Below are 56,517 nucleotides of genomic sequence, written 5' to 3' on the forward strand. Positions count from 1 at the left end.
CAGCACTGGACGGCGCAACGCGGCCGACAGCACATCCTTGTCGCTCAGCGAGGCGGCGTAACGGCGGCGCGCTTCCGCGACCACACTGTCATCGCCCATTTTGCCCAGCGCCTTGATCAGCGTCTCGCGCAGATTGGCGACCGGCGGCGCCTCGTCAGCGGCGGCATCCCAGCCGATGCGGGCCAGCACCGGCGCCAGACGGCTGCGCGCAAAGCGTTCCAGTGCCGCGCGCTGTTGCGGCTTGCCTTCGTAATCGTCGCTCAGCGCCGACAGCTCCTGCGCTATTTTGTCCCATACCTGCGGCGCGGCGTCGAGCGGCGTGCGGGTGGCCAGTTCCAGGAAGTTGGAGGCTGGCTCGTGGCCTGCCATGCCGAGCGCCCAGGTGTCGGACAGCAGGCCCAGTTGGTCGATCGGCTGCAGCGCCGCAAAGCTGTTGGCCAATGCCGTGAAAGCGGATGGCGCATACAGCGCGCGGTAGTAGCCGCTCTGGCCAGCGTTGACCAGCACCGCGCCGCAACCCGGCAGCGTGAGGCTGGCCTTGCCGCCACTGACCACGGTGCGGGCGGTGGCGCCGCCCACGGTCTGCGCCAGCACCGGCACACGCCAGCGCAGTGGCTTCTTGTGTTCCTGATCGCGGCTGTATTCGCCCTGGGTCAGCTGGACCGTGGTGCTGCCGTTTTTGCAAACGGCGGCCGACACGCTAATCAGCGGCACGCCTGGCTGCAAGGTGAAGTCGTGGGCGATCGCGGTCACCGGCTTGTGCGCGGCCTTTTCCATTTCCCGCCACAGATCGTCGGAGACGGTGTTGGTATAAGCATGCTTGGCCATGTAGCTGCGTACGCCGGCGCGCCAGGTGTCGTCGCCGACATATTCTTCCAGCATGCGGATGACGGCTTCGCCCTTTTCATAGGTGATGTCATCGAATGCCTGGCTGGCCTGTTCGACGGTGCTGACATGCTGCACCACCGGGTGGGTGGTGGCCAGCGCGTCGCGTTCCATCGCGTTTGCACGCGTGCCCACCAGGCGCAGGTTCCAGTTCCATTCCGGATGCAGGCGGTGGGTGGTGCGCGATTCCATCCAGGTGGCGAAGCCTTCGTTCAGCCACAGGTCGTCCCACCACCCCATGGTGACCAGGTCACCAAACCATTGGTGGGCGATTTCGTGGGCGGCAAACGAGAAGCTGGTTTGCTTGTCCGACAGCGTGGAGGTACGCGGGTCGAGCAGCATGCCGTATTCGAAGGTGAAGATCGCACCCCAGTTTTCCATCGCGCCGAACGACTCGCTGCGGCCCGGCGCGGCGATGTTGTCCAGCTTGGGCAGCGGGTATTTGACGCCGAAGTAGTCGTTGTACTCTTTCAGCACCACGCGCGAGGTGTCGAGCGCGAACTGGGCCTGCGCCAGCGCGCCTTTTTGCGTGACCACGCCCAGCTCCACGCCATCTTCCATGGCGGTGGCGCGGTCGAATTCGCCCAGGCCGAAGAACAGCAGGTAGGTCGACATGCGCGGCGTGGTGGCGAAGCGCACCAGTTCGCGGCCGTCGGCCAGCTTGCTGCGCGAGGTGACCGGCATATTCGATACCGCCTCCTGGCCAGCCGGGATGGTGGCTTCCAGCGCGAAGGTAGCTTTGTACGAAGGCTCGTCCCACGACGGGATCATGCGGCGTGCGTCCGAGCTTTCGAACTGGGTGTACAGCGCGCGCTTTTTGGCGCCGCCGTTTTCATAATCAAGCGCGAACAGGCCAAACGGCTGGGTGCCGATCATGCCGGTGTAATCCAGCTTGAGTTGGTAGCTGCCCGGTTGCAGCGCCTCGGAAAATTGCACGGTGACGGTCTGCTGGTCGGCGTCGACGCCGATCTTGCTGGCCGCCTGGGTAGGCTTGCCCGGTCCGGCGCTGATGGCGGCGGCGCTGAATTTGAGGTCGGCCGCGTTCAGCGTCAGGCTTTTGGTGGCCTGTTTGACATCGAGTGCGATGGTGACGCTGGCGCTGAAACTGCTGTTGGCGGCGTCCGGCGTCAGCGACAGCGCGTAATGGGTCGGAACGGCGTTGCGGGGAAGCTGGGTGGTGACTTGCGCGGCTTTGGCGACTGGTGCGGTGGCGGCCAGGGTAGGGGCGCCAGCGGTCAGTCCCAGCAGCGCCATGACGGCGAGCGAAATCAAACTGCGTTGCATTGCTAATCCTTTGTGATTTTTCGGTAGCCTTGTGGGCAAGCGAGCAATCTACGGCGAAGCGTGAGCGCTGTCAAATCCCAAATGGGATTATGATAGAGCGACACAGAACGTTACAAATAAGGATACAAAGGCGGAGACATGATAGACCTGTACACGGCCGCGACCCCGAACGGCCACAAGATCTCGATCGCGCTGGAAGAACTGGAACTGGCTTACACGTTGCATGCGCTGGACCTGTCCACAGGCGTGCAGAAAGAGCCCTGGTTTTTGGCGATCAATCCGAACGGCCGCATTCCGGCCATTGTCGACCGCAGCGAAGATAACTTCGCGGTGTTCGAATCCGGCGCCATCCTGATTTATCTGGCGGAGAAGACCGGCGAGTTGATGCCCACCGACTTCAAGGGCCGCTCGCAGGTGCTGCAATGGCTGATGTTCCAGATGGGCGGCGTCGGCCCCATGATGGGACAGGCCAATGTATTCCACCGCTACTTCCCGGAGAAGATACAGCCGGCCATCGACCGCTATCAGGGCGAGAGCAAACGCCTGTTCCGGGTGTTGGACGCGCATCTGGCGCACCACGAGTATCTGGCTGGTGACTATTCGATCGCGGACATCGCCAACTGGGCCTGGGTGCGTACCCACAGCTGGTCCGGCGTGACGGTGGACGATCTGCCGCATCTGCAGCGCTGGCTGGACCTGATCGGCGCGCGGCCGGCGGTGCAGCGCGGTATACTGCTGCCGCCGCGCGCTGAGCGCACCGACCCCACCACCGTGCGCACCATGCTGGAGACAGGACAATCCCGATGAAATTTTATACTTCCTCGCGCGCACCGAACCCGCGCCGGGTCGCCATGTTCCTGGCAGAGAAGGGGCTGGCCGTCGAGCAGGTGCAGATCGACTTGGGTGCGGGACAGCATCGCAGCGCCGACTACCTGGCGCGCAATCCCTTCGGCCGTGTGCCGGCGCTGGAGCTGGACGACGGCCGTGTGCTGTGCGAAACCCGCGCCATCTGCAGCTGGCTGGAAGGCCATGTGCCGGAGCCTAATTTGATGGGTGAGGGCTTCGACGAACGCGCCTTCGTCGAGATGGCGGACCGGCGCGTTGAGCTGCATCTGTTCTTTGGCATTGCCAACTGCATCCGTCATACGCATCCCGGCCTGGCGGCGCTGGAGCAGCCGCAGTTTCCCGATTTTGGCACGGCGCAGGGCGAGAAGATGCGCGAGACCGCGCGCTGGCTGGATCAGACGCTGGCCACGCAACCGTTTGTGGCCGGGCAGCGCTTCACGATTGCCGACATCACGGCGTTTTGCGCGCTGGAGTTCGCGCGCGGCCTGATGAGGTTCCGACCGGGGCAGGAAGACATGCCGCACCTGCAGGCGTGGCGCGATCGCATCGCGGAGCGGCCCAGCGCATCGGCTTCATATTAGGCGATACGCTTGTACCAGGACTGGTGCGCTAGTAGCGGACGATAGTGGCGCAGCAGCGGGTCGTGTTCGTCCAGCTGCTGGTCCAGCGCCAGCGTGCCGAATGGCGCCAGACTGTCGTCGAACAGCTGCAGCACGCGCTTGCGCAACGATGGCCCGAAGTCGGGCAGGGCGCGCTGGCCTAATATCATCTGGAATTCGTTGAACGAGGCGTCGGTGACCAGGTTGTACTGGGCCCAGGTGATACGGCTGTTCAGATGCGGCTTGAGCACGGCCCGCATGCCGTCGGCGCTGACGTCGAAATAGTCGATCAACTTGCCGGTGCCGCCGCTGCGGATGTAGTTCCCTTGCAGTTCGCCCAGCCGCGCCATCGGCAGGCTGGCCTGCTGGACTTCGGCCAGCATGGCGTCGCTGGCGACGGTGGCGTAGATTTCGGTACGCTGGGCCAGATGTTCCTGTTCCAGCAGCACGGCCAGCGTCCACGCCTGCTGCACGCCGGCGCAGTCGGCCAGCCACACCCGTGGCAGTGCGACGCCGTGCAGGCAGACGCCCAGCGAAAATCGCAGCATGGAGACTTCCAGCGCGTCGTCGAACATCTGTGCCGGGGCCACATACAGCGCGCGCAGCAGGGCGTCGCAGACGACGGCATCGTGCAGCACGCGTGCCTGCAGGGCGGAGATCGTGGACAGGCCCAGTTCCGCGCGTATTCCCTGTACCTTGCGCAGTACCACCATGCGCTCGTACCCACGGTAGTCATAGCCGTGGCACTGGAACAATGCTTCCAGCAGCAGCTCCAGTTCCAGTTCCTCGACCGAGGCCGGAGAATGACGGCGCTCGCCGCCGACGCTGATGATGACCGGGCCGGTCCCACGGTTCGCGCCCGCCGCAGCGTGCGGCGGTGCGGCGTCCGCCAGCGCCTCGGGCGGCAGCGCTTCCGCGCGCAGCAGCTCTTCGGCGTCGCCGCGCAGCGCGGCCTTGATGGAGGCAAACAGGGTAGACATCAGTGCAACCACACGCGCATCAGCGACAGCAGCTGGGCCACGTCCACCGGCTTGGTGATGTAGTCGGAAGCGCCGGCCGCGATACACTTGTCGCGGTCACCCTTCATCGCCTTGGCGGTCAGCGTGATGATGGGCAGCGACCGGAATTTAGGGATGCGGCGAATTGCCCGCATCGTATCGTAGCCGTCCATCTCCGGCATCATGATGTCCATCAGGACGATTTCGATGGTCGGATCGCGCTCCAGTACCTCAATGCCATCGCGGCCGTTTTCGGCAAACAGCACATGCATCTGCTGCCGCTCCAGCAGAGACGACAGCGCGAAGATGTTGCGCAAGTCATCGTCAACGATCAGTACTTTGCGCCCGGCCAGACCGCCTTCCGCCGCATGGATCTCTTCCAGCATGCGGCGTTGCGCCTCCGGCAGGCTGGCCTGCGAGCGGTGCAGGAACAGCGCCGTCTCGTCCAGCAGCCGCTCCGGCGAGCGCGCATCCTTGATGACGATGGTCTTGGCGTAGCGTTTCAGCTTGGCGACCTCCTTGCGGTTCAAATCCTTGGCGGTGTTGATCACGATCGGCAGATCGCGCAGCGATTCGTCCTTGCCGATGATATCCAGCAGGTCGAAGCCGCTGATGTCGGGCAGCGTCAGGTCCAGCACCATGCAGTCGAAATGCTGCTCGCGCAACGCGTCCAGCGCCGCCTGGCCGGTTTCCACTGCCACGATGTGCAGGTCGGCATCGCCGATCAGCGCGATGATGGAGTCGCGTTGCGCCAGCTCGTCATCCACCACCAGCAGGCTGCGTTTGCCGCCCAACAGGAATTTCTGGATGCGGCTGAATTCCTCGGTCAGGGCTTCCTTGCTGACCGGTTTATTCAGATAAGAGATGGCGCCCAGCCGCAGCGCGCGTTCGCGCTCGCGCAGCGACGACATCACGTGTACCGGAATATGGCGCGTGCTCGGGTCGCGTTTCAGGCGGTCCAGCACCGTGAAGCCATCGATGTCCGGCAGATCCAGGTCCAGCAGAATGGCCGATGGCAGATAGTCGCGCGCCAGGCTCAGGGCCGAATCGCCCTGCATGGTGACGATGCCCTTGAAGTTCTTCTCGCGCGCGAAGCCCAGCACGATCTGCGAGAAGCGCTCGTCATCCTCGATGATGAGCACCGACGGATCGCCCGGCGCCACCAGTCCACGGTCATCGCTGCCGCTGTATTCATCCAGATCGGCATCCAGCTCGCTGAGTATCGTGTCGTGATCGGCCAGCACCAGCTCCGCCTGCTGCGGTGGTGTGTACAGCACTTGCGGCGCCGGTGTTGGCAGACGTACTTGCGGCGCGCGCACCGTGTCGTAGTTGATGAAGCCAGCACGGTTATACGGCAGGAACAGCGTGAAGGTGGAGCCATTGCCGACCACTGATTCAACGCGGATCTCGCCGCCCAGCAGTCGCGCCAGTTCGCGCGAAATCGACAGACCCAGGCCGGTGCCGCCGTATTTGCGGGCGGTGGAGCCATCGGCCTGCTGGAACGCTTCGAAGATCAGCTGCAGCTTGTCGGCGGCGATGCCGACGCCGGTGTCGTTGACCGCGAACGCCAGCACCGCGTCCGCGTGCAACAGGTTGGCGTGGTCGCTGGAGAAGCCGCTGCTTACCATGCTGATGACCAGCGAGACCTGGCCATGGGTGGTGAATTTGAAGGCGTTCGACAGCAGGTTTTTCAGCACCTGCTGCAAACGCGTGGTGTCGGTCATCATCGCGGTCGGCAGGCTGTCCTTCAGCTCCACCGAGAAGCCCAGGTGCTTGGCCTCCGCCATGTGACGGAAGGTGCGCTCCACGTAGTTGCGCAGATTCTGGAAGCGGTACTCCGACACGTCCAGTGTGACGGTTCCGGACTCGATCTTCGACAAGTCCAGAATGTCGTTAATCAGCGTTAGCAGGTCGGAGCCGGAGCCGTGGATGGTCTTGGCGAATTCCACCTGCTTGCCGGACAGGTTGCCGTCCGGGTTGTCGCCCAGCTGCTGCGCCAGGATCAGCAGCGAGTTCAGTGGCGTGCGCAGCTCGTGCGACATATTGGCCAGGAATTCGGATTTGTACTTGGACGACAGCGCCAGCTGGGTGGCTTTTTCTTCCAGTGCCAGTTTGGCTTGCTCCACCTCGCGGTTTTTGCGTTCCACCTCGATGTTTTGCTCGGACAGCAGACGGGCTTTTTCCGCCAGTTCCTGGTTGGTCTGCTGTAGTTCCTGCGCCAGCGACTGCGACTGCGTCAGCAGCGACTCGGTACGGCTATTCGCCTCAATGGTGTTCAGCACCACGCCGATCGATTCCATCAGTTGGTCGAGGAAGGACAAGTGGGTTTCGGTGAAGCGGTCCAGCGAGGCGATTTCGATCACTGCTTTCACCTGCTGCTCGAACAGAATCGGCAGCACCACGATATTGGTCGGCGGCGCCGCGCCCAGGCCGGACGACACCACGATGTAATCGCGCGGCACGTCGGTCAGCCAGATGCGCACCTTCTCCAGCGCGCACTGGCCGACCAGCCCTTCGCCCGGCAGGAAGGAGGTGGGCAGCTTGCGGCTGGAGCGGTAGCCGTAGCTGGCGATCATGCGCAGGCGGGCGTCGCTGTCGCCGGAGTCCATCATGTAGAACACGCCGTGGTGGGCCGACACCAGCGGTGCCAGCTCGGACAGAATCAGCTTGGTCACCGCCTGCAGGTCGCGCTGGCCCTGCAGCAGACGGGTGAAGCGCGCCAGATTGGTTTTCAGCCAGTCCTGCTGGGCGTTCTTCAGCGTGGTGTCCTTCAGATTTCGGATCATCTCGTTGATGTTGTCCTTCAGGTAGGACACCTCGCCGCGCGCTTCCACCTGAATGGAACGCGACAAGTCGCCGCGCGTCACGGCGGTTGCCACTTCCGCGATCGCGCGCACCTGGTTGGTCAGGTTGGCCGCCAGCTGGTTGACGTTTTCGGTCAAGTCCTTCCAGGTGCCGGCCACGCCGGACACGTTGGCCTGGCCGCCCAGCTTACCTTCGGTGCCCACCTCACGCGCCACCCGCGTCACCTCGGAGGCGAAGGAGGACAATTGGTCCACCATCACGTTGATGGTGTCCTTCAGTTCCAGGATCTCACCCTTGACGTCCACCGTGATCTTTTTCGACAGGTCGCCGCGTGCCACGGCGGTGGTCACCGCCGCGATATTACGCACCTGGCCAGTCAGATTGGACGCCATGAAGTTCACATTGTCGGTCAAGTCCTTCCAGGTGCCGCCGACGCCCGGCACGTAGGCCTGGCCACCCAGCTTACCTTCGGTACCCACCTCACGCGCCACCCGCGTCACCTCGGAGGCGAAGGAGGACAACTGGTCCACCATCACGTTAATGGTGTTTTTCAGTTCCAGAATCTCGCCCTTGACGTCCACCGTGATTTTCTTCGACAGGTCGCCGTTGGCCACGGCGGTGGTCACGTCGGCGATGTTACGCACCTGGCCAGTCAGGTTACCCGCCATCGAGTTCACACCGTCGGTCAAGTCTTTCCAGGTGCCGGCCACGCCCGGCACGTTGGCCTGGCCGCCCAGCTTACCTTCGGTACCCACTTCGCGCGCCACCCGCGTCACTTCGGAGGCGAAGGAGTTCAGCTGGTCCACCATCACGTTGATGGTGTTTTTCAGCTCCAGAATCTCGCCCTTGACGTCGACCGTGATTTTTTTCGACAGGTCGCCGTTGGCCACGGCGGTGGTCACGTCGGCGATGTTACGCACCTGGCCGGTCAGGTTACCCGCCATCGAGTTCACCGAGTCGGTCAAGTCCTTCCAGGTGCCGGCCACGCCTTTCACCTGCGCCTGGCCGCCCAGCTTACCTTCGGTACCCACCTCGCGCGCCACCCGAGTCACCTCGGAGGCGAACGAGGACAGCTGGTCCACCATCACGTTGATGGTGTTTTTCAGTTCCAGAATCTCGCCCTTGACGTCCACCGTGATTTTTTTCGACAAGTCGCCGTTGGCCACCGCCGTCGTCACGGCCGCGATGTTACGCACCTGGCCAGTCAGATTGGACGCCATGAAGTTCACATTGTCGGTCAAGTCCTTCCAGGTGCCGCCGACGCCCGGCACATATGCCTGGCCGCCCAGCTTACCTTCGGTACCCACCTCGCGCGCCACCCGCGTCACTTCGGAAGCGAAGGAGCGCAACTGGTCCACCATCACGTTGATGGTGTCCTTCAGTTGCAGGATCTCGCCGCGCACGTCCACCGTAATTTTCTTCGACAAGTCGCCATTGGCCACCGCCGTGGTCACCTCCGCGATGTTACGCACCTGCGAGGTCAGGTTACCGGCCATCGAGTTCACCGAGTCGGTCAAGTCTTTCCAGGTGCCGGCCACGCCTTTCACCTGCGCCTGGCCGCCCAGCTTACCTTCGGTACCCACCTCACGCGCCACCCGCGTTACCTCGGACGAGAACGACGATAACTGCTCCACCATGGTGTTGGCGGTCATCGCCGCGCGCAGGTACTGGCCTTTCAGCGGATGGCCGTCTACTTCCAGCGCCATGGTCTGCGACAGGTCGCCTTTCGCCACCGCGCCGATCACGCGCGCCATCTCGGTGGTGGGGCGCACCAGGTCATCGATCAGCGTATTGACGGAGCTGATGATGGTGGCCCAGCCGCCGGTGGTGTTGGTGGTTTCGGCGCGCTGCGTCAGCCGTCCCTCGCGGCCCACCACCCGGCTGACCTCCGTCACCTCGCGCACCATGCGCGCCTTGGTGTCGATAATGTCGTTCAGCGTATCCGCGATCTTGCCGGCCATGCCGATCCAGTCGGCTGGCATGCGCACTGAAAAGTCCCCTTTTTTCAGTGCCATCAACGTGGACAGCAAAATCTTTGCGTCCAGCTGTTCACCCATGTCGGTCATATTATTCATTGTTATTCCTCGTTGTTCAGGAGGGTAGGTAGGTTGATATGGGTCTCGCCGGCCTGCTCCAGCAGTCCGGCCGCCGGCAGCGGCGGATAAAACAGGTCACCCTGGCAGCTGTGGCAGCCCAGTTCCTGCAGCACTTCCAGCTGCTGACGGGTGTTGACGCCCAGTGCCACCACGCGCATGCGCAGTGCCTTGGCCAGATGCACCACGGCGGCCACGATATCGGTGCCACCTTCGTCGTTGCCGATGCCGTGCACGAAGCTGCGGTCTATCTTCAGCGCGTTGAGCTGCCAGCGTTTGCAAGCCGCCAGCGACGAGCGCGCGCTGCCAAAATCGTCCAGCGCCACGCGCACGCCGGCCGCTTGCAACTGCGTCAGTAATTTGGCCAGTGGCTCGGTGGCCTCCAGCAGTAGCTTTTCGTTGAGTTCCAGGCCGATGCTGCCCGGCGCCAGTCCATGCTTGCGCATCAGCGTGGGTAGCGTGTGCAGCAGGTCCGGATGCAGCTGCGGCGTGGTCAGGTTGATCCAGATGCACAGCGGCCCGTCTGTCGTGGTGCCGTTCAGCCTTTGCCACAGGGCGACGTGTGAACAGCTTTGCGCGATCAGCCAGTGGTCGATGCGGTCCAGCAGTGCGCGCTCCTGCACGTGCGGCAGGAACTGTGGCGCCGCTAGCAGCCCATGTACCGGATGGCGCCAGTGCAGCAGCGCTTCGGCGGCAATCACGTTGCCGGTGCTGATGTCGACCTGCGGCTGGTAGCGCAGCTCGAGCTGGCCGGCGGCCAACGCCTTGCGCAACTCCAGCGTCCATTGATCGCGTTCGCGCTCGCGCACATTCAGCGCCTCGTGGAAGAACTGCACCGGTGCGGCGGCATTTTGCTTGGCGTGGTACATCGCGGTGTCGGCGTTCTTCAACAGCGCTTGCGCGCTGGCGCCATCCTGCGGGTAAAGGGCGATGCCGATGCTGGCGCCGCTCTTGAGGCGGTGGTTGCCGATATCGAAGGGCAGGGCGCAGGCCATCTCGATTTTGCGGCCGACGCGCGCCGCGTTGGCCGAGGCGGATTTGCCTTCGATCAGGACCACGAATTCATCGCCACCGAGACGGGCGACGATGTCGGCCACGCGCACCGCCGCCGTCAGGCGCGCCGCCATCTGGCGCAGCAGCTCGTCGCCGACTTCGTGGCCATAGTGGTCGTTGATCTGCTTGAATTTATCCAGATCGAGGAACAGCAGCGCGAAGCCGATGCCGCTGCGGTCAGCGGTGGCGGTCGCATGTTCCAGCTGCTGGATCAGGGCACGGCGGTTAAACAGGTTGGTTAGCGCATCGCGCGTGGACAGTTCGTGGGCGCGTTGCTCCGCCTGTTTGCGTTCACGGATTTCCTGTTCCAGTTCGGCGTTGATGCGTTCCAGGTCTTGCAGCCGCTGGACGCGCAAGTCCTGGTTAAGACTGGTCAGCTCATCGCTCTTGATGCGCAGTTGCAGATTCTTCTTTGCCATCTCGACGAACACCGCCACCTTGGCCTGCAGGATCTGCGGAATCACCGGCGTGAACAGATAGTCGGCCGCGCCTTTCTGGTATGCCTTCAGCCGGTTCAGCTCATCCGCATAGTGGGCGGTGATGAAAATGATGGGGGTGCCGGCCGAGCGCGGGTGAGAATGGATCGCCTCGGCGGTTTCAAAACCATCCATGCCAGGCATGCTGACGTCCAGCAGGATAACGGCAAATTCGTGCAGTAGCACATGGCGCAGCGCCTCCTTGCCCGAACTGGCGGTCATCAGCTGATAAATCTGCTGATTAGCCGCGTCCAGCAGCAGACTTTCCAGGGCGTAAAGGCTGGCCTGGTCGTCGTTGACGAGGAGAACTTTTGGGATCTGCACGGCTACGGTAGACGGTGGCGTTTGGAAAATAAAAGATACTCTAGTGAGATTCTTAGTCAAGTTTTTTGTGCGCTGCCGCACAATGATTTATTGCTTTATTCTATCGTTTCAATAGCCAGGCACATAGCTTTTCCATCATGGAAAATATTATCGGAATTTAAATTCCCTGAGCGCACGATTGACATGGTTTTCGACCGGCAATTCTCACCAATTCTTTCTCTGGTTCCCGCGCAGCATTAATAGTATGCTGCTGTGATGCAAAACATTTCCAACTTTAAAGTGATAATGCATGCTGAGATCGGCTAACAGGAGGAAGGCAGTTCGTGGCTCGCGCCTGGTGTTCTGGGGCGTGGGCATTGCCTTGGCCGCTGGCGTTGGTGCGCTGTTGTACGGCGCCGCCTCCCGCACGGTCGATGATGATGCGGCGCAGCGCTTCCAGAATCTGGCGCGCAGCACGCAGTACGGCATCTCGGCCCGCATCAAATCCTATGCCGATTTGACGCGCGGGCTGGCCGCGCTGTTCCAGACCTCGGACCAGGTGAGCCGCCAGCAATTCCGCCAGTACGTGACCGGCCTGGATATCCCGCGCTACTTCCCCGCCATCGAAGTGCTGAACTGGGCGCCGCTGATCACCGACGCGCAGCGCGATGGCTATGTCGCCGCGGTACGCGCCGAAGGCTATGCCGATTTCGACATCACGCCGCCGGGCCGCCGTCCCGACTACGCGGTGCTGACCTATCTCGAACCGGCGCCCCTGCTGTCGGAGCGTCATGGCTTCGACATCGCCGCCAATCCCGCCGTCGCCAAAACCCTGGCCGGTGCGCGCGACAGCGGCCAGGTGGCGGCGTCCGGCCAGCCGGTCGTCGTCAAGCTGCCGACGCCGCACTATGGCCTGGGCGTACGGTTGCCGGTCTACCGCCGCAACATGCCGCTGAATACGGTGGAGGAGCGCCGCGCCGCCTATCTGGGGTCGGTGGGCGCGGGCTTCAGCATTCCCAAACTGGTGCAGGGTGCGATTGACGAGATGACGGTGCACACCGCCCATCTCACCTTGTACGCCGATGGCAGTGTCGACGTTGAGCGCCGCCGCCTGGTGATCGAAGCCACCGATCGTTTGCTGTACAGCGATACCGGCGCGATGACCGCGACGCCGATGCCGGCGGCACAGCGCGCGGACTACTTTGAGACCGTGCTGCCGATCGATTTCAATGGCAGCTTGTGGAAGGCGCAGTTCCAGGTCCGCAAGGATGCGCTGCTGACCGGCTTCGATTTGTACTTTCCGTGGATCGCCGCGTTGACCGGCTTTGCCGGCATGATGCTGTTGTACAGCTATGTGTTCGTGCTGTATGCCTCGCGCCGCCGCGCCATCAAGCAGGGCGTGCTGCTGGATACGGTGCTGAACAACGTCGACGCCTACGTCTACATGAAGGACCAGAACCGGCGCTACCTGTACGTCAACGCGCGCATGGCCGATTCGATGGGACTGCCGGTGCAGGACATCATCGGCAAGCTGGATCGCGAACTGCTGCCGGCCGCCGAGGCCGACGCCGCGTGGGCACTGGAGCGGCCGGTGTTTGCCGATAATATGAAGCGCTCGGGCGAGACCCAGTTCATCGGCCGCGACGGCGTGGTGCAGCATCTGTGGACGGTGAAGGTGCCGGTGGAACTGGGGCGTTCGTCGACGGCGGTGATCGGGCTGTCGACCGACGTCACGGCGCTGCATCAGTTGAAGGAGGAGGCGGATGCGGCCAACCAGGCCAAGAGCGACTTCCTGTCGAATATGAGCCATGAAATCCGCACGCCGATGAATTCCATCATCGGCATGGCGCACCTGGCGCTGAAGTCGGTCACGCATCCGAAGCAGCGCGATTATCTGCAGAAGATTTACCACTCCGGCCAGCATCTGCTGGGCATCATCAACGATATTCTGGACTTCTCGAAAATCGAGGCCGGCAAGATGGACCTGGAGGTGCTGGACTTTACGCTGGATGCGCTGCTGGCCAATATCTCCAGCCAGTTGGGCGAGAGCGCGCAGGCGCGCGGGCTGGAACTGGTGTATGAAATCTGGCCCGGCCTGTCGCATCAGCTGCGCGGCGATCCGCTGCGGCTGGAGCAGGTGCTGCTGAACTTTACCAGCAACGCCATCAAGTTCTCCGACAACGGCAAGGTGATTATCCGCGCACGGCCGGTGGAGGAACGCGATAGCCACATCATGGTGCGCTTCGAGGTGGCCGATCATGGCATCGGCATGACGCAGGAGCAGTTGGATCAGCTATTCCGCTCCTTCCATCAGGCCGACACGTCGACCACGCGGCGTTATGGCGGCACCGGCCTGGGGCTGGTCATCAGCAAGCAGCTGGCGGAGCTGATGGGCGGCGGCGTCGGGGTCGACAGCAAACCGGGCGAAGGCAGTACCTTCTGGTTCACGGCGCGGTTGGCCAAGGGCGTGCGCTTCCTGCAGCCCAGCGACGAGTCGGTGCAGCCGGATGTGCTGGATAGCATACGCGGCGCCTCGATCCTGCTGGTGGAGGACAATACCTTCAGCCAGCAGGTGGGGCAGGAGCTGCTGGAAGATGCCGGCGCCACGGTCTGCGTCGCCAACAACGGCAAGGAGGCGATCGACCTGCTGCTCAAGGAGCGCTTCGATTGCGTGCTGATGGACGTCCAGATGCCGGTGATGGATGGCTATGAGGCGACGCGCCTGATCCGCGCCCATCCCAAGCTGTCGGCCACGCTGATCATCGCGATGACGGCCAACGCCGGCCGCGACGACCAGCAGCGCTGCCTGGACGCGGGCATGGACGAATTTGTCACCAAGCCGATCGCACCTAAGCTGCTGTTCGAAATGCTGTCCAAGTGGATGAGCCAGCGCGCGCGCACCGCCAGCCTTCCGCCGCGCCGGCCGGCGCCACCGCCGCCGTCTTACTTCTCGATGCCGGATGGCGCGGCGGTGCTGCCGCTGCCGCCGGTGTTTGTGCCGCGCCAGATGGCGCCATCGGCGCCCGCCATGCCATCGCTGGCCAGCGTCGCTGTCGCGACTGCGGCCGTGGCGAATGACGACGTGCCGGCCGAGCTGTTCGACCTGGCGGTGCTGGCCGAAACCTTCGCCGGCAAATCGGACAAAATGCGCAAATACGCGCTGCTGTTCCTGACCTCCGCGCGCGACAGCCTGGCCGAAATGGACGAGGCGCTGGCGATGGAAGACCTGCACCACCTGTCCGAACTGGGCCACCGCACCAAATCCGCCGCGCGCGCGGTCGGCGCCATGCAGTTCGGGAACCTGTGCCTGGCGATGGAAAAAGTCCGCAACGACGCCGACCCCGCGAACGCCACGCGCCTGCTGCAGGAACTGCACGCCATGCTGCTGGTGCTGGAGGCGCGCATCGAACAGGAACTACTGGCATATGCCCCAAGCTAGAGCGATAATACGGGATCGATCAACCTGAAGAGCTCTATGCACCCTGGCATCACCCCCGGCCTGCTGATTTTGCACGGCAACCAGATGGAACAGTTGCGCGCCGCCGTGTTTCAATGGCTGCGTAACCATCCGCTAGGGGCGCTGGAATCGGAGATCTTCCTGGTTCAATCCAACGGCGTGGCCGAGTGGCTGAAAATCGCGCTGGCCGAGGAAATCGGCATCTGCGCCGCCTCGCGTGTGGCGCTGCCGGCGCGCTTCCTGTGGGATGCTTATCGCGGCATGCTGGGCCGCGAGCGCGTGCCGCCCATTTCCGCTTTCGACAAGGGACCGCTGACCTGGCGCTTGATGCGGTTGCTGCCCGCCTTGCTGGGCGATGCCGTGTTTATGCCGCTGCGCCACTTCCTGGCCGACGGTGAGGCCGAACGCCGGCTGCAGCTGGCCGAACGGCTGGCCGACTTGTTCGACCAGTACCAGGTCTATCGCGCCGACTGGCTGGACGACTGGGCCGCCGGCCGCGATCAGCTGCGCAGCGCGCGCGGCGAGGTCACGCCGCTGCCGGAGGATCAGCGCTGGCAGGCGCAGTTGTGGCGCGCCGTGATTGCGGACGTCGAACCTCACGAGCGAGGCCTCGGCCGTGCCACCGTCCACACCGAATTCGTGCGCGCCAGCGCCGCCGGCGAGCAACCGCTGGGCAAGCTGCCGCGCCGGGTGGTGATTTTCGGCGTGTCCGCGTTGCCGTTCCAGACTTTGCAGGCGCTGGCCGCCATCGCCCGCCATACGCAGGTGCTGCTGGCCGTGCCCAATCCGTGCCAGTACTACTGGGGCGACATCATCGAAGGCCGTGATCTGCTGCGCAGCGCGCACCGCCGCCAGCAACTGCGCAATGGCCAGGACCTGGGCCAGATCCCGCTGGAAGAGCTGCACGCCCACAGTCATCCATTGCTGGCCAGTTGGGGGCGGCAAGGCCGCGATTTCGTGCGCATGCTGGACGAATTCGACGAAGCCGCGCAAGCCGCCGCCGCTGACAACGACGACGTGGCGCCGCTGCGGGTGGACCTGTTCAGCGACGGCGAGGGCGATACACTGCTGGCGCAGGTGCAGGGCGCGGTGCGTGAATTGCTGCCGCTGTCCGAGCATGACCGGCTGCCACCGCTGGCGGACGGCGACCGCTCGATCGAATTCCACGTCACCCACAGCGTGCAGCGCGAAGTCGAAGTGCTGCATGACCAACTGCTGAAAATGTTTGCCGAGGCAGAGCACAGCGGCCGTCCATTGCGTCCGCGCGATGTGGTGGTGATGGTGCCGGACATTGACACCTTCTCGGCCGCCATCCACGCCGTGTTTGCCCAGTATCGCCGCACCGATGCGCGCTACATTCCGTTCGAGATCGGCGACGTCAACGACCGCAGCGTCAATCCACTGCTGGTGGCGCTGGAATGGTTGCTGCGGCTGCCGCAGCAGCGCTGCCGCCAGAGCGAGGTGCGCGATCTGCTGGACGTGCCGGCGCTGGCCGCGCGTTTCGGCCTGTATGAGGAAGACCTGCCGACGCTGGGCCGCTGGATCGAAGGCGCCGGCGTGCGCTGGGGATTGGATCAGCAGCATCGCAGCGGCCTCGGTCTGGGCCCGGCCGGCGAACAGAATGCCTGGATCTTTGGCGTGCGCCGCATGCTGCTTGGTTACGCCAGCGGCACTGGCGGCGAGAACGGTGGCAGCTATGCCGGCATCGAACCATACGCGGAAGTGGGTGGCCTGGATGCGGCGCTGGCCGGTTCGCTGGCGCAACTGGTGGAAGCGCTGCTGCACTGGCGCGCGGTGCTGGCCGAGGCGCGTTCGCCGGCCGAGTGGGGCGTGCAGGCGCGCGCGCTGCTGGCCACCTTCTTCAAGGCCAACGAAGAGGGCGACCGCCTGACGCTGGCGCAGCTGGACGATGCGCTCAACAAGTGGCTGGACACTTGCGAGGGCGCCGGCTACGACGAAGCGGTGCCGCTGGCGGTGCTGCGCGAAGCCTGGCTGGGATTGATGGAAGAGCCGACGCTGAATCACCAGTTCGTGTCCGGCGGCGTCACCTTCTGCACACTGATGCCGATGCGCGCCGTGCCGTTCCGCGTGGTCTGCCTGCTCGGCATGAACGACGGCGACTTCCCGCGCCGCGCACCCAAGGCCGACTTCGACCTGCTGGCATTGCCCGGCATGGCGCGTCCCGGCGACCGCTCGCGCCGCGACGATGATCGCTATCTGATGCTGGAAGCAGTGCTGGCCGCGCGCGACAAGCTGTATATTAGCTGGGTCGGACGCAATGTGCGCGACAACAGCGAGCAGCCGCCGTCGGTGCTGGTGTCGCAGCTGCGCGATTACCTGGTCAACGGCTGGCAGCTGGACCTGCATGCGCGCACCACCGAACACGCGCTGCAGCCGTTCAGCCGCCGCTACTTCGAAGATGGCGGCCTGTTGACCTACGCGCGCGAGTGGCGCGAAGCGCACGGCGAGGAGGGCGACACCGCCGCCGCCACCGCGCTGCCGCCGTTCGAGATCGACGACAAGTTCCGTCTCAAGCTCAGCATGTTGCACAACTTCCTGCGTCAGCCGGTGCGCTTCTTCTTCCGCCAGCGGCTGGGCGTGATGTTTGGCGACGCGGCGCTGGTGGGCGAAGACGAGGAGCCATTCTCGCTTGACGCGCTGGAACGCTATGTGCTGGAAGACGCCATGCTGGACGAGGGCAGCGAACAGGAACCGCTGGATCAGGTCTACGACCGCCTGTCGCAACGCGCCGAACGGCTGGCGCGCGAAGGCGTGCTGCCGATCGGCTTGATCGGCCAGCAGTACCAGCACCAGCTGGTGGAAGGGCTGGTGCCAGTGCGCTGCGCATGGTTGACGCTATGCGAGTATTACGACCTCGCCGCGTCCAAGGTGGCACTGAATCTGGTGCTGGACGGCGTGCCGCTGGACGACTGGATCGACCAGCTGCGCATGACCAAGGGCGGCGAAACCACGTGGCTGGCGCAGATGTCCTCGCGCGTGGCCGATAAACAGGGCAAGCCGCGCGGCGACAAATTGATCGGCATGTGGTTGCGTCAACTGGCGGTATCTGCTGCCGACATGCAGATCAGCGGCCATCTGGTGGCGCGCGACGCCATCGTCACCATGCGGCCACTGGACCCGGCGGCGGCGCGGGAAGCCTTGCGTCAGCTGGCCGGCCTGTGGCGCGACGGCATGAACCGTCCGCTGCCCACCGCCTGCAAGACCGCGTTGGCGCTGGTGCAGGAGGGCGATCCGCGCGCGGTTTACGACGGTGGCTTCGATGTCAACGGCGAAAACGCGGACCTGTGTCTGGCCCGCGTGTGGCCGGACTTTTCAGCGCTCAGCGCCGAAGCGGACTTTGACGACGTCTCGCGCCGCCTGTATGGCCCGCTGGCGGCATGGATGGAGCAGGACATTACGATAGAACCGATCGATCCGGAGGGCGCGGCATGAGCGACGTCGCCAATCAGCTTGTCCCGCTGACCTTCCCGCTGCATGGCTCGCGCCTGATCGAGGCCAGTGCCGGCACCGGCAAAACCTGGACCATCGCCGCGCTGTATGTGCGGCTGGTGCTGGGCCATGGCGGTGACGACGGCTACAAACGTCCGCTGCTGCCAGCGGATATTCTGGTGATGACCTTCACCCGCGCCGCTACACGCGAGCTGTCCAATCGCGTGCGCGAGCGGCTGGTGGAGGCGGCGGCCTATTTCCGCGAGCCGGCGCCGCATCACCAGCCGGACGAGTATCTGGATCAGATTCTGGAATCCTATCCCGACCACGCGGCGCAACAGCAGGCCGCGCATCGTCTGCAACTGGCGGCGGAAACGATGGACGAAGCGGCCATCTTCACCATCGACGCCTGGTGCCAGCGCATGCTGCGCGAGCATGCCTTCGACAGCGGCAGCCTGTTCGACGAAGAACTGGTCAGTGACGAGCAGGCGTTATTTGAAGACGCCGCGCACGACTACTGGCGTCAGCAGGTCTACCCGCTGAACGCCGATTCACTGGATTCGCTGCTGGGCGTGTGGGGCGATGTGAGCGCGATGAAACGCGCCATTCGCGAACTGGTCAAGCGCGCCGACATCATCGGCGAAGCGGTCGGGCGCGGCGAATCGCTGGGCATGTTGATCGCCAGGACGCAGCGCGAGCAGCAGGAGCAGTTGGCCGGCCTCAAGGCCGGCTGGTACGAGCGCGCCGACCGCATGGAGCAGTGGATCGCCCAGCATCGCGCGGCTGATCCCAAGTGCTTCAACGGGAACAAGATGCGCGCCGATTCGCTAGTCAGCTGGTTCAACGGTTTCCGCGAGTGGGCGCAAGATCCGGTGCTGTTCAAACCGGCGGTGTCGGACACCGCCTGGAACCGATTGACGCCGGAGGGACTGGAAGACGCTTTCGCCAAGAACTTCAGCGCCGTGGTGCCGGAGGATTTTGAAGCGACGCAGGAGCTGAAGCAGGCATTGGCCGCCATCGATCCGCTGGACCATGTGCTGTATCGTCACGCCGCCGCCGCTGTCGCCGATCGCATGGCCGAGCTGAAAAAGCGCAGCCGCCAGTTCGGCTTCGCCGACATGCTGGATCGCCTGAACGCCGCGCTGCAGGGAGAAAATGGCGCCGCGCTGCGCAAGCGCATCACCGACCAGTATCCGGTGGCGCTGGTCGATGAATTCCAGGATACGGCACCCAACCAGTATCAGATTTTCAACGCCTTGTACCGCGTGGCCGATAATGATCCGGAGACTGGCCTGTTCCTGATTGGCGATCCGAAGCAGTCGATTTACGGCTTCCGTGGCGCCGACATCCACAGCTACCTGGCGGCGCGGCGCGCCACCGCTGGCCGTCATTACCAGTTGGGCACCAACTACCGTTCGACCAAGCCGGTGGTGGACGCCGTCAACCATCTGTTCCTTCACGCGGAGAACCGTTCGCCGGGACGCGGTGCGTTCCGCTTCCGTAACCTGCGCACCAAGGAGAATCCGCTGCCATTCGAAGCGGTCGGCGCCAAGGGACGCAAGGAGCGCATGGTGGACGCGGACGGCGACGTGCCGGCGCTGGTCATCTCCTGCAGCGCCGAGCAGAATCTGAAGGCGGACAGCTACCGCGAATACTTCGCTCATCACTGTGCTGAGGACATTGTCGCCAAGCTGAATGACGCGCGGGTTGGATTTGACGGCGGCTCGGAGGGCTTCCAGCGCTTGCAACCGGCCGACATCGCAGTGCTGGTGCGCGACCGCAAGGAGGCATCCGCGATACGGCGCGCGCTGCAGCGGCGCGGTGTGCCCAGCGTCTACCTGTCGGACAAGGACTCGGTCACTGAAAGCGAAGAAGCTGCCGACGTGCTGCGCTGGCTGTCGGCGGTCGCCAATCCGCTGGACGGCGCGCTGGCCCGCGCCGCCTACGCTACCCGCACCGCCGGCTTGCCGCTGGCCGAACTGGCGCGCTTGTCGTCGGATGAACTGGTGTGGGAAGAGCGCGTCGAACAACTGAAGGCGCTGCACATCGTGTGGCAGCGGCAGGGCGTGCTGGCCATGCTGCGCCGCTTCATCCACGAACTGCAATTGCCGGCGGCGTTGCTGCAGCAGGTTGGCGGCGAGCGGCGTCTGACCAATCTGCTGCACCTGGCCGAGCTGCTGCAATCGGCCAGCCGCCAGCTGGATGGCGAACAGGCACTGATACGCTGGCTCGCCGAACAGATCGAAGGCGGCGAGGGCGCCGGCGACGAGCGTGTGCTGCGCCTGGAAAGCGACGCCGAGTTGGTGAAAGTGGTCACGGTCCACAAATCCAAGGGGCTGGAATATCCGCTGGTGTATTTGCCGTTTGCGGTCACCGCGCGCAAGGTCGAGCGGCGCAACCGCAGCTTCTTTGAATACAGCGACGACGAGGGCGTGCGCCACATCGACATGACCATGACCGACGCCGCGCTGGATCTGGTGGAACGCGCACGCCTGCAGGAAGACCTGCGTCTGATGTACGTGGCGCTGACGCGCGCGCGTCACTTCCTGTGGCTGGGCGTGACCGCGCTGTCGGCCCGCAAGGCCGGCGAGAATACGCTGCACGACTCGGCGCTGGGCTATCTGCTGACCGGCGGCGAAGTGCTGCCGTCCGAACTGATGATGGAACGCTGGCAGCACGCCTGCCAGGACTGCGCGGCGATCAGCCTGGCCACGCTGGAGATGCAACTGCAGCAGGTGACGCGGTTGAGCCGCGTCGAACAACGCCCGCCGTTGCTGGAGCCGCAGCATTACAGCGGCCACTTCGAGCGTGACTGGTCGGTCAGCAGTTTCAGCTCGCTGGCGCGGCGCACCGGGCCGACCGGCACCATCAGCGCGGACGGCGTGGTGCCGCGCGACGCGCAGCAGGAAAAACTGCTGGAGGGCGGCGAGCAGCCGGCCATGGTGCAGCCGACCCGGGTTGAAGACGCGCCGTGGCACCGCTTCCCGCGTGGTTCGGTGCCGGGCAACTTCCTGCATGAGCAGCTGGAGTGGATGGGGCAGGAGGGCTTCGGCATGGTCCACGACGAGAACTTTGAAGCGCGCCTGACGCGCCGCGTCGAGCGCGCCGGCTGGGGCAATCGTCTCGACGACACCTTGGCATGGCTGCGCGAAATCGCTGTTACGCCGCTGCCGCATCTGGATGCGCCCTTGAGCAGCATCGTCGCGCCGCTGCCGGAGATGGAGTTCTGGTTCCCCAGCGAGCGCCTCGCCACCGGCGCGCTGGATAAACTGTGCGCCACCCATTTGCTGGGCGGTGCCGCGCGGCCGGCGCTGCCGGAGCGCGCGCTGCACGGCATGCTGAAAGGCTTCTGCGACCTGGTGTTCGAGCATGAAGGCCGCTACTGGATCCTCGACTACAAATCAAATGCGCTGGGTGGCGGCGACGCGTCCTACCACGAGCCGGCGCTGATCGGCGCCATGGCCGAGCATCGCTACGACATCCAGGGCGCGATCTACATGCTGGCGCTGCACCGGCTGCTGCAAAGCCGGCTGGGCGACGCGTACGATCCGGCCGAACAGCTGGGCGGCGCCATCTTCATGTTCTTGCGCGGCATAGGCAATGCGCAAACGCGCGGTTGCTACTGGATCGCGCCGGATGCCGATCTGCTGGACGGGCTGGATCGCCTGTTGGGAACACCTCATGAGTAATGCATTTTTTGATCAAGTCGAAGCGCTGACCGAGGCCGGCCTGCTGCGGCGCCTCAGTGGCGCCTTCGCGCGCTTCATCGCCTCGGTGGGTGACGACGGACCGCAATTGATGGCCGCCTGCGTGCTGCTGTCCGAACTGGAAGGGCGCGGCCACAGCTGTCTGATGTTGAGCGAATTGAACGCCGATCCGGCCGCTCTGCTGGGCTGGAGCGGCGACGAATGGCGCGAGTTGCGTGCCTCGGTGGGCGACTGGCCGGCCGACACCGCCGCCTGGCGCGCGTTGCTGGCTGGCTGCGCGCAGATCTGGCCGGCCGGCAGTCCCGACTTGAATCAGCCGCTGGTGCTGGATGGCGAGCGGCTGTACCTGCGCCGCTACTGGCAGGACGAAACCCACGTCGCCGGAGCGGTGCGCGGGCGTGCCCTGGACCGGGTGATGGCGGCGGATGAGGAAGCGGCCACCGACGACATCCGGCGCTGGCTGGACATCCTGTTTCCGCACGCACCGCGCGGCGGTGGCGTTGACTGGCAGAAAGTCGCGTGCGCGGTGGCGGTGCGTGGCAAGCTGGGCATCATCACCGGCGGGCCGGGCACGGGCAAGACTTACACGGTGGCGCGGCTGCTGGCCCTGCTGTTTGCCACCGCCGGCGGGCGGCAGGACGGTTTGCGCGTGGCGCTGGCGGCACCGACCGGCAAGGCGGCGGCGCGGCTCAAGCAATCGATTGATACTGCGCTGGATGAGCTGGCCGTCAAGGTCGGATCGGCGCTGCCGCTGCGCGAGCTGGCAGCGCGAATGGGCGCGGCGCGCACCTTGCACAGCCTGCTGGGCGCGCGGCCGGATACGCGGGCGTTCCAACATCATGCCGGCAACCAGCTGGATGTTGATGTATTGATTGTTGACGAGGCGTCAATGATTCACCTGGAAATGATGTCCGCACTGTTGGCAGCGTTGCCGAACAAAGCCACGCTGATCTTGCTTGGAGATAAGGATCAGCTGGCGTCGGTGGAGGCGGGCGCGGTGCTGGGCGACCTGTGCCACAAGGCCGAGGCCGGCGAGTATCGGGCAGAAACCTTGTCATATGTGCATGCCAGCACCGGGCAGCAGATCCCGGAAGGCTTCGAAGGACGAGGCGGCCCGATTGCCCAGCAGACCGTGATGTTGCGCGAAAGCCGACGCTTCGGCGGCCCGATTGGCGCGCTGGCGCTGGCGGTTAATGCCGGCGATGGCGCCAGCGCCGTTGACGTGTTGCGCGAAGCACAAGATAACAAGGTGTCTTGGACCGATCTGGCGCAGTCTAGCGACCTGCTGCAACTCGCGTTGGCGGGGCGGCCGGGTGCTGAAGGCGGCTACCGTCAATATTTGCAATTGATAAAGAATACACCGGCGGAAGTCGATGAGATCGTACAACTTGCCTGGGTGAAATCCGTTCTGCAAGCGTTTGAAAGCTTCCGTATTCTGTGCGCGGTGCGTGAAGGCGAGTGGGGAGTGTCGGGCCTGAACGATGCAATTGAACAAAGATTGCAGGCGGCCGGCTTGCTCAAGCGCACCGGCGAATGGTATATCGGCCGGCCGGTGATGGTCACCCGCAACGACTACGCGACCGGCGTTTTCAACGGCGACATCGGCCTGACCTTGCCCGATCCGGCGCGTCCCGGCGCGTTGCGGGTGTACTTCTCGGAAGGCGACAACGTCCGCAGCGTACTTGCCACAAGACTAAGAAACGTCGAAACCGCGTTTGCCATGACAGTGCATAAATCACAAGGTTCCGAGTTCCGCCACACCGCCATGGTCTTACCCAAAGACAGCGGCGGCATGTTGGCGCGGGAGCTGATCTACACCGGCATCACCCGCGCCCGCGACTACTTTACGTTACTCACGCCCAACGGCCAAGTGCTGCTCGACGCCATCGCCCAGCGCACCCAGCGCGCCAGCGGCCTCCGCAATCTCCTCAACACTTAACTCCGGGGTCAGGTCCATCATTTCTACACGAACTGGGCTGTAGTGGTCGCTACAGCCCAGTTCGTGTAGAAATGATGGACCTGACCCCGGGTTTTAAGCCAGGAGTTGGCGCGATTTTGCTGGTTTCTGGCATGTATAGGCGAAAAAAAGCCGGACGCGGGGTCCGGCTGCTTTGCGTGGGGTGCGCGGAGTTACATGGCGCGGCGGATGCGCTTGCTCTGCTTGACGGCTTTTTTCTTGCCCTTGGCCGAGGCTTTCATGACTTTTGGTTTCTCGTCCGGTCCGGCAATGAAGCGGCGGATGTTTAACGCGTCCATCATGCGGGCGGAGTTGGCTTTGGCATTCAGCAGCACCAGGGTGTTGTTCTTGCCGCCGGATTTGAAGCGCATGATCAGGCAGCGGCCGGCTTCTTCGGTGTAGCCGGTTTTCGACAGACCAACGTCCCAACCTTTGGCGCCAACCAGACGGTTGGTGTTGTGGTATTCGACTTTGCGACCTTTGATGTTGATCACGTCCTTGGTGTCGGTGGTGATGCGGCGGATGTCCGGATAGGCCGAGGCGGCGGTGGCGATCTTGACCAGGTCGGTCGCGGTCGACATGTTTTGCGGCGACAGGCCGGTCGGCTCTTCGATCACGGTCTGGCTCAGCCCCAGCGCTTTGATCTTGGCGCGTACCGCCATGCGAAACGCCGGCAGGCCGCCCGGATAGGTCCGGCCCAGCGAGGCGGCGGCGCGGTTGTCTGATGACATCAGGGCCAGTTGCAATACGTCACCACGGGTCAGTTCGGCACCAACCGGCACGCGTGAGGCGCTGTGTTTCAGCATATCAACGTCGGCGCGGTCGATTTCGATCTTTTCGTCCATGTCTTGCTTGGCATCCAGGACTACCATCGCGGTCATCAGTTTGGTCAGCGAGGCGATCGGGACTTGCGTGGTGGCATTTTTTTCCAGCAGGACTTTGCCGGTGGCGTCTTCGACCACCAGCACCGACTCAGAGCTGAGCGGTACCGCGGCGAAGGCCGCCGCCGTAAACGTACTCAGCAATACAGCAGCAATTTTCTTGAGCATAGGGTTTTCAGATGGGAATAGGGTAACTTCGGACACGTCTGGGCGACGTGGCACGCACAAAAATCTCTTTAAGAAATCTAGCTATGCGGCAATATTCTCGAAGGATAGACAATAACATTAAAGCTGCTTCTCGTCTATTGTGTCTAAGTATCAGATTATTATATTTTTTTTCGCTGTTGCGGCCGGAATGCAAAAAAGCCCTGAGACGGGAGAGTGCTCAGGGCTTTTTTCCGGACGCCGGCCACGGCGGTGGCCGGGACGGGTTGCGTTGCTAGCTGCCGATCTTGGCGATCGAGACTTCGGTGGATTTCACGAGGGCAATCACTTCGCTGCCAACTTTGAGGTCCAGATCCTGGATCGAACGGGAGGTGATCACCGAGGTGACGATCCCGTGCTGGGTTTCTACATCGACTTCCGAAACGACTGGGCCAAAGATGATTTCCTTGATCTTGCCACGGAATTGGTTGCGTACATTAATTTCAGAAATGGCCATCGTGCTTCCTTTGTCTGGTTGATTACTACGCCTCCAGATTACGGCCACGATGGCCATTTGCAAACGAATCTCTGCGTATATTGTTATTTGCTCTGGTAGATCTTGTCGAACTCGGCGCCGTCGTCAAAGTGCTTTTTCTGTGCCGCTTTCCAGCCGCCAAACACGTCGTCGATGGTGAACAGCGTTACCTGGCGGAAGTTGGCGTTGTACTTTTTGAAGGCTTTTTCCGAGCGCGGACGCAGCGAGTGCTTGGCGATGATTTCCTGGCCTTCTTCGCTGTACAGGAAGTTGACATAGCCGGTGGCCTGCTTGCGGATGCCACGGCGGTCAACCACCTTGTCGACCACCGCTACCGGCGATTCGGCCAGGATCGAGATCGATGGGTAGACCACGTCGAACTTGTCGCCGAATTCCGCGCGCACCAGGTTGACTTCGTTTTCGAAGGTCACCAGCACGTCGCCGATTTCACGCTGGGTGAAGGTGGTGGTGGCGCCGCGACCGCCGGCGTCCAGCACTGGCACGTTGTGGAAGATTTTGCCGACCAGGTCGCGAGCCTGCGCTTCGTTGCCGCCTTTTTTGATGACCGAGCCCCACGCCGCCAGATAGGTGTAGCGGCCATTGCCCGAGGTTTTAGGGTGCGGAATGATGACTTGTACGCCTGGCTTGGCCAGGTCGCCCCAGTCCTTGATCTGCTTGGGGTTGCCCTTGCGCACCAGATACACCATGGTGGAGTAGAACGGCGAGGAGTTATTCGGGAATTTCTTGGCCCAATCGGCGTTGACCACGCCGCGTTCGACCAGGATGTCGATGTCGTTGGCCTGGTTCATGGTGACCACGGCCGCTTCCATGCCGTCCGCCACCGAGCGCGCCTGCTTGGAGGAGCCGCCGTGCGATTGGTTGACGTTGATGGTTTCACCGGTGCTTTTCTTCCACTCGGCCACGAAGGCCGGATTGATGTCCTTGAACAGTTCGCGCGTGACGTCGTAGGCGGCATTCAGCAGCACGGTTTCGGCCGCCTGGGCTTGCGGCACGCCAAACAGGGTGGCGGAAGCGGCCAGGAAAGACGAGATCACGAGGCGGCGCGCGTTATTTGTAGTGGTCATAAAAGCTTTCGTAGTAAAAATATTGTGCAGCAATTATGCGGCTTTTCCTGATGCCGCCTAATACTCGTTTCTTATTTCTATAATTCCTATTCGCATAACAAGCCGACCCTGCGGCGGGTCGGCTTGCGCCGGCGCCTACAATTCCCAGGTCTTAATCGAGTGAATTTTCAGGAACTGGCCGGTTGCGTGGGCGTTGGTCTGGGGGAAGAACAGCGCTGCGGCATAGCTGTTGCTGAGCGAACCGCAAGCCACGTTAATGCCCAACTGATGAGGGTAGCTGGTGTCGACCGCCCAGTTGGACTCGCACACCGGCACGCCGTCCAGATAATGGATAATCTTGTCGCGGGTCCAGATGACGCTGATGGTGCGCCTGGTGCCGGACGCGATCGGCGTGGGCATCAATAGTTGGGCGGCATTCGCGGTCTGCAATGAGCCGCTGGCGGTGGAGGTTTTCCAGGTGCCCCCATTGCGCGCGATCGTGGTGCTGCCTGATTGCATAGCAACCTGCCTGGTATAGGTCTGGGTGTGCAAATAGCCGGTCCAGGTGGACTGGCCACCCCACATATGGGTGAACAGTTCCAGCATGTCCACTTCGGAACCGGTCAGCGCGTAGCCGGTAACATCGCCGGCTGGCTTGAAGTTGTACATCCAGACTGCTGGCCAATATCCCCAGGTGGTGCCGGCGTAGGTGGCCATGGCGCCCTCGACCTGCGCCTTGTTGTAATAAGCGCCGCCGCCGAATTGCGGCAACGATGGCATGGTGATTTCTACTTGTACCGCCTGTGCCTGGTGTCCGCTCAGTTGAGGACCGTATCCGCGCTTGCTCCAGATCTCGCCCGAACTGAGTCCAGGAACGAACAGCACGCCGTCACCGGTGGTGGTGCCGGTGGAGCTCAGGACCTTTAACGTCGATGCGCCGTAGTGGACCGGTTTATCAAACGTCACGGACAGGCGGTCCGCCGAAATGCTGAGCACTTTGGCGCGGTCGTAGGCGTGGAAATCGTAGGCATAGGTGGTGCCGCAGTTGACGCCCAGCGAATACATGCCCGCGACCACCGAGGACGCTACCGGCGTCTTGAATTGGATGGTGGTGGTGGTGCCGTTGACCACGTCGGCCGCCACCCGTGAGAAGGCAAACTTGGTGAAGGTCAGGTGCCAGTTGGATTTGTATGCTGTTTTGGTGCCGCCGGTGACCGCTTCGAAGGTGATGGTGCCGGCGCTTGCATCTTTCGCGACCACCACGGCAATGCCGTAGGACGCGCTGGTGACGCAGGTGCCGATTTCGATACTTGCGAGGTCGGTCGCCGTCAGGCCGATGTCGGCCAGCAGCGTGGGCGTCGATACGCCTTCCGCTCCGGCGGTGAAGCCGTTGCCAGTGCTGTAGTTGATGGTGCCGCGCAGGTAGGAGTTGAATTCGCCTGCGCTGAGCACCGGTTGCAGGCGCAAGCCGTCTGTTTCAAAGACGTGGTTTTGGGCGTTGAATGTGGTGGCGTAGCGTTGCACTTCGTTATTGATGACGGTCGGGCCAGTGCCGCTGATATGGCCCCCGGTGGCGTTGAATACGCCTTGCAACGGGTAGAACAGGGTGGCCAGATCGGTGAGCGATGTAATCGCCACGCCGACCGCTGAGCCGCTCGCCACCGCGCTGCTGCCAAAGGTCATGTCCTCGACCAAGTTGAGGCCGGCGATTGCTGTATCAAAATTGGGATCGAGTCCGGGATATGTATAGGTGGCGCTGGTGGCGGTGGTGCTGGCCAGCGTAGAAGCCAGCCGCTGTGCCGTTGGCGACGCGGTGTCGTTGGAGCCGCCGCCGCAAGCGCTCAGCAGGGCGGCCGTGGCGCCGCCGCCGGCCAGTGGTAGCAGGGGCGCATTAGACAGAAGTTTCACCAAGGTGCGGCGCGAGTGATCGAGTTTTTCAGTCATGTGGAGGTCTCCTTCTGGGATGAGGGAAACTCCATAATATGATTAAAATGAAATTATTTGCTAATATTTTAACATTACTTGCACGTCAATTTAAGAGTGGCCGCAGCCACCGCTGGTCATGGTGTAGAATTCCGCCGCGTCAGTGCCGTGGGCAGGCTTGTCTGCTGAAAGCGCATATGGATGCTTGAAAACATTCGTGGCGGCGTCCGACGGCCTCAGTCGGCTTGGTGTATAGTCGTACCAGCATATTAGCTGTGCTGTCAGTAATGTTTTGTGAGCGTACATGAGTCTTGAAATACGTATCGCTGCTTCGTCGGACGCGGAGGCAGCATGCACGGTATTGCGCCGGTCGATCAGCGAGTGCTGCGAATTGGATCACAAGAATGATCCCGCCGTGCTCGATGCCTGGTTGGGCAATAAAACTCCGCAGATGGTGGCGAACTGGTTCAGCTCGCCGACCAATTTTTCGCTGGTGGCCATCAGCGAAGGCGTCGTCGTCGGCGTCGCGCTGCTGACCGGCGCTGGCAAGCTGGCCTTGTGTTATTTGCTGCCGGAAGTGCGTGGCCAGGGTATCGGCAAGGCGCTGCTGAGCAAGATGGAGGAGCAGGCCTGCAGCTGGGGCGTGAAGGCGCTGCAACTGCACAGCACGGCGACCGGGCAGGCGTTTTTTGCCGGCCGAGGCTATATCGATGCCGGCAAGGTGCGTTCGCCCTACGGTGTGGAGACGGTGTTCTTCTGGAAGCAATTGGATGAAGACGCCACCTGCCCGAATGCTCCCAAGCGCAAGCGTTTCTGCAATTGCAATACTGCCTGATTAGTAAGTCACCTCAGTAATCTACCTCAGTAAGCCACTTCCAAGCGCCATTCCTCGCGCCGCTCTGGCGCCGCTCCCACCTCTTCTCCGCCCGCGAACAGTTTCAGCTCGCCTGCCGCAAAGCGCGTCCATTGTTCGTTGGAGGTCAGCGGCTGGGTGGCGATCACGGCGATGCGGTCGTCCAGATGGTTGTGGCGGTTGAAGTCGATGCTGAGGTCGCAATCGACCAAGTGGGCCACCGAGAACGGGTACTCGCGCACCACCACGTGCAAATCGGTGCTGCAATGGGCGAACACCAGATCGCCGTTGGACAGGATGTAGTTGAAGCTGCCATGGGCGGCGATTTCGCCGGTCAGGATTTCCAGCGCCGCGTACAGCTGGTGGCGCTCGGGCTGCTGCTCGAAGCGCAGCGCCAGTCCGGACAGCAGATGGCAAAAGGCGCGCTCGCTGTCGGTGTCGCCCCATGGCGCGTACAGGCTGGGATTGGGATCGAACAGCGCCAGGTCGCCATTGTGGGCGAACGACCAGGTCTGGCCCCACAGCTCACGGGTAAACGGATGGCTGTTTTCCAGCGACACGCGGCCCTGGGTGGCCTTGCGGATGTGCGCCACCACGCTGCGCGCCTTGATCGGCTCCTGGCGGAATTGCGCCGCCAGCGGTGAGTGGATCGACGGCAGGTAATCGGTATATAAACGGCAGCCGCTGGCGGTGTGCAGGGCGATGCCCCATCCATCCTTGTGTTCGCCGGTACGTCCGCCGCGTTCGGCAAAGCCGGCGAAGGAAAAGTCCACTGCGGCGGGTTTGTTGCTGCTCATTGCGAGGAGTTGGCACATGGGATCACAGCCTGGTTAAACGATGACCTCACGATAATGGCCGGGCAGCCCCTGCGGAACGAATGTTTTGGCATATCCATAGCTGAAAGCATTCGTTCTGCTTTCGCCTTGCGGGGCATACGCTGTCGACATTGTTAGTGTCACAGAGGAGTTCCATGTCATTCCCTATCTTGCAGAAGTACCTGGCGCGTCTATCCGACGCCACCGGCGCCGCTTCCAGCATCTGGCTCGATCACGAGGGCAAGGCGCAAGGGCGGTTTTTCAATTGCACCATGACCAGCGCGTTCCAGCCTATCCGGCAACTGGACAGCAGCGCGGTGCTTGGCTACGAGGGACTGGCGCGCAGCGTGTCGGCGCAGGACCAGGGCTTGTCATTGTGGAAGCTGCTGGACCACGCGGCCAGCGACGACGAGTCGATCGAACTGGATCGGCTGTGCCGCATGCTGCATTCGATTAATTTCTTCCGCCAGGCCGGGAATGAGGCCGATCTGTACCTGAATGTGCATGATCGCCTGTTGAGCGCGGTCAGCAGCAATCACGGCCACGCCTTCCGCCGCATTCTGGATGCGCTGGAGCTGCCGCTGGCGCGGGTGGTGCTGCAACTGCCGGCGGCGACGCCACAGCAGGGCTGGCTGTTGAATTATGTGTCGGACAACTATCGGCGCAATGGCTTCCGCTTCGCGGTCAATGTGAACAGTGCGCGTGATGCGCTGGGCGTGCTGGATCGGTTGCGTCCGGACGTGTTCAAGCTGGATGCGCGCGATGTGCAGGACAGGGACGGGCTGGCGGTGTTGCTGCAGCGTTGCGCCGCGGCCGAAGTGGCGCTGGTGTTCAAGCGGGTGGAAACCGAGCAGCACCTGGCGGCCGTGCGCGAAATCAGCGCGGCCGCAGGTGTGTCAGTGCTGGTGCAGGGTTACTTGCTCGACGAGCCGCGCGCGGTGTTGCTTGAGGAGTCTGCGCGACAGGCGGCGTGAACGTCAGAGGTTGGTTCAAAATGAGCGCAGCGAGGCGCGGCGACGAAGGCAGTGCGATTGCACGGCGAGGAGCCGCAACGAAGCTGCGCTCGTTTTTAACCGACCTCAATTAGTTCAGAACCCATTTGTATTGAACTTGTGCCCATACTGGGGCGGCGCCGTTCGAGGCTGGCTGGAACTTGCAGCTGGTGCTGGCGCGCAGCGATGCTTTGTCCAGGGCTGGCGAGCCGCTCGACGAGATCACTTTGGTGTCTTGCACGTTGCCGTTGGCATCAACCAGTACCGACAGCTTGACGTTGCCTTGCAGTTCGTCGTCTTGCCAGGTGTTGCGGTAGGCCGGCACGTCGCACTCGGCGTTGGTCAGACGGTTGGTGGTGGTGGCAGCGCTGGCTGGGTTGATGGTCGACAGGGCGATGAGCGACAGGGCGGCGATAGAACGAATGATCATGATGGGCTCCAGAAGGTTAGTTCGACGGGAAAACTTAATTCGATGAGTGAACTATACCGCGACGCACCATATATGGATACTTTATTGTTCGAATGCCAGCCATTATTAAACCGTATAACTTAGGTCTTAAAAACGTTTCCGATACACAATTAATGTGTCATTCGGGCAGCTGTATCATTTCTTAAGCGTAAGTTAGGACTGGTTTTTCTTTCCCTCCGCATAGGCTATAGTACCAATATTGCTTTTTACGGATAGAACGATGGCATCGCGCAGAGATTTTTTACAGCAGGGGTTGGGGCTGACCGCTGCGAGTTTTTTGTCCGTGCCGCTGATCGGTTGCGCTTCGAGTTCCGTGCGGCATAGCAGCACGGCAAGCAGCAGCGGCAGCAGCAGCGTTGCCACCAAGCCGGCCGCGCCGGCCGTGGCTTCCAGCAGCATGGCCCGCGCCTCCGAACAGTCGGCGCCGTCCGGCAGCGGCGGCGCCATGGAGCCGCCACCCGACATCTTCGACGCCCAGGCGCTGGACCTGGAATTCTGGCTGCGGCCGCGTACTATAGACGTGATCCGCCCGGCGAGCAAGGAGCGCGCCAAGCTGTTGTACTGGAAAGACGGCGAGATCATCGAATCGGCCTACCAGGACTTGTGCCACATCATGCGCGACGTCAACGGCGGCAACGAAGCCCGCACCATCGATCCCAAGCTGTTTGAAACGCTGTGGGGCACGCAGGCCTTTGTGCAGCGCTACGGCATCGAGGCGCCGCTGGAAATCCTGTCCGGCTACCGCACGGCGGCCTCCAACCAGAAGCTGCGCGAAGCCGGCGTGCCGGCCGCGCGCCAGTCGCTGCACATGGTCGGCCGCGCCGCCGACATCCGCATCGCCAACCTGAATTCCGAGGTGCTGGGCGGACTGGTCAAGAGCTTCCGCCAGGGCGGCGTCGGCTTCTACTACCGCGCCGGCCCCAAGGGCGGCTGGATCCACGCCGACACCGGCCTGCAACGCACCTGGAAAGGCTGACCCCAAATCGGCTACACTGGCGGCTTCGCGCGTCAACAGGATTACCATGCAAGACCATCAAGAGCCGCCACGCTTCCGCCCAGTGCCCTGGAGCGGGCTGGAAACGCCCGCCGACGTGGAGCTGTGGATCGAGGAACATAACCAGGCGCTGCAACAGCACATCGGCCAGCACGAAACCGGCTACGGCGTCTGCTTCACGCTGGCCGAGGGCGGCGAAATCTATCTGCAAACCACGCAGGACGGCCACCTGGTGCTGGACGTCAGCGAGGAGGCGTCCTGGGTGGCGCCGCTGATCATGGCCGCCGCCCGCGTCGGCGAGGCGCCACCCGGCCGGCTATGGGTGCTGCCGGACGATAAGCTGGTACAGCTGATGATAGGCTTGAGCGGCCTGATCGCCAGTTCCATCCTGGTGGTGGGCCATAACTTCGGCCTGCGCCGCCGCATGGGCGCCTGGTAGCGCGCCACACAACGCTTGCCCCGGCCGCACGCCCGGTGCGCTCGACATCCCCGGCCTGAAATGTTAGTCTCAAGACATCAACGAAGGGGGTGTATGGACAAGACTATGCACGCTGAGCTGCCGGGGCTGTCGGTATTTGCCGAGCAGGCATCCGTTACGCCGTACGCGGCCGTCGACGCGGTCGACCAGACCTATTTCAATGATGTCTACCTGCTGGCGCCGGTCGGCTATTTCGTGCTGGCCTTCGACACCACCATCCTGCAAATGAACGTGGTCGGCGCCGACCTGCTGGGTCTGGCGCGCAACAACCCCGAGCGCGCCCAGCTGCGCCAGTTCGTGGCGCCGCGCTTCCACGACGATTTCGACGATTTCCTGCGGCGAGCCGTCAACACCAGTCAACCCGAACAGTGCGATCTGCAGATTCAGCGTCACCGCAGCCAGCAGGGCTTTCCGGTCACGCTGCGTGCCAGCGCCGACAGCAGCGGCCAGGGCATCCGCGTGGTGCTGGAGCTGGCCGAGGGCAAGCTGGCGGCGCTGGAGCGCAGCGAGGAGCGCTTCCGCCGCATCGTCCACAATGCCGAGGAGGGCATCTGGGAAATCGACGCCGCCGCCCGCACCAGCTTTGTCAATCCGAAGATGGCGCAGATGCTGGGCTACAGCATCGAGGACATGCTGGAGCAGCCGCTGGTGGCGTTCATGGACGACGAGGGCCGCACCATCCTCGAACGCAATATCGCGCGCCGCCAGCAGGGGCTGTCCGAACGCCACGAATTCAAATTCATCCGCAAGGATGGCAGCGAGCTGTGGGCCACGCTGGCCACCAATCCGATTTTCGACAGCGATGGCAGTTACCGTGGCGCGCTGGCGCTGGTCAGCGACATCACCGCCAGCCGCGCTTCCGCCGAGCTGATCTGGCAGCAGGCGAATTTCGACGCCCTGACCGCGCTGCCCAACCGTCATATGTTCCAGGACCGCCTCAGCCAGGAAATGAAAAAGGCGCGCCGCGAGGGCTTGCTGCTGGCGCTGCTATTCATCGATCTCGACGGCTTCAAGCAAGTCAACGACACGCTCGGCCACGAGCAGGGCGATCTGCTGCTGGTGGAGGCGGCGCGCCGCATCGGCGCCTGCGTGCGCAATTCGGACACGGTGGCGCGGCTGGGCGGCGATGAATTTACCGTCATCCTGTCCGGGCTGGAGCAGGCGCCCGGGGTGGAACGGATCGCGCAAAGCATGCTGGCGCTGCTGAACCGGCCGTTCGCGCTGGGCATGGCGCAGCCATCGATCTCGGCCAGCGTCGGCATCGCGCTGTTCCCGTCCGACGCCGCCAGCCCGGAGGATTTGCTGCGCTGCGCCGACCAGGCCATGTATGCCGCCAAGCAGAGCGGCCGCAACCGTTACAGCTATTTCACCCAGGATTTGCAACTGGCGGCCCAGGCGCGCCAGCAAGTGACGCTGGATTTGCGCGCGGCGCTGGCCGAATCCCAGTTCGAGCTGCATTACCAGCCCATCATCAACCTGCAAAGCGGCCGCATCGAGCGCGCCGAGGCGCTGCTGCGCTGGCGCCATCCGCAGCGCGGGCTGCTGGCGCCGGCGGATTTTCTGCCGTTCGCCGAATCCGGCGGCATGATGCTGGAGATCGGCGACTGGGTGTTCCGCCAGGCCGCCGCCCAGCTGCGCCTGTGGCAGGATGAGCTGGGGCGCGGCTTCCAGGTCAGCGTCAACCAGTCGGCGGCGCAGCTGCGCGGCGACACCGCGCTGTACGTCGAATGGCTGCGCCTGGCCACCCGGCTGGGGCTGCCGCCGCGCAGCATCGTGCTGGAGATTACCGAAGGCGTGCTGCTGGATGGCGCGGCGCGCGTCAGCGACCGCCTGCGCGAGCTGCGCGAAATGGGCTTGCAGGTGGCGCTGGACAATTTCGGCACCGGTTATTCGTCGCTGGCCCACCTCAAGCATTTCGGCATCGATTTGCTCAAGCTGGACCACAGCTTCATCCAGCACCTGGCCAATGACAGCGGCGACCTGGTGATGTGCGAGGCGCTGATCGTGATGGCGCACAAGCTCGGGCTGCGGGTGGTGGCGGAAGGGGTGGAAACGCCGGCGCAAAGTGGCTTGCTGGCGATGGCCGGCTGCGATTATGCGCAGGGTTTTGTGTATGCCGGCGCCTTGCCGGCGGAGGAGCTGACCGCGCTCGCCAAGCGGGGCCTGGGGCTGCTGAACTAGCCGATTAGCGCAGGCTCAGCAGCGAACGCACGCGCTCGCGGCTGATGCCGGCCAGCGCCGCCATGATCGACAGCAGCGACTGGTAGCCGGGCTGCTTGGTGTTGGTGACGAAATTCTGCGCCATCTGTTCCATGCCGCTGCTGCTGGCGGCGGCCGCCACCGCGCTCTGCACCCGCGCGCTGGCGCGCGCCAGCGCCTGGTGTACCGAGGCGATCGCCTGTTCCACCTTGGACAGTGATTGCACCACCTGGGCCAGCGTGGTGCGGATACCTTCGAAATCGGTGACCTGCCAGTGATCGGGATCGACCTCGGCCGGCAGCGCCTCGGCTTTGACGCGGTTCAGCTGGCCGGTCGGGAAGCGGATGCCGCCGCCCTGCACCGAGATGGTGTCGCGCACATTGGCCCACTGGCCTTCCGCAGTGCTGAATTCCAGCTGGCCGTCGTCGTTGAGGCGGACCCGGATGCCGGCCGGCGCCAGCGCCTCGTCGAAGCGGGCGGCGATCTGTTCATCGCTGAGGCCCGGCTCCAGCACCACCGAACGCACGTTCTGGCCGCCGCCGACCGACAGCGCCACCACTTCGCGGCCGCCGTTGCGCAGATTGGCCAGATTGAAGCCACGGATGGTGAAGCTGGTGTTGCTGCCCGAGGTGCTGAATTTCAGTTGCGCGTCCAGCGTGCCGCCGGAGGCGCTGCTGCGGTTGCGCCAGCTGTTGCTGAACTGGCGCACGCGCGCTTCCAGCGCCCCATCGGCGCGCTGGCGGTTGGCCAGCCGTGCGCTGAGGTCGGTCTTGAGGTTGCGCAACTGGGCCGCGCTTTGTTCGAGGAAATCCAGCGCCTGCTGGGCGCCGGAAATATCGTTCTGCAGCGGCTGGTCCCAGTTGCTGAGGCCGCGCCGTAGCGGCGCCGCCGAGGTCGGGGTGGGGGTGACCGGGGTGGCGGTGGCCGCGTTTTCGCCGTTCAGGCCAAGCGAGGTGCCGTCCACCGCCGTCGCGTTGCCGGCATTGGTGCCCGGAACCAGGACTTGTGGCGTAGTGGTGGACGTGATTTGCATACGCGGTGCAGCCGAAAAGATTACAGAACGTTAAACAGCGACAGGTTGGTGATTTTCGAGTAAGCCTTGTACGAGGCTTGCAGCGCGTTATTGTAACCGTTCAGTTCGGTGGCGGCCTCGGTCATGTCCAATGAACCCAGATTCAGGATCGCGGTCTGGTTCGACAGGCTGACGTTAGCATGGTTGCCGTCCAGCGTCTCCATGATGTTCTGGGAGCCGCCGATGTTGGCGATTTTGCTGGCCAGTTGGTCCATGGTGCTTTCGGCGCCGTCCATATTGGCGCTGATCACCGACTGCAGCGTGGTATCGGTGGCTTTGACGCCCGGCTGCGACAGCGCGTCGATGGTGGCGTCCATCTGGTTCAGCAAGGTTTCCAGGCCGGACACGTTTTCATTGATGGTCTGGGTGATGCCGTTGCCGATCACCGATTTCTGGTCGCCGGTATTGCCGGTGTAGGTGTAGCGCGAGCCGGCCGGCGCGGTGGCGTCATAGGTCAGGGCCGGGGTGCTGGTCAGCGTGCCGGAGAACACGTAATTGCCTTGCTGGTCTTTTTCGTTGGCGCTGTAGAAGATCGAGTCGCGCAGCGAGGTCATGGTGTTGACCATCGATTGCAGGTCTTCGGTGGTGTTGCTGCCGTCGGCCGCCCACACCAGCAGGTCGTGCGACTGGGTGATGTCGTTGACCATGCTCTGCAAATAGCTTTCGTTGCTGGACAGGCGGATCTTGATGTTGGAGATATTGTCGCGGTACTGGCCGATCAAGGCTTCCTCGCGGTTCAGGCGCGACAGCCGCACCGCCGTCACCGGGTCGTCGGACGGCACCTGGATCTTGTTGCCGCTGGCCATGCGCGCGGTCAGCGAGGCAAGCTTGCTCTGGTTGTCTTGCAGGCCGCGGGTCATGGTGGCCTGGAACTGGCTGGTGGCAATACGCATCAGGCTCTCCTTAGCCGAACATCGACAGCGTGGCGTCGAACAGGGTGTTGGCGACGGCGATCACTTTCATGTTCGCCTGGTACATATTCTGGAATTCCACCAGGTTGATGGCTTCCTCGTCGGTGTTGACGGCGCTGGTCGACTTCCAGTCGTCCTCGGCCTGGGTGCGCACCGTGGTGGCGGTGTCCAGCAGCGACTGGTTTTGCTGGCTTTGAATGCCCAGCTGACCGACCACCTGGCTGTCGGCATCGCTCAGCAGCACGCTGCCCAGCGAGGTCAGGGTGATGTTCTGGCTCTTGACGTCGACCAGCTTTTGCAGATTGCCGCTGTCGCCCGGGGTGCCGTCGCTGGAAAACGCCAGGTCGGCGCTGGTGAAGCCGCTGGCCACCTGCAGCAGGCCGGTGGCGCTGTCCGGGTTGAACACCAGCAAATCCTGGCCGGCCGTGCCATCGGTCTTGTAGCCGGCCTGCAGCTGGGTGTTGATCTTGTCCGACATCTGCTGGGCGATTTCCTTGATCGAGGTTTGCAGCGGCTTCAGCGTGTTGTCGCGGTAGTCGCCCAGGCCGCCCAGCTGGCCGCCGACCTTGGTGTCGTCCAGCTTGAAGGTGGTGCTGGCAAAGGTCGATTGCAGCGTGGTGGTGCCGCTGACGGTGGTGTAGGCCAGCGTGGCCGACATGTCTTGCACCACCAGCGGCTGACCGCTCTTCAGCGAGACGCTGGCGCTGCCATCCGGGTTGGTCACCACTTCCACCGCCACCTGCGAGGCGACGCTGTCGATCAGCTGATCGCGCTTGTCCTGCAGCGCCGAGGTGTTGGTGCCGGCGCCGCTCATGGCCAGGATCTGCTTGTTGAGCGCGGCGATGCCGGACAGCGACTCGTTGAGCGACGGCAGGATCGCGTTTTGCTGTTGCTGGATCGACACCAGCTGGTTGGCGGTGACGTTGTAGATCGAGTTGATCTGCTGCGACATCGAGTCGGCGCTGGTGACCACCTGCTGGCGCAACGGGCTGGAGGTGGGATCGGTGGCGGCCGCGTTCAGCGCGGTAAAGAAATTGTCGATGCCGTAGCTGATGCTGGAGGTGTTATCGCCCATCACCGTTTCCATCTGCGTCAGATAGGGCTGGACCTGCTGGTACTGGCCCTGGTCGGAATTGGTGCGCCACAGCTGTTGGGTCTTGTAGGTATCGCTGAAACGCAGCAGCGAGCCGACCTGCACGCCATTGCCGGCCGACTTGGTGCCGACATCGCCGGCGATCGCCTGCAACAGCACGCCTTGACGGGTATAGCCGGCGGTTTGCGAGTTGGCAATGTTCTGACTGACCGTGTTCAGGGCGGCCTGGGCGGCCAGGGCGCCCGACAGTGCGTTGTAAGAGATGGTCATTAGCGGGTCTTTCCTGGTGAAGTCCGATGGCCCGTGGGTGCGCTGTCCCACCGGTCGATATCAGTAAGGGGCGACCGATTATTGCTCTTGATTAAGCGTCGCGGTCAAATTTTGCGATTGAGAAACTTCCGCCTTGGCAATTTGCGGCGCGGCGGCGCTGGCTTGCTGCTGTGGCAACAGCTGGCGCAGGATCGCGTCGGCGACGCCAAACGCGCGCTTGCTGGCCATCTGATCGGCCACCAGGTTGTCGGCCATGTCCAGCATGTCATCGTTGACGCTTTTCTTGCTCGGGCTGTCCTCGGACGCCATGGCTTTCACGCTGTCGCGCATTTGATGCAGCATGTGGCCGATGAAGAAGCTTTCAAACTTAACCGCGGCCTCGGTGGCCTTGGCGCGGTAGGCCGGGTCGACCGTGTCGCCGTCGGCGGCCGCCTGCGGCGCCACATGGGTGCTGCTGAGCTGGCCGGCGATGCCGTTGGCCAGCAGGCGGTTGGGGTTGAACTGGCTGGTGTCGTAGTCGGTCATGGCGGTCCTCAGATTACTACCAGTTCGCCTTCGATGGCGCCGGCCTGGTCCAGTGCCTGCAGGATCGCCATGATGTCGTCCGGGGTCGCGCCCAGGCTGTTGACGACGTCGATGATCGATTGCAGCTTGGCGCCGGCCGGCCATTTGAACATTTCGGCGCGGCCCTGGTCGGCCGTCACCTGCGATTGCGGCGAGGCCACAGTGGTGCCGCCGGCCAGCGCGTTCGGCTGGCTGACCTTGGTCGATTCGGAAATCACCACCTTCAGCGAGCCGTGGGTGACGGCGGCGGCGCGCACCCGCAAGCCCTCGGCGATCACCACGGTGCCGGTGCGCGAGTTGAACACCACTTTGGGCGCGTCCTCGCCGACGTCGACATTCATCGACTCCAGCTTGGCCATGAAGGCCACGCGCTGGGTCGGATTGGTCGGCGCCACCACGTCGACGCTGGTGGCGTCGCTGGCGGTGGCGATGTCGCCAAAGCGCTTGTTGATCGAATCGACGATATTGATCGCGGTCTGGAAGTGCGGATGGCGCAGCGACAGCCGCACCGTCGGCTTGCTGGTGAAATCGGTCGGAATCTCGCGCTCGATGGTGGCGCCGCTCGGAATCCGGCCCGAGGTCGGGGTGTTGACCGTGATCGACGAGCCCGATTTACCCTGGGCGCTGAAGCCGCCCACCACCACGTTGCCCTGCGCCAGCGCATAGGTTTCGCCGTCGGCCGCGCGCAGCGGGGTCAGCAGCAGGGCGCCGCCGCGCAGGCTTTTGGCGTCGCCCATCGACGACACCACCACATCGATCGGCTGGCCCTTGCGGTAGCCGGGCGGGAACACCGCCGACACCATCACGGTGGCGACGTTTTTCGATTTGGCGTCCGTGCCGTCCGGCACTTTGACGCCAAACTGCTTGAGCATATTTAGCACCGACTGGCTGGAAAACTTGACCTGGGTCGAGTCGCCGCTGCCGTTCAGGCCGACCACCAGGCCGTAGCCGACCAGCGGATTGTCGCGCATGCCCTCGATGGCGACCAGGTTGCGCAACGCTTGCGCGGCCTGGGCCGTGACCGGGGCTAGCGCGCCCAGGCTGAGCAACACCGCCAGGGAAACGTAAAGTTTGCGGAAATTCATCGGCGTCACCTATGTAAAACTCAGAACGGCATCAAAGGGCCGTTGAAGAAGCGCGTCAGCCAACCCGGCTGCTGGGTTTCGGCCAGCGTGCCCTGCGCCGAATAGGCGATGCGGGCGTTGGCGATGCGTTGCGACGACACCTGGTTGTCGGAATCGATGTCGGCCGCGCGCAGATAGCCGCGCAGGCGGACGAATTCCTCGCCATTGTTCAGGGTCAGGGTTTTTTCACCGGACACCCGCAGCAGGCCGTTCGGCAGCACTTCCTGCACGATCACGGTGATGGCGCCGGTCAGCGCGTTCTGCTGGGTGCTGGTGGCGTCGCCGGCGAAGGTGTTGGAGGCGCCCAGGCCCACCGCGCCCTTGCCGAAGGTCTTGCCCAGCAGCGAAGGGGCGGTGATGTTGTCGGCGCTGTTCTTGGAATAGCTGGTGCCGGCTTTCTTGCTGGCCTGGGTGGTTTCCTGCAGGTTGACGGTGACCACGTCGCCGACCCGGAAGGCGCGGCTGTCCGAGGTCAGCGACATGCCGAGGTCGGAACTGAAGACGCCGCCCGATACCCCCTTGGGCACGGTGCTGCGCGATACCGCCGGCGTCTCGTCGATCGGACCGGGACGCACCGCCGGCGGCTGCAGCTGGGCGCAACCGGCCAAGGCCAGGGCGGCCAGCGCGGCCGCGACGTGCGGGGCGGTGTTCATTATCGTGCCGCCGCCGACAGGTACTGCAGCATGTTGTCGGCCGCGCTCAGCACCTTGGTGTTCATCTCGTAGGTGCGCTGGGCCGCGATCATGTCGACCATTTCCTCCACCACCTGGACGTTGGAGCTTTCCAGCGTGCCTTGCTTCAGCTTGCCCCACTGGGCGGTGCCCGGGGTGCCGTCGTTCGGCGTGCCGGACGACGGCGTTTCGGCGTACAGGTTCTCGCCCAGCGCCTGCAGGCCGGTCGGGTTGATGAAGGTGGTCAGCGTCAGCTGGCCCAGCTGCTGCGGCGTGACGTTGTTGGCGATGGTGGCCGAGACGATGCCGTTTTCCGCGATGGTGATGGCGGTGGCGGTGGTCGGCACCGTGATCTGCGGGATCAGCGGCAAGCCCTGGGCGTTGACCAGGATGCCGTTGGCGTCGATCTGCAGCTGGCCGGCGCGGGTGTAGGCGGTGGTGCCGTCCGGTTGCAGCACCGACAGGAAACCATTCCCCATCACCGACACGTCGAGGTCGCGGCTGGTGGTTTGCAGCGTGCCCTGGGTGAACACCTTCTGGGTGCCGACCAGATGCACGCCGTTGCCGAGCTGGACGCCGGACGGATTCAGCGTGTTGTTGTCGGCGCGCTGCGCGCCCGGGGTCGACTCGGTGGTGTAGAACAGGTCTTCGAACACCGCGCGGTCGCGCTTGAAGCCGACGGTATTGGCGTTGGCCAGGTTGTTGGCGATGGTTTGCAGTTTTTGATCTTGTGCCTGCACGCCGGTCTTGCTGATCCACATTGCTGGATTCATTGATTTCTCCCTGTTGTCCTGTGTTGCCGGCTTAGCTGCCGCTAATCAGGCGATTTCCAGCTTCGGCCATCGAATCGGTGGACGTGAGCAACTTCATCTGTACTTCAAAAGTGCGGTTCAAGCTCATGGTCGCCACCATTTCCTCCACCGCCGACACATTGCTGCCTTCCAGGTAGCCCGGATTCAGCTTGACGGTCGGATCGGTGGCCAGCGGCTGGCCGTCGCGCGCGACGATCAGGCCGGCCTCGTTCTTGGTCAGCTGGGTGGCGTCGGCCTTCACCAGGCGCAGCTTGTCGATGGTCTGCATGGTGGTGGTGCCGGGCGACTGGATCGAGACGGTGCCGTCGGTGCCGATGTCGAGTTTGGTGTACTCGGGCAGCGTGATCGGACCGCCTTCGCCCAGCACCACATTGCCGTTCAGGCGCAGCGTGCCGTCGGCGCTCAGCGTCATGGCGCCGGCGCGGGTATAGGCTTCGCCGTCGGCGGTCTGCACCGTCAGGAAACCGTCGCCGGCCACCGCGACGTCGAGGTCGCGGCCGGTGCTCTTCATCACGCCCGCCTTGGTCGAGACCGAATTGGCCTGCAGTTGGGACATGTGACGATCATCGTAGCCGTAGCCGTTGACGGCTTGCGCCGCCGACAGCTCCATATTGGCGCGGAAGCCGTTGGTGTCGATGTTGGCCAGATTGTTGGCGTGCACCTGTTGCGCCTTCAGCGCCCGTTCGGCGCCGCTCATGGCGGTGTAAATCAAAGCATCCATGGCTTAGCCTTAGATCGCCTGCATCAGCGACTGCAGCATGGTCGACTCGGTCTGGATCACTTTCGAGTTGGCCTGGTAGTTGCGCTGCGAGGTCATCAGGCCCACCAGTTCCGAGGTGATGTCGACGTTCGACTGTTCCAGCGAGCTCACCGTCAGCGAGCCGGCCATGCCGGTGCCCGGGGTGCCGACCAGCGCCTCGCCCGAGGTGGTCGAGGTGATCCAGCTGGTGTCGCTGATCGCGGTCAGCTGGCCTTCGTCCGGGAAGGTGGCGATCGCGATCTTGCCGACCGTTTGCTTCTGGCCGTTGGAGTAGCTGGCGATCACCGAGCCGTCGGTGTCCAGCGTCAGGCCGCTGTAGGTGCCGGCCGCGTAGCCGTCGGCGTTGTTGGTCGAGGTGGTGGCTTCGCCGGCAAAGCCGGTGGTGCCGGTGTAGTTGACGACGATGTCGTTCAGCACGCCGCCGTTCGAGGTGGTGGTGCCGGCCAGGCCGAGCGTGATGCTGCCGGCGTCGGTGGTCGGGTCGGGCGTCAGCATCTGGCCGGTGGTGCCGTCAAAGGTCATGGTGGTCGGGGTGCCGACTTCCAGCCCGTCCAGCACATAGTGGACGTCGACCGAGTTGGCGACCGAGCCGCCACCGCCGTCGTCGGTGCGCGAGAAGTATTGGGTCAGCGTGTGTTTGCCGCCCAGGCTGTCATAGATGACGCTGGCCTTGGACATATTGAAGGTCGAGGTGTCTGGCGCGTCGGTGGCCGAGGTCGGCGACACCCAGGCCGAGGTCGGCGCGGTCCAGTCGGCCGACAGGTTGCCGATGTAGGTGACGTCGGACGAGGCCACGGCCGGGATCGAGCCGGTCGGAATCGCCAGGTCGCCCAGCGCGCCCAGGGTGCCGGTCTTGGTGTCGACCGGATAGCCCTGGATCTTGCGGCCGGAGGCGTCCACCAGGTAGCCGTCGGTGGAGGCGTCAAAGATGCCGACCCGGGTGTACTGGGTTTCGTTGGTGGCGGCGTCGCGCGCGATGAAGAAGCCGGTGCCGTTGATCGAGGCGTCCAGCGAGCGGCCGGTGTTCAGGATGCTGCCCTGCAGGCTGATGTTCTGGGTGGTCGAGCCCACCATCACACCGGTCACCTGGGTGCCCGCCACCAGCGACGCGAAGTTGGAGCGCAGCGACTTGTAGCCGTAGGTGCCGGCGTTGGCGATGTTGTGGCTGGTGGTGTCCAGCGAATCGTTAATGGCCTGAATGCCAGACAATGCGATATCGAAACTCATGGCGGATACCTTCCTTTAGAGACTAGATTGAGTGGCAGAAGCGGACGCGGTGCTGGTGGCACCGTTGAAAGCGGTAATGGCGGTGGTGGCGACCTGGCCGATGTTGGCCACGTTCAGCGTGACGCTGCCGTCGGTCGCCAGCTTGACGCTGTTGAGGCGGCCCTGGATGTCGGTGGCCGGGGTTTCGCCCGAGCTGGTGCTGACCGCGATGGTGTAGCTGCCGGCCGGAATGCCGAGCGTGGCCGGATCGATGCTGAACGCCACCGTGCCCGGCGCCTGGCTACCCAGGTTGACCGTGTACTCGGTGCCGTCAGTGCCGGTCAGCACCACCTTGGTGGCGGTGCTGGACGAGGCCAGCGTGGTCTGGCCGCTGACCACGGTGCTGCCGTCCAGCGTCACCGAGGTGGTCTCGGCCATGACGTTGGAGCCGACCTGGGCGCCCAGCGCCAATACCTGCATGCTTTGCAGCACGCTAGCACTGTTGCTGGTGACCGTGGTCAGGTTTTGCAGCGACTCGGTTTGCGACAGCTGGGTCAACTGCTGGACGAAGTCCTGCGGGTCGGTCGGATTGGTCGGATCCTGGTTCTGGATCTGCGCCACCAGCAATTTGGTGAACATGTCCGACGCTTCACTGGCGGCATTGCCGGTGATGCTGGTGCCCGAGCTGGCGGACGACGAGGTGCTGCTGTTATTGAGGAGACTACTGACAGTCATGATTAGCCTTCACCGAGTTTAAGGAGGGACTGCTGCATCGTGCGGATGCGGCCGAGGACTTCAACATTGGTTTCAAACGCGCGCGAGGCCGACATCATGTCGGTCATCTCGGCCACCTGGTTCACATTCGGGTAGTACACCATGCCGTCGGCATTGGCCATCGGATTGCCGGGCTCGTAGACCTGGCGCAGCGGTTCGTCCGACTGCACCACGTCCAGCACCTGCACCTTGCCGCCGGCGCTGTTCATGCCCTGCGGGCTGTCGCTCATGACGGTGGCGAACACCGGCTTGCGGGCGCGGTAGGTGTCGGCTTCGGTGCCGGCCACCGAATCGGCGTTGGCCAGATTACTGGCGATGGTATTCAGCCGTACCGACTGGGCCGCCATGGCCGAACCGGCGATATCGGAAATATCCTTGAATGACATGGGCGCTCCTGCTCCTGCTGCGGTTACTGGCCGGCGATGGCTTTGGCCAGACCCTTGAACTTCATATTGGCGAAGGTCAGGCTGGTCTGGAAGTCGGTGGCGTTCTGCGAGAACGCGGCCTGCTCAACGCCGATTTCGACGGTGTTGCCGTCGCGCGTAGGGTGGTAGGGCACACGGTACATCAGCGCGCTGTCGCCGCCGTCGCCGACATCGCCGTTGCCCTCGGCCTGGACATTGGCCATGGTGGCCGCGAAGTCCATGTCCTGGGCCTGGTAGCCGGGCGTGTTCTCATTGGCGATATTGGCCGCCAGGATGCGCGTGCGTTCGGCGCGCAAGGCCAGCGCGTCGCCGTGGACGCCTGCCGCGTCTTTGAAGTTAATGCCCATATTCTTCCCCTAGTCAGACAGTGCGGTAAAACACGTTGTCATGAGTCATTTCTGCGACGCCGCATGTAGAATGACGGCCGGGCACCCATGGTGTCCTCCGTCTCCGGCATCATAGTTGAGGTATTGCTCATGTTCAACAAATCTATTGTAACTGTTTCGGGCGGAATGTTGCTGTTTTGCATTCCACTTTTTAACGTTTTTTCTGCGCCCATGCCGGTGGCGGCGGAACAAGTGCCGTTGCTGGTCGAGGCGGCGGCACAAAAACACCTGGCACGCTGGGCCGAAGCGGCCGGCTTGAGCGAGCCGCAATTCAGCGTCACGGTATTGCCGGGCAACCGTCCGCTGGCGGCCTGCGGCCAGCCTGTGACGGTGCAGGCGGCCGATACGCGGCAAGCGGCGCGCATGCGTTTCATTGCCGTCTGTGCCGGTAACGGCGGCTGGCGATATGAATTTAGTGTGCGTGCCCAAATCTCGGCGCGGGTGGCGGTGGCGGCCAGCGACGTGCCGTCCGGGCGGGCGTTGGTAGATGAAGAAGTGTTGCTTGAGCGCCACGATATCAGCGCGATCGGCGACAGCATTGCCGATCCGGCCGACGCGGTCGGGCTCAGCGGCAAGCGCACGCTGCGCGCCGGCGAGCTGTTGCGCAAGGCGATGTTGATGGCGCCGATCCTGATCAAGCGCGGCGAGCCGGTGCGCATCGTGGCGCGGCGCGAGCAAATTGAAGTCAGCATGGCCGGCGAGGCGTTGGACGCCGGTGCGCGCGGCGACAGCATCCGCGTGCGCAACGCGAATGGCGCCACGATCCGGGCCCGCGTCACAGGCGCGGGTACGGTGGAGCCTGCCTCGGTGCCGGTCACAGCTAGTCCTCCGTCGGAGTGACGCCATGCAAGCGCCGCTGCATTTGCGCGGCGACCTTGCTCAGCTTGTCTGCATACTGGGGGTCGGTGGCATAGCCGGCCTTGGCCAATCCCTGGGCGAAGGCGCGGGCATCGCTGCCGGTGTTGAGTGCGGCCGCGTAGCGCGGATTGCTGGTCAGCAGATCGGCATAGTCGCGGAAGGCGCTGGCGGTGTCGGGATAGCTGCGGAAGCGCTCGGTCTTCTTCAGCATGGCGCCATGTTCATATTCGGTGGTGCTGGCCACAGCCACCTCGCCCTGCCAGCCGCTGCCGGCCTTGACGCCGAACAGATTGTTGGCGTTGGCGGCGCCGTTTTTCAGCGGCTGCTTGCCCCAGCCCGATTCCAGGGCGGCGTGCGCGGCCACCAGCTCGGGCGCCACGCCCAGCTTGTCGGCGGTTTCGGTCGCCCACGGCGCGATTGCGCTCAAAAACTGTTGTTGGGTGTCGCTGTCGACCCCGCTGTCATCTTCTTCCAGCACGCCGCTGCCGCGCTGACGCAGCGCCATCGCCTGCAGGCTCATGGCCTGGGACGAGGGCAGGGCATCGTTGCGGAAGCCGCCGTCGCCTTTGGCGATGAAGGTGGCGACATCGGTTGCGATTTGCTGGAAAGTGGAGGAGAAGCCGCCGGCGGACACAGCCGAGCCCAAGGCCGCGGTGGGGCGGCTGGCGGTGACATTCGAAACGGTTGCGGCAGTGGGTGCGGTGGCCTGCATCCCGTTAAGCTGGCGCATAAATGTGCTCCTCGCCATGCAGCACGCGCTGCATGATGCTGTATTGCTCTACCAGCAAATCGCCGTTGCGTTTGCTGAGACGCTTGCATTCGACAACCGCTGTTTCCAGCGCTTGCCAGTCCGCTTCCATTTTCGCTCGCGCGGCATTTTTCAGTAAAGCAAAAGCTTGCGCCATATTGCCAGTTGCACCAACTAAGCGTTGCACCAGCGCCACGCGTTGGGCGCGGCGCTGCATCATCAGGTCCACCAGCGTGGAAATCGTCTCGGCCACCGCCGCTAGTTCCGGCCCCTTGTGGCGCAGCGCGGCCTCGAACTGTTCTTGCAACAATTGCTTCAGCTGTTGATAGGCCAGCAAATCGTCGGCGATGCCGGTCAACAGCGCGCGCATCGCATCCTGGCGCGTCAGGTTACTCGGAGTACTGCTCAGGCTCACGTCTCGCTCCCGTGGAAGCGCTGGATCAGGCCGGCCAGCTTGGCCGGATCGAACGGCAATTCGCCCTTGGACAGGGCGTCGCGCAGCATATCGACCTTTTCCTGGTCGATTTCCGGCAAGTCCTTCATCGCTTGCAGCGCCGGTTGCAGCACCGCCGATTGCAACGGTGCCGATGCCGGGGCCGCCACCGCTTCGGGAGCGTCGGCCGGTGGCGCCTCGGCCACGCGTTGGACGGCCATCCCGTCCGGGGTCGAAGTCGTGATTCTCATACGTGTGCCTCGTGTTGGCTTGGTTTCCATACGAACTCTTATTTGTTGCGGCGCGGATCACGCAGCGGACTGTCGCCGCCGAGTTTGCTACGCAGCTGCTGCAACATCGACGCGTCCGGCAGCGCGGTGTCGACGTCGTGGATCAGCGGATCGGTCGCGTCCGGCATGCCGAACATGGTGGCGATGGTCTTGGCCTGCGCCGTGGTGAGGATCAGCAACTCGATGCGGCGGTTGACGCCGGCGTCGGCGCGCTTGGTGTCAAGCGGCGCGCGGTCGGCCATGCCCACCACCTGCAGCACCGATTCGCGGTTCATGCCGCCGGCCAGCAGCTGGGCCCGGGCCGACATGGCGCGGTTGGCCGACAGCGTCCAGTTGGAGAATGCGGCGTAGCTGGTGTCGGCGTACTGCAGCGAATCGGTGTGGCCGACGATCAGCATCTGATTGTCCATTTGCGCGAACAGCGGCCCCATCTTGCGCAGCAGGGCGCGGAATTTATCGGTCGGCACCGCGCTGCCGCGCACAAACATGCCCTGGCGGTCGGTGTCGTGCATCATCACCCGCAGGCCATACGGCGTGACAATCGATTCCAGATTGCTGGTCAGGCCAGCCTCGGCGCTCATCTTGGCCAGCGCGCGCGACAGCGCGTTCAAGTCGTCCGGGGTGTCGTACTTGACCTTGGACGACGGTTCCTTGGTCGGTTCCTCGGTGGTTTCGGCCTCGGCCTTTTGCTTGCCCTCGGTTTCGGTGTTGCCGAAGTGCGGCATCGGGAAGCGGTCGATCAGGCTGCCGCGCGGGCCGCCCACTTGTTCCGGCATCACGCCCTTGCCCTGGTCGGTCTTGGCGCCATCGGCCTCGGTCAGGATTTGTTGCAGCGACTCGGTGTTACGCGCCGCCATCAGCCACAGCACCAGGAACAAGCACATCAGCGCCAGACAGAAGTCGGCGAACGCTACTTTCCAGGCGCCGCCGTGATCGTCGTGCTTGTGCTTGCCGCCACCGCGCTTGACGATGGTCTGGTCATGGCCCCCTTTGTCATGCGGCTTTAGCACCACGGCCTCCGCGTCCCGAATCCGAAGGTTCGCTGTCGCGGCCTTCCAGATCGTTAATCCAGCGTTCCAGCTGAGCGAAGCTCGGCTTGATGTTCAGCTGCACCAGGCGGCGCCCCGAGTCGATCGCCAGCAGCGGCGGCTTGCCGGCGACGTGGGTCACCAGCACCACCTTGACGGTTTCCTTGTTGGCCGCTTCCGAGTTGACCAGCTGTTTCAGCATATTGCACAGCGGGTCGATCAGGCCGTAGCACAGGAAAATACCGATGAAGGTACCGACCATCGCCGCGCCGACGTGCTCGGCGATCTCGCCCGAGGTGGCGCCCTCGGACACGGTGTTCATGGTGATCACGATGCCCAACACCGCCGCCAGAATCCCGAAGCCCGGCATCGCCTCGCCAATCTTGTTGAGCGACTTGGCCGGCTGTTCCTGCTCGGTGTGGATGGCTTCCAGTTCCTGGTCCAGCACGCCTTCGAGTTCGTGGGCGTTGATTTTGCCCATCGCCATCAGACGGAAGTTGTCGACGATGAAGGCCAGCAGTTTCGGCTCGTCCAGAATGCGCGGATAGCGCTGGAACAGCGGGCTGTCCTTGGGCGCCTCGACGTGGGCGTCAAGCGCCTTCAGGCCGCCGGCGGCCAGTTGCAGCAGCTCGTACATCAGCAGCAGCAACTGGCGCTGGAATTCCGAGTCGTACTTCTTCTTCATGATCTTCTTGATCTGCGTGACCAGCTCCTTCAGCACGTGGGTCGGGTTGCCGATCACCAGCGCGCCGATACCCGAGCCGGCAATCACGATCAACTCGATCGGTTGCCAGATCTGGTGGAACGCTCCGCCCATCAGGAAGAAGCCCCCGAACACGCTGCCTAAAACGATGAGTACGCCGACTATTTGCTGCATGATGATTCGCCTTTCCGCGTCATTTTGATTCCTGCTGCCAGCGCCATCAGGCGCTTTGCAGTACTGCCTTCATTTTGTTCAGCGCCGCCTTGTTCAGCTGACAGACGCGGGCGTCGGTCAGGTCCAGCACGGCGGCGATTTCCTTGTAGCTGAGCTCAAACTCGTAATACATCTGCACCACCCGCTGTTCGCGCTCGTCGAGGCCGCGCAGCGCCTGCTCCAGGCTGCGCCGCACCACCAGCTGGTCTTCCGGGCTGGGCGCGCTCTCGTTGCTGACGCTGTCCTGCAGGATTTCATCGAAGCTGGCGATCAGCTCGGCGTTTTCATCCAGCAGATAGGCCTGGTAAGCCTCGGGCGTCAGTTCCAGCCCGCTCATGATCTCGTGCTCGGTCGGTTCGCGCCCCAGCTTGCGGGTGAGGGCGCGCACCGCGTCGCGCAGCTTGTGGCTGTGCTGGCGCACCGCGCGCGGCCGCCAGTCCTGGCGCCGCAGCTCGTCCAGAATCGCGCCGCGGATGCGCAAGCTGGCGTAACTGCCGAAGGCGCCGTCCGGCTCGCCGTAGCGGCGTAGCGCTTCCAGCAAGCCCATCAGGCCGATCTGTTCCATGTCGTCGCGGTCGATGGCGCCGGCGATCTGCGAATTGAGTTGGCGCACGATGCGCTTGACCAGCGGCGCATACGCCAGCAGATGCTTTTGTTCGTCGGCCACGCTGAGCGCCGGCGCCAGGGCGCCGTGCTCGCTGTAGCTTTCGGCATAAGTGTCTGCGAATTCCTCTACGTATCCCATGCCCGCTCCACTCTTGTTCATGCTGCCGCGGCTTACTCTAAGATGAGCTTGCCGATCATGACTTCGTCAAACGGCTTTTCCCGGCCTTCCGCCTCAAACGCGGCGTCGAAGGCTTTGTTCAGTTCACCGGCGAACTGGTCGATGGTCATCACCTTGGCGGTGGCCATCGGCAGCCCGGACAGCGTGCGCACCGCCACGCTACGCAGCAGCGGCAGGTTTTCCTTGGCTTCCTTCTCGCGCTTGGCGGTGGTGGCCACCACCAGGTCGGCCGACAGGTAATGGGTCAGGTTGTCGCCGGGGGCCGGCTTCAGCATCACCACCACCTTGTCCACCGTCAGATACTTCGGTGGTTCTTCCGATTTCTTTTCTTCCTTCTTGGCCGGTTTCTTCTTGGCGTCCTTGTCGCCATGCTCCTCGGCCGCGTCTTCCTTACCCTTCGACATGTACCACACGGCGCCTCCGGCTACGCCGGCGCCGACCACGGCCACCAGCACAAAGGCGATGATGATTTTCATGTTCTTCATTGTGTGAATTACTCCCCGTTCATGGCAAAGGTGGCGGTGCTGTCATCGTCGGACAGGGCGCGGCCCGGCGTGCGGCCATCATCCTGGTCGCGCTGCTGCTGGCCGTTGCGGCCGCCCTGGTCGGCTTGCGCCTGGGCGCGCGACGACGACACGGTCACGGCAACGTCGGTGAACTGGCGGTTCGACAAGTCCTGGCGCACGCCGTCGCTGATGGTGTTCAGCTGGCGCACCACGTCGCTGTTGCTGGCCGACAGATTGACTTGCAGCGCGCCGGCGCTGTGGCGAATCGAAATCTCGATGCTGCCCATATTTGGTGGTTCCAGGCGGATCACGGCCTGGTCGCCATTGCGTTGCTGGATCACCTGCAGGCGGTCGCCCAGCGCCTCGCGCAGCGGCTGCTGCCATTGTTCCGGCGTGCCGGCCAGCTTGACGGTGGTGCTGTCCTGGCTGCCGGTGGTGGTGGCGCCCTGGTTCACGGTGATGCTGCTGATGGTGGTGGCGGTGCTGCTCAGGCTGCGGCTGCTGTCTTCCTTGCTGGCACTGGCGGTGCTGACGGCGGTGGCGACGCTGCTGCTGGCGGCGGTGCTGCCGGCGCTATCGTCGGCGCTGCGCAGCGCGACCCGCAGCGTATTGGCGGCCACGGCCGGGGTGGCGCTGTCGCTGCCGGCATCGGCTGTCACGGTGACGCTGTCGACCGCCGGCGGCTGCTCGCTGCTGGCGCCGGCCTTGGTGTCGCCCGGCAGCTGGCGCGCGACGGCGGCGGCCAGCGTGGCGTTGCCGGCCATGCTGTAAACGTTCTGCGGCGTGCTGGCCTGCACCGTGGTGACCTGGGCCGTGGCGGTGTCCTCGGTCTGCGTGCTGGCCGGGGTGACCGCGACGCTGGCGGCGGCCAGGTTGAGGCGGGTGGCGCTGCTGCTCAGGGTGGCGGTGGCGCTGATGCTGTCGATGCGGCCGCTGTCGGCGCCGCTGTCGCTGCTGGCGGTGGTGACCGGCGCCGGTGGCGGCGTCAGGTTCAGCATCGAGGTGATCATGGCCGGCAGCATGGTGCTGGCGGCGGCGCTGCCGGAACCGGTGCTGTCGCTATCGCTGGTGCTGCTGTCGCTGCCGGTGGTGGTGGTGGCGCTGTCGTCATTCTGGGCGGTGTTGGTCACGTCGGCCAGGTTCAGCAACTGCGAGAACAGCGGGGCGGCGGCGGGAGCGACATCGGCCGCGATTGCCGCTGCGGCGGCTGCCGCAGCGGCGGCTTGGGCGCTGCTATCGCTGCTGTCGGCCGGTTGGCTACTGGTTTTGCTGGCGCCGCTGCTGGCCTGGCGCGCGCTGGTTTGCGCCGTGGCCTGGCTGGCGCTGTTGTTGCTGCTATTGCTGCTATTGCTGCTCTTGTTGCTGTTGGCCTTGCTGGCACTGTTGGCACTATTAGCGCTGCTGCCGCTGTCGGTTTTGCTGGCCGTGGCGGCGCTGCGGCTGCTGTTGGCGGCGGCCGTGTCGGTGGCGGTGTTGGCGGCCACCGGGGCGGTGAAATCAGCCGCTGTGGTTTTGGCCGTGGCCGTGGCGCTGGTGAGTGTCATGGTCATGCTCGGAGTCCGTATTCTGCTTGTTCGAGGGCATAGGCGACATAACCCTCGCGGTTTGACTGGATTTGCTGCAAGCGGCCGGCCAGTACGCTGGCCGCCGCGTTGCAGCGCTTGACTGCTTCATTGTGCATTTGGCGCAGCGCCGCCAACGCGGCCCGCTCGCCATTATTCCAGTTGCCTTGCGCCGCCATCTTCGGCAGCGTGCTTGCCATTAACGTGTTAAGAGCCGCCAGCGTCTTCCAGTCTTCGGAGGCGATGGCGGCGCTCATTTTCTGCGTCATTTGCAGCAAGGTGCGTTGTCTATCCATTTTTCGTCTGGATCGCTTGCACGCCCAGCCAGCCTTTCTTGATGGTGGTCAGCAGTCGGCTTACTTCGTCAATAATCGCCGGGTCGAGACTGACACCGGCCGTGTACAGCCGGCCGGCGCAGTATTCATACAAACGACCCAGGTTTTCCACCACCTCGCCGCCATGCTCAAAGTCGAGCGAGCTGGACAGGCCGTTGATGATGTCGGTGCATTTGTTCAGGCTTTTCGCCTTGAGCTCGTAACGCTTGCCGATGATGTGGCCGCGCGCGCGCGCCAACTCCTCGAGCAAGCCGTCGGTGAGCACCAGCACCAGCTCAATCGGCGAGGCCCGTGCAACCTGGGCATCGAGATTGGTGGAGTGGTAATTGCTGTAGGCTTCCTGGTTCAACATGGTATTCACCGTACGGGTCAAAATTACTGGTTATTGCGGTCGCAAGCTTTAGCTGCTGCTGGTGTCGAACAGCGCCGTGAACATGTTCGAGGTGGTGGTCATCGACGATTGCAGCGACTGCAGCGCGGTGTACTGCGCCAGATACCGCTTGTAGGCGTTATCGAACTGGGTTTTCAGCGTCGCCTGACGGTCGGTCAGGTCGCTTTGCAGCTTGGTGTTGGCGTCGGTGCGGGTGGCGATGTAACCGGTGCTGCTGGTCCAGGCCGTCACCAGCTTGTTCATGGTGCCGAGCGCGCCGGCGTCGACCCCGGTGCCGGCGCGGCCGAACAGGCTGTCGATGGCGCCCGGATTGGCGGCGATGGTCTTGTTCAGGCGGGCGGTATCGAGCGTCAGCGTGCCGTCGCTGCTGGCCGAGATGCCATAGCTGATCAGCGACTGGCCGTTGGTGACGGCGCGCAGCGCCTGCGCCAGGCGGTCGCGCAGCGCCTGCACGCCGGAATCATTGTAGAAGGCGGCGTCTTCCGAGGTCGCGGTCGGCGTGGTGGTGGTGCTGGTCGAGGTCGAGGTCGACTCGACAATGGTGTGGTCGCCGGCCTTGGTCAGCGTGGTGAAGGTGCTCAGCAACGTGTTGTAGGCATCGATGAATGTCTGCACATTGGTCGCGGTGCCACTGGTGTCGGCGGCCACCGTCAGCGTTACCGCCGAGTCGGTGCTGGCCTGCGCTTCCTTGATGGTGAAGCTGACGTTGTCGATGACGTCGAAGGTGTTGGAGGCTTGCTCGACCGAGGTGCCGTTCTTGCCGCCCACCAGCACGATGGCGTTGGTGGCGGTGGTCAGCACGCTTTGCGACGACAGCGACGACTGCAGCGAGGAGTCGCCCAGGCCGGACACGTCGATCGAGGCCACGGCATTGTCGACGCCGGTGGCGGTCGAGGTCAGCACCAGCTTGCTGGTGCCGTTGACCGTCATGGTCGAGGCGGTGACGCGCGAATCGTTGGCGGCGGCGGTGTTGATCGCGGCCGCCACTTCCTTGGCGCTCAGCACGCCGTCGGAATTGCTGTCGGCGTTGGCCAGGTCGACCGTGAAGTTGGAGCCGTCGGCCAGCACCACATTCATCGAGCCGGCATTGGTGGCGGCGCTGTCGGCCACGTTGTACGAAACCTGGCCGGCGGTGGCCAGCTGCTGCACGTAGAACGAGTAGGTGCCGGCGGCGGCGCCCGACTTGGCGGTGGCGGTGGCCACCGAGGTGTCGCTGAAGGTGGCGCTGTTCGAGGTCACCGACGTGGTGCTGCTGGTCAGCGACTGCAGGGTCGACTGGAAGGTGCTCAGGGCCGAGTTCAGCGTGGTCAGCGCGGTGGCGGTGGCAGTGGCCTTGGTGGTCTGCTTGTCCAGAATCGCCTGGCTACCCGCGATATACGCATTGGCCAGGTTTTCGGCCGTGGTGGTCGGATCGTAAGTCGGGCTGGTAATGACGGTTGATGCCATGATCGTGCTCCTGGAAAGGATAAGTAAAGTGTACCCTGATATAAGGCGACCTTAATCGTTTCCGTATGAAAATATTTTTGGCGAAAAATTGTAACTGCGTTTATTTCTGTCCGCGCAGCCATAATTGCGTTGCCAATTCATCATGCTGCTTGCGCTCTTTGGCATTTTGCAGCTTCAGAAAAGCTTGTTGTTCCTTGGTCAGCACTTTGTCCATCACTTCGCGCTTGGCCCAGGCTTTGTTGAGCGCCTGTTGCGATACCGCCATGTCGGCCTCGTGCAGGTGCAAGTCGACGCGGTGGCTGTCCGCCATCGCCATCACCGCCTGCTTGTAGTCGCCGCAGTTGCCGGCCAGGGCAGGGTGCAGATTGCCGCTGGCGCCACTATTGGTGTACAAGCTGGTCAGGCGTTCCAGGTTCTTCTGGTAGCGCTCGCGGACATTGGCTTTCTCCGCCATTTCCGTTTGCAGCCGCTCCACTTCCGTGTTGCGCAGCGCCACCAGGGTGGTCAGATTGCGGATTTTTTGTTGGCTCATGTCATCAGCTTTTCAAGTTGAGCAATGCAGTTGGCCATCGGTGCTTCTTCCTTGGTGCCCTGGCACACAAATTCCTCGACCTTGGGATGCAGTTGCACCGCCTTGTCGGTGACCGGATCGGCGCCCGGCACATAGGCGCCCAGCGGGATCAGGTCGCGCACCCGCTCGTGACGCGCCATGCTGGCCTTGAGCGCGCGCGCCGCCAGCATGTGTTTGGGTTCGATGACTTGCGCCATGCAACGGCTGATCGAGGCCGCGATGTCGATCGCTGGATAGTGACCGCGCTCGGCCAGCTCGCGGGTCAGCACAATGTGGCCGTCCAGAATCGCGCGCGCGGTGTCGACCACCGGGTCCTGATGATCGTCGCCCTCGGCCAGCACGGTGTAGATGGCGCTCATGCTGCCGGCCTGGTTTTCGCCATTGCCGGCCGATTCGACCAGCTGCGGCAGATTGGAGAACACCGACGGCGGATAACCCTTGGTGGCCGGCGGCTCGCCCAGCGCCAGCGCCACTTCGCGCAGCGCCATCGCGTAGCGGGTCAGCGAGTCGACCAGCAGCAGCACATTCTTGCCCTGGTCGCGGTAATGGGCCGCGATCGAATGACAGAGTTCGGTGGCCATGACCCGCATCAGCGGGCTTTCGTCGGCCGGCGCGATCACCAGCACGGCTTTTTGCAAACCTTCCTTGCCCAGCGACATGTCGACAAATTCGCGCACCTCGCGCGAGCGTTCGCCAATCAGGCCAACCACCACCACATCGGCCACGGTCTGCCGCGTCATCAGGCCCAGCAGCACGGACTTGCCGACGCCGGAACCGGCCATCAGGCCGACCCGCTGGCCCTTGCCCAGGGTCAGCATGGCGTTGATCGCGCGCACGCCGACGTCGAGCGGTTCGGTGACCGGTTTTTTCTTCAGCGGATGGATGCGCGGCGGTTGCGATTCCAGCGGGAAATCGCCGCTCAGCTTGCCGAGACCGTCGATCGGCTCGCCCAGCCCGTTGACCATGCGGCCCAGCCAGCCGGAACCGATTTGCAGGCTGACTTTTTCCGGCGAGGGCAGCACGCGGGCGCCGGTGGTCAGGCCGATCGCTTTTTTGAACGGCATCAGATAGGACAGTTTCTCGCGGAAACCGACCACCTGGGCATCCAGCCATTCGCCGCTCACTGTCTCAATCTGACAACGTTGGCCTGTGTGCAAAGGGCAACCTACGGCCTCAAGCAACAAACCGGATGCACCCACCAGGCGGCCGGTCGGCGTCGCCATGGGAACGGAACCCAGTTCGAGATTGCGTAAGGCATCTGCGATCACTCTTCGACCTCCGGTTCATCGCCGCTGTCGGCGATCTGTAATTGATTATCGAC

The 56,517-nt window shown here is 63.6% G+C and carries 49 protein-coding genes (2 of these 49 running past the window's edge); 12 read left to right on the top strand and 37 right to left on the bottom strand.

All coding sequences use genetic code 11. The features are described 5' to 3' along the window. Positions 1-2,169, bottom strand: partial view of a M1 family metallopeptidase gene (locus GJ699_RS11965; RefSeq protein WP_154376427.1) — the 5' portion only. It extends 489 nt beyond the left edge of the window; only the first 2,169 of its 2,658 coding nucleotides appear in the window; its start codon is at positions 2,167-2,169; the stop codon falls past the left edge of the window. A gap of 138 nt (positions 2,170-2,307) precedes the next feature. On the opposite strand from GJ699_RS11965, the gene GJ699_RS11970 reads away from it, so the two are divergent. Together GJ699_RS11970 and GJ699_RS11975 are read left to right on the top strand one after the other, a co-directional pair. Then, positions 2,308-2,976 carry a glutathione S-transferase family protein gene (locus tag GJ699_RS11970; protein WP_154376429.1) on the top strand — a complete coding sequence of 223 codons (669 nt, stop codon included), beginning with the start codon at positions 2,308-2,310 and terminating at the stop codon, positions 2,974-2,976. Next, positions 2,973-3,596, top strand: coding sequence for a glutathione S-transferase family protein (locus GJ699_RS11975; RefSeq protein ID WP_154376431.1), 624 nt, complete (start codon positions 2,973-2,975; stop codon positions 3,594-3,596). The genes GJ699_RS11970 and GJ699_RS11975 overlap by 4 nt, the downstream gene beginning before the upstream one ends. On the opposite strand, the gene GJ699_RS11980 is transcribed toward GJ699_RS11975, so the two are convergent. From GJ699_RS11980 to GJ699_RS11990, 3 genes are read right to left on the bottom strand one after another with little or no spacing between them, the layout of a single operon-like run. Further along, positions 3,593-4,594: a CheR family methyltransferase gene (locus GJ699_RS11980; protein ID WP_154376433.1), complete on the bottom strand. Its 1,002-nt coding sequence runs from the start codon at positions 4,592-4,594 to the stop codon at positions 3,593-3,595. The genes GJ699_RS11975 and GJ699_RS11980 overlap by 4 nt on opposite strands. Further along, positions 4,594-9,492 carry a HAMP domain-containing protein gene (locus tag GJ699_RS11985; protein ID WP_154376435.1) on the bottom strand — a complete coding sequence of 1,633 codons (4,899 nt, stop codon included), beginning with the start codon at positions 9,490-9,492 and terminating at the stop codon, positions 4,594-4,596. Before GJ699_RS11985 ends, GJ699_RS11980 begins: the two co-directional genes overlap by 1 nt. Positions 9,493-9,494: 2 nt before the next feature. Beyond that, complete coding sequence (locus tag GJ699_RS11990; protein ID WP_371867536.1) at positions 9,495-11,363, bottom strand: putative bifunctional diguanylate cyclase/phosphodiesterase; 1,869 nt, start codon at positions 11,361-11,363, stop codon at positions 9,495-9,497. Between the two features lie 289 nt (positions 11,364-11,652). Between GJ699_RS11990 and GJ699_RS11995 the strand changes: the two genes are divergently transcribed. From GJ699_RS11995 to recD, 4 genes are read left to right on the top strand one after another with little or no spacing between them, the layout of a single operon-like run. Beyond that, entirely contained in the window at positions 11,653-14,781 is a 3,129-nt protein-coding gene (locus tag GJ699_RS11995) for a CHASE domain-containing protein (protein ID WP_154376439.1), read from the top strand. A gap of 36 nt (positions 14,782-14,817) precedes the next feature. Further along, complete coding sequence (recC, locus tag GJ699_RS12000) at positions 14,818-18,252, top strand: exodeoxyribonuclease V subunit gamma (RefSeq protein ID WP_154376441.1); 3,435 nt, start codon at positions 14,818-14,820, stop codon at positions 18,250-18,252. Continuing rightward, positions 18,249-21,938 carry an exodeoxyribonuclease V subunit beta gene (gene recB, locus GJ699_RS12005; protein WP_154376443.1) on the top strand — a complete coding sequence of 1,230 codons (3,690 nt, stop codon included), beginning with the start codon at positions 18,249-18,251 and terminating at the stop codon, positions 21,936-21,938. Before recC ends, recB begins: the two co-directional genes overlap by 4 nt. Continuing rightward, positions 21,931-23,895, top strand: a complete 1,965-nt coding sequence (gene recD / locus GJ699_RS12010; RefSeq protein ID WP_154376445.1) for an exodeoxyribonuclease V subunit alpha — start codon at positions 21,931-21,933, stop codon at positions 23,893-23,895. The genes recB and recD overlap by 8 nt, the downstream gene beginning before the upstream one ends. A 191-nt stretch (positions 23,896-24,086) precedes the next feature. Here the strand turns inward: recD and GJ699_RS12015 are convergent, their stop codons facing one another. The 4 genes from GJ699_RS12015 to GJ699_RS12030 all read right to left on the bottom strand — a co-directional run bounded on the left by GJ699_RS12015 (position 24,087) and on the right by GJ699_RS12030 (position 28,481). Further along, positions 24,087-24,962 carry a serine hydrolase gene (locus GJ699_RS12015; RefSeq protein WP_154376447.1) on the bottom strand — a complete coding sequence of 292 codons (876 nt, stop codon included), beginning with the start codon at positions 24,960-24,962 and terminating at the stop codon, positions 24,087-24,089. 271 nt (positions 24,963-25,233) lie between these two features. Continuing rightward, entirely contained in the window at positions 25,234-25,455 is a 222-nt protein-coding gene (locus GJ699_RS12020; RefSeq protein WP_154376450.1) for a TOBE domain-containing protein, read from the bottom strand. Positions 25,456-25,538: 83 nt separating this feature from the next. Then, positions 25,539-26,558, bottom strand: a complete 1,020-nt coding sequence (locus GJ699_RS12025) for a sulfate ABC transporter substrate-binding protein (RefSeq protein WP_154376452.1) — start codon at positions 26,556-26,558, stop codon at positions 25,539-25,541. Between the two features lie 135 nt (positions 26,559-26,693). Further along, positions 26,694-28,481, bottom strand: a complete 1,788-nt coding sequence (locus GJ699_RS12030; protein WP_154376454.1) for a LamG domain-containing protein — start codon at positions 28,479-28,481, stop codon at positions 26,694-26,696. Between the two features lie 283 nt (positions 28,482-28,764). On the opposite strand from GJ699_RS12030, the gene GJ699_RS12035 reads away from it, so the two are divergent. Further along, on the top strand, positions 28,765-29,295 hold the full coding sequence (locus tag GJ699_RS12035; protein ID WP_154376456.1) for a GNAT family N-acetyltransferase: 531 nt from the start codon (positions 28,765-28,767) through the stop codon (positions 29,293-29,295). Between the two features lie 26 nt (positions 29,296-29,321). Here the strand turns inward: GJ699_RS12035 and GJ699_RS12040 are convergent, their stop codons facing one another. Further along, positions 29,322-30,128, bottom strand: a complete 807-nt coding sequence (locus tag GJ699_RS12040) for a class II glutamine amidotransferase (RefSeq protein ID WP_154376458.1) — start codon at positions 30,126-30,128, stop codon at positions 29,322-29,324. A 155-nt stretch (positions 30,129-30,283) separates the two neighbouring features. On the opposite strand from GJ699_RS12040, the gene GJ699_RS12045 reads away from it, so the two are divergent. Then, on the top strand, positions 30,284-31,102 hold the full coding sequence (locus GJ699_RS12045; protein WP_154376460.1) for an EAL domain-containing protein: 819 nt from the start codon (positions 30,284-30,286) through the stop codon (positions 31,100-31,102). 109 nt (positions 31,103-31,211) lie between these two features. Here GJ699_RS12045 and GJ699_RS12050 read toward each other — a convergent pair whose 3' ends face one another. Together GJ699_RS12050 and GJ699_RS12055 are read right to left on the bottom strand one after the other, a co-directional pair. Continuing rightward, positions 31,212-31,550: an energy transducer TonB gene (locus GJ699_RS12050; protein WP_154376462.1), complete on the bottom strand. Its 339-nt coding sequence runs from the start codon at positions 31,548-31,550 to the stop codon at positions 31,212-31,214. A 192-nt stretch (positions 31,551-31,742) separates the two neighbouring features. Then, complete coding sequence (locus tag GJ699_RS12055; RefSeq protein WP_154376464.1) at positions 31,743-31,988, bottom strand: hypothetical protein; 246 nt, start codon at positions 31,986-31,988, stop codon at positions 31,743-31,745. Between GJ699_RS12055 and GJ699_RS12060 the strand changes: the two genes are divergently transcribed. The 3 genes from GJ699_RS12060 to GJ699_RS12070 all read left to right on the top strand — a co-directional run bounded on the left by GJ699_RS12060 (position 31,987) and on the right by GJ699_RS12070 (position 35,242). Then, complete coding sequence (locus GJ699_RS12060; RefSeq protein WP_154376466.1) at positions 31,987-32,565, top strand: YcbK family protein; 579 nt, start codon at positions 31,987-31,989, stop codon at positions 32,563-32,565. The genes GJ699_RS12055 and GJ699_RS12060 overlap by 2 nt on opposite strands. A 46-nt stretch (positions 32,566-32,611) precedes the next feature. After that, positions 32,612-33,022: a hypothetical protein gene (locus GJ699_RS12065; RefSeq protein WP_154376468.1), complete on the top strand. Its 411-nt coding sequence runs from the start codon at positions 32,612-32,614 to the stop codon at positions 33,020-33,022. A gap of 93 nt (positions 33,023-33,115) precedes the next feature. Next, complete coding sequence (locus GJ699_RS12070) at positions 33,116-35,242, top strand: putative bifunctional diguanylate cyclase/phosphodiesterase (protein WP_229262069.1); 2,127 nt, start codon at positions 33,116-33,118, stop codon at positions 35,240-35,242. A 4-nt stretch (positions 35,243-35,246) separates the two neighbouring features. Here GJ699_RS12070 and GJ699_RS12075 read toward each other — a convergent pair whose 3' ends face one another. The 12 genes from GJ699_RS12075 to flgB all read right to left on the bottom strand — a co-directional run bounded on the left by GJ699_RS12075 (position 35,247) and on the right by flgB (position 45,289). Further along, the gene (locus GJ699_RS12075) at positions 35,247-36,293 is read right to left on the bottom strand and encodes a hypothetical protein (RefSeq protein ID WP_154376472.1); all 1,047 of its coding nucleotides are present in this window, start codon (positions 36,291-36,293) and stop codon (positions 35,247-35,249) included. 20 nt (positions 36,294-36,313) lie between these two features. Then, positions 36,314-37,225, bottom strand: a complete 912-nt coding sequence (flgL, locus tag GJ699_RS12080) for a flagellar hook-associated protein FlgL (RefSeq protein ID WP_154376474.1) — start codon at positions 37,223-37,225, stop codon at positions 36,314-36,316. Between the two features lie 10 nt (positions 37,226-37,235). Then, positions 37,236-38,606: a flagellar hook-associated protein FlgK gene (flgK, locus tag GJ699_RS12085; RefSeq protein WP_154376476.1), complete on the bottom strand. Its 1,371-nt coding sequence runs from the start codon at positions 38,604-38,606 to the stop codon at positions 37,236-37,238. A gap of 78 nt (positions 38,607-38,684) precedes the next feature. Further along, a complete protein-coding gene (locus GJ699_RS12090; RefSeq protein ID WP_154376478.1) occupies positions 38,685-39,131 on the bottom strand; it encodes a rod-binding protein in 447 nt (148 codons plus the stop codon). 8 nt (positions 39,132-39,139) lie between these two features. Next, positions 39,140-40,255, bottom strand: a complete 1,116-nt coding sequence (locus GJ699_RS12095) for a flagellar basal body P-ring protein FlgI (RefSeq protein ID WP_154376480.1) — start codon at positions 40,253-40,255, stop codon at positions 39,140-39,142. A gap of 20 nt (positions 40,256-40,275) precedes the next feature. Continuing rightward, on the bottom strand, positions 40,276-40,947 hold the full coding sequence (flgH, locus tag GJ699_RS12100) for a flagellar basal body L-ring protein FlgH (protein ID WP_154376482.1): 672 nt from the start codon (positions 40,945-40,947) through the stop codon (positions 40,276-40,278). Then, positions 40,947-41,738: a flagellar basal-body rod protein FlgG gene (gene flgG, locus GJ699_RS12105; protein ID WP_195763528.1), complete on the bottom strand. Its 792-nt coding sequence runs from the start codon at positions 41,736-41,738 to the stop codon at positions 40,947-40,949. The genes flgH and flgG overlap by 1 nt, the downstream gene beginning before the upstream one ends. Positions 41,739-41,769: 31 nt before the next feature. Further along, entirely contained in the window at positions 41,770-42,498 is a 729-nt protein-coding gene (gene flgF, locus GJ699_RS12110; protein ID WP_154376484.1) for a flagellar basal-body rod protein FlgF, read from the bottom strand. Positions 42,499-42,507: 9 nt separating this feature from the next. Continuing rightward, positions 42,508-43,764, bottom strand: coding sequence for a flagellar hook protein FlgE (locus GJ699_RS12115; RefSeq protein WP_154376486.1), 1,257 nt, complete (start codon positions 43,762-43,764; stop codon positions 42,508-42,510). Positions 43,765-43,779: 15 nt separating this feature from the next. Further along, a complete protein-coding gene (locus GJ699_RS12120) occupies positions 43,780-44,478 on the bottom strand; it encodes a flagellar hook capping FlgD N-terminal domain-containing protein (RefSeq protein WP_154376488.1) in 699 nt (232 codons plus the stop codon). A 2-nt stretch (positions 44,479-44,480) separates the two neighbouring features. Then, positions 44,481-44,903, bottom strand: a complete 423-nt coding sequence (flgC, locus tag GJ699_RS12125) for a flagellar basal body rod protein FlgC (protein ID WP_154376490.1) — start codon at positions 44,901-44,903, stop codon at positions 44,481-44,483. Positions 44,904-44,926: 23 nt separating this feature from the next. Beyond that, on the bottom strand, positions 44,927-45,289 hold the full coding sequence (gene flgB, locus GJ699_RS12130; protein WP_154376492.1) for a flagellar basal body rod protein FlgB: 363 nt from the start codon (positions 45,287-45,289) through the stop codon (positions 44,927-44,929). Positions 45,290-45,520: 231 nt separating this feature from the next. Here flgB and flgA point away from each other — a divergent pair, with 231 nt between their 5' ends. Next, the gene (flgA, locus tag GJ699_RS12135) at positions 45,521-46,168 is read left to right on the top strand and encodes a flagellar basal body P-ring formation chaperone FlgA (protein ID WP_371867537.1); all 648 of its coding nucleotides are present in this window, start codon (positions 45,521-45,523) and stop codon (positions 46,166-46,168) included. Here flgA and GJ699_RS12140 read toward each other — a convergent pair. From GJ699_RS12140 to fliH, 14 genes are all read right to left on the bottom strand, one after another. Then, on the bottom strand, positions 46,149-46,916 hold the full coding sequence (locus GJ699_RS12140; RefSeq protein WP_154376496.1) for a glycoside hydrolase family 73 protein: 768 nt from the start codon (positions 46,914-46,916) through the stop codon (positions 46,149-46,151). The two genes, flgA and GJ699_RS12140, sit on opposite strands and share 20 nt — an antisense overlap. Continuing rightward, positions 46,903-47,304 carry a flagellar export chaperone FlgN gene (flgN, locus tag GJ699_RS12145; RefSeq protein WP_154376498.1) on the bottom strand — a complete coding sequence of 134 codons (402 nt, stop codon included), beginning with the start codon at positions 47,302-47,304 and terminating at the stop codon, positions 46,903-46,905. The genes GJ699_RS12140 and flgN overlap by 14 nt, the downstream gene beginning before the upstream one ends. A 41-nt stretch (positions 47,305-47,345) precedes the next feature. Beyond that, a complete protein-coding gene (locus GJ699_RS12150) occupies positions 47,346-47,618 on the bottom strand; it encodes a flagellar biosynthesis anti-sigma factor FlgM (RefSeq protein WP_154376500.1) in 273 nt (90 codons plus the stop codon). A 38-nt stretch (positions 47,619-47,656) separates the two neighbouring features. After that, entirely contained in the window at positions 47,657-48,667 is a 1,011-nt protein-coding gene (locus GJ699_RS12155) for a flagellar motor protein MotB (protein ID WP_371867538.1), read from the bottom strand. Next, positions 48,651-49,562, bottom strand: a complete 912-nt coding sequence (motA, locus tag GJ699_RS12160) for a flagellar motor stator protein MotA (RefSeq protein WP_154376502.1) — start codon at positions 49,560-49,562, stop codon at positions 48,651-48,653. Before motA ends, GJ699_RS12155 begins: the two co-directional genes overlap by 17 nt. Before the next feature lie 46 nt (positions 49,563-49,608). Beyond that, positions 49,609-50,346: a FliA/WhiG family RNA polymerase sigma factor gene (locus GJ699_RS12165; RefSeq protein WP_154376504.1), complete on the bottom strand. Its 738-nt coding sequence runs from the start codon at positions 50,344-50,346 to the stop codon at positions 49,609-49,611. A 32-nt stretch (positions 50,347-50,378) separates the two neighbouring features. Continuing rightward, positions 50,379-50,870: a flagellar basal body-associated FliL family protein gene (locus GJ699_RS12170; protein ID WP_154376505.1), complete on the bottom strand. Its 492-nt coding sequence runs from the start codon at positions 50,868-50,870 to the stop codon at positions 50,379-50,381. 8 nt (positions 50,871-50,878) lie between these two features. Beyond that, entirely contained in the window at positions 50,879-52,441 is a 1,563-nt protein-coding gene (locus GJ699_RS12175) for a flagellar hook-length control protein FliK (protein ID WP_154376507.1), read from the bottom strand. Next, on the bottom strand, positions 52,438-52,710 hold the full coding sequence (locus GJ699_RS12180; RefSeq protein ID WP_229262070.1) for a hypothetical protein: 273 nt from the start codon (positions 52,708-52,710) through the stop codon (positions 52,438-52,440). Before GJ699_RS12180 ends, GJ699_RS12175 begins: the two co-directional genes overlap by 4 nt. A 31-nt stretch (positions 52,711-52,741) precedes the next feature. Further along, the gene (fliS, locus tag GJ699_RS12185) at positions 52,742-53,140 is read right to left on the bottom strand and encodes a flagellar export chaperone FliS (protein WP_154376511.1); all 399 of its coding nucleotides are present in this window, start codon (positions 53,138-53,140) and stop codon (positions 52,742-52,744) included. A 48-nt stretch (positions 53,141-53,188) separates the two neighbouring features. Beyond that, positions 53,189-54,625, bottom strand: coding sequence for a flagellar filament capping protein FliD (gene fliD / locus GJ699_RS12190; protein WP_154376513.1), 1,437 nt, complete (start codon positions 54,623-54,625; stop codon positions 53,189-53,191). A gap of 100 nt (positions 54,626-54,725) precedes the next feature. Continuing rightward, on the bottom strand, positions 54,726-55,157 hold the full coding sequence (gene fliJ, locus GJ699_RS12195; protein ID WP_154376515.1) for a flagellar export protein FliJ: 432 nt from the start codon (positions 55,155-55,157) through the stop codon (positions 54,726-54,728). After that, positions 55,154-56,464 carry a flagellar protein export ATPase FliI gene (gene fliI / locus GJ699_RS12200; protein WP_371867539.1) on the bottom strand — a complete coding sequence of 437 codons (1,311 nt, stop codon included), beginning with the start codon at positions 56,462-56,464 and terminating at the stop codon, positions 55,154-55,156. The genes fliJ and fliI overlap by 4 nt, the downstream gene beginning before the upstream one ends. After that, a protein-coding gene (gene fliH / locus GJ699_RS12205; protein ID WP_154376517.1) for a flagellar assembly protein FliH crosses the window boundary here: on the bottom strand, positions 56,461-56,517 show its final stretch. Its footprint extends 660 nt past the window's final position; the window shows 57 of its 717 coding nt (coding positions 661-717); the start codon falls outside the window, past its right edge; it ends in the stop codon at positions 56,461-56,463. Before fliH ends, fliI begins: the two co-directional genes overlap by 4 nt.

The organism is Duganella guangzhouensis (genome assembly GCF_009674535.1).
Taxonomy (GTDB): domain Bacteria; phylum Pseudomonadota; class Gammaproteobacteria; order Burkholderiales; family Burkholderiaceae_D; genus Rugamonas; species Rugamonas guangzhouensis.

What these genes read in the sequence shown, in the direction of transcription:
- GJ699_RS11970 (WP_154376429.1), top strand. Translation starts at nt 2,308, where the DNA reads ATGATAGACCTGTACACGGCCGCGACCCCGAACGGCCACAAGATCTCG.
- GJ699_RS11975 (WP_154376431.1), top strand. Translation starts at nt 2,973, where the DNA reads ATGAAATTTTATACTTCCTCGCGCGCACCGAACCCGCGCCGGGTCGCC.
- GJ699_RS11980 (WP_154376433.1), bottom strand. Translation starts at nt 4,594, where the DNA reads ATGTCTACCCTGTTTGCCTCCATCAAGGCCGCGCTGCGCGGCGACGCC.
- GJ699_RS11985 (WP_154376435.1), bottom strand. Translation starts at nt 9,492, where the DNA reads ATGAATAATATGACCGACATGGGTGAACAGCTGGACGCAAAGATTTTG.
- GJ699_RS11995 (WP_154376439.1), top strand. Translation starts at nt 11,653, where the DNA reads ATGCTGAGATCGGCTAACAGGAGGAAGGCAGTTCGTGGCTCGCGCCTG.
- recC (WP_154376441.1), top strand. Translation starts at nt 14,818, where the DNA reads ATGCACCCTGGCATCACCCCCGGCCTGCTGATTTTGCACGGCAACCAG.
- recB (WP_154376443.1), top strand. Translation starts at nt 18,249, where the DNA reads ATGAGCGACGTCGCCAATCAGCTTGTCCCGCTGACCTTCCCGCTGCAT.
- recD (WP_154376445.1), top strand. Translation starts at nt 21,931, where the DNA reads ATGAGTAATGCATTTTTTGATCAAGTCGAAGCGCTGACCGAGGCCGGC.
- GJ699_RS12015 (WP_154376447.1), bottom strand. Translation starts at nt 24,962, where the DNA reads ATGCTCAAGAAAATTGCTGCTGTATTGCTGAGTACGTTTACGGCGGCG.
- GJ699_RS12020 (WP_154376450.1), bottom strand. Translation starts at nt 25,455, where the DNA reads ATGGCCATTTCTGAAATTAATGTACGCAACCAATTCCGTGGCAAGATC.
- GJ699_RS12025 (WP_154376452.1), bottom strand. Translation starts at nt 26,558, where the DNA reads ATGACCACTACAAATAACGCGCGCCGCCTCGTGATCTCGTCTTTCCTG.
- GJ699_RS12030 (WP_154376454.1), bottom strand. Translation starts at nt 28,481, where the DNA reads ATGACTGAAAAACTCGATCACTCGCGCCGCACCTTGGTGAAACTTCTG.
- GJ699_RS12035 (WP_154376456.1), top strand. Translation starts at nt 28,765, where the DNA reads ATGAGTCTTGAAATACGTATCGCTGCTTCGTCGGACGCGGAGGCAGCA.
- GJ699_RS12040 (WP_154376458.1), bottom strand. Translation starts at nt 30,128, where the DNA reads ATGTGCCAACTCCTCGCAATGAGCAGCAACAAACCCGCCGCAGTGGAC.
- GJ699_RS12045 (WP_154376460.1), top strand. Translation starts at nt 30,284, where the DNA reads ATGTCATTCCCTATCTTGCAGAAGTACCTGGCGCGTCTATCCGACGCC.
- GJ699_RS12050 (WP_154376462.1), bottom strand. Translation starts at nt 31,550, where the DNA reads ATGATCATTCGTTCTATCGCCGCCCTGTCGCTCATCGCCCTGTCGACC.
- GJ699_RS12060 (WP_154376466.1), top strand. Translation starts at nt 31,987, where the DNA reads ATGGCCCGCGCCTCCGAACAGTCGGCGCCGTCCGGCAGCGGCGGCGCC.
- GJ699_RS12055 (WP_154376464.1), bottom strand. Translation starts at nt 31,988, where the DNA reads ATGCTGCTGGAAGCCACGGCCGGCGCGGCCGGCTTGGTGGCAACGCTG.
- GJ699_RS12065 (WP_154376468.1), top strand. Translation starts at nt 32,612, where the DNA reads ATGCAAGACCATCAAGAGCCGCCACGCTTCCGCCCAGTGCCCTGGAGC.
- GJ699_RS12070 (WP_229262069.1), top strand. Translation starts at nt 33,116, where the DNA reads ATGGACAAGACTATGCACGCTGAGCTGCCGGGGCTGTCGGTATTTGCC.
- GJ699_RS12075 (WP_154376472.1), bottom strand. Translation starts at nt 36,293, where the DNA reads ATGCAAATCACGTCCACCACTACGCCACAAGTCCTGGTTCCGGGCACC.
- flgL (WP_154376474.1), bottom strand. Translation starts at nt 37,225, where the DNA reads ATGCGTATTGCCACCAGCCAGTTCCAGGCCACCATGACCCGCGGCCTG.
- flgK (WP_154376476.1), bottom strand. Translation starts at nt 38,606, where the DNA reads ATGACCATCTCTTACAACGCACTGTCGGGCGCCCTGGCCGCCCAGGCC.
- GJ699_RS12090 (WP_154376478.1), bottom strand. Translation starts at nt 39,131, where the DNA reads ATGACCGACTACGACACCAGCCAGTTCAACCCCAACCGCCTGCTGGCC.
- GJ699_RS12095 (WP_154376480.1), bottom strand. Translation starts at nt 40,255, where the DNA reads ATGAATTTCCGCAAACTTTACGTTTCCCTGGCGGTGTTGCTCAGCCTG.
- flgH (WP_154376482.1), bottom strand. Translation starts at nt 40,947, where the DNA reads ATGAACACCGCCCCGCACGTCGCGGCCGCGCTGGCCGCCCTGGCCTTG.
- flgG (WP_195763528.1), bottom strand. Translation starts at nt 41,738, where the DNA reads ATGAATCCAGCAATGTGGATCAGCAAGACCGGCGTGCAGGCACAAGAT.
- flgF (WP_154376484.1), bottom strand. Translation starts at nt 42,498, where the DNA reads ATGGATGCTTTGATTTACACCGCCATGAGCGGCGCCGAACGGGCGCTG.
- GJ699_RS12115 (WP_154376486.1), bottom strand. Translation starts at nt 43,764, where the DNA reads ATGAGTTTCGATATCGCATTGTCTGGCATTCAGGCCATTAACGATTCG.
- GJ699_RS12120 (WP_154376488.1), bottom strand. Translation starts at nt 44,478, where the DNA reads ATGACTGTCAGTAGTCTCCTCAATAACAGCAGCACCTCGTCGTCCGCC.
- flgC (WP_154376490.1), bottom strand. Translation starts at nt 44,903, where the DNA reads ATGTCATTCAAGGATATTTCCGATATCGCCGGTTCGGCCATGGCGGCC.
- flgB (WP_154376492.1), bottom strand. Translation starts at nt 45,289, where the DNA reads ATGGGCATTAACTTCAAAGACGCGGCAGGCGTCCACGGCGACGCGCTG.
- GJ699_RS12140 (WP_154376496.1), bottom strand. Translation starts at nt 46,916, where the DNA reads ATGCGCCAGCTTAACGGGATGCAGGCCACCGCACCCACTGCCGCAACC.
- flgN (WP_154376498.1), bottom strand. Translation starts at nt 47,304, where the DNA reads ATGCGCGCGCTGTTGACCGGCATCGCCGACGATTTGCTGGCCTATCAA.
- GJ699_RS12150 (WP_154376500.1), bottom strand. Translation starts at nt 47,618, where the DNA reads ATGAGAATCACGACTTCGACCCCGGACGGGATGGCCGTCCAACGCGTG.
- motA (WP_154376502.1), bottom strand. Translation starts at nt 49,562, where the DNA reads ATGCAGCAAATAGTCGGCGTACTCATCGTTTTAGGCAGCGTGTTCGGG.
- GJ699_RS12165 (WP_154376504.1), bottom strand. Translation starts at nt 50,346, where the DNA reads ATGGGATACGTAGAGGAATTCGCAGACACTTATGCCGAAAGCTACAGC.
- GJ699_RS12170 (WP_154376505.1), bottom strand. Translation starts at nt 50,870, where the DNA reads ATGAAGAACATGAAAATCATCATCGCCTTTGTGCTGGTGGCCGTGGTC.
- GJ699_RS12175 (WP_154376507.1), bottom strand. Translation starts at nt 52,441, where the DNA reads ATGACCATGACACTCACCAGCGCCACGGCCACGGCCAAAACCACAGCG.
- GJ699_RS12180 (WP_229262070.1), bottom strand. Translation starts at nt 52,710, where the DNA reads ATGAGCGCCGCCATCGCCTCCGAAGACTGGAAGACGCTGGCGGCTCTT.
- fliS (WP_154376511.1), bottom strand. Translation starts at nt 53,140, where the DNA reads ATGTTGAACCAGGAAGCCTACAGCAATTACCACTCCACCAATCTCGAT.
- fliD (WP_154376513.1), bottom strand. Translation starts at nt 54,625, where the DNA reads ATGGCATCAACCGTCATTACCAGCCCGACTTACGATCCGACCACCACG.
- fliJ (WP_154376515.1), bottom strand. Translation starts at nt 55,157, where the DNA reads ATGAGCCAACAAAAAATCCGCAATCTGACCACCCTGGTGGCGCTGCGC.